Origin of the sequence: Halomonas sp. DP5Y7-2, from assembly GCF_019802025.1 — a bacterium.
GTDB classification, from domain to species: Bacteria; Pseudomonadota; Gammaproteobacteria; order Pseudomonadales; family Halomonadaceae; genus Halomonas; species Halomonas litopenaei_A.
The window spans coordinates 169,809-225,796 of the sequence record NZ_JAHVHY010000006.1; the positions used below are offsets into that span (position 1 = coordinate 169,809).

Below are 55,988 nucleotides of genomic sequence, written 5' to 3' on the forward strand. Positions count from 1 at the left end.
GCCGGCAACTCGCTACCTGGTGATCAATACCGGCAACGCCAATGCGGGCACCGGTGAGATCGGCATGCGCGATGCCAGGGCCACCTGTCAGCAAGTGGCCGACATTGCCGGGGTGAGCAGCGAGCAGGTGCTGCCGTTCTCTACCGGTGTCATTGGCGAGCCTCTGCCCATGGAGCGCCTGCTTGCAGGCCTTCCTGAAGCAGTGGATCAGCTGAGCGACAGTGCCCAAGCCTGGCGCCAGGCCGCCGAAGGCATTCTGACCACAGATACCCGCATCAAGGGCGCCGCGCGCCGCGTGATGCTCAAGGGCGGCGAGGTGGTCATCAATGGGATCGCCAAGGGCTCAGGCATGATTCGCCCGGACATGGCCACCATGCTGGGGTTTGTCGCCACGGATGCGGCCATCGAGCAGGAGGCCCTGGATGCCTGGCTGCGGGACGGGGTGAAAAGGTCGTTCAACAGTATCACCGTCGACTCGGATACCTCGACTAACGACGCGTGCATGCTGATCGCCACCGGGCAAGCCGCTGCCGTGGCTGACGCCGAGGATGAGCGACGCTTTCGCCAGGCCCTGGATGAGGTGCTGGTGAGCCTGGCACAGGCGATCATCCGTGATGGCGAGGGCGCGACCAAGTTCGTCACGCTGGCGGTGTCCGGCGCGCGCAGCGTCGATGAAGCGCGTGAGGTAGCGTTTACCGTGGCCCACTCCCCACTGGTCAAGACCGCGCTCTACGCAAGCGATGCTAACTGGGGGCGTATCCTAGCGGCGGTGGGACGCGCCCAGGTCAGTGACTTTGACGTGGACCTGGTCACCATCGACCTGGGGCCGGTGCGCCTGGTGGAGCATGGCGGCAGGGCGACAGGCTACACCGAAGAGGCCGGTAGTGCGGTGATGGCAGGAGAAGAGATCACCATCGCCATCGATCTCGGTCGCGGCGAGGCGTCGGCAACGGTGTGGACATCCGATCTGTCCCACGATTATGTCTCGATCAATGCCGACTACCGTAGCTGATTCATCCGCAAGGCATGATCTGCGGATGAATCTCGCTGCCTGAATCGGTATCCTATGCCGACTTTTATCCTGGCCCACCCGACTGAAAACTGGCGCGGGCATGGCCCGCGAATCCAAGCTGGTAACGTTGAATGAACACTATGGTGAAGAGAAGGGTGCATGTGGCGGCGGCCGCCATCATCAGCCCAGACGGTGACGAAGTGCTGCTGGCCCGGCGTCCTTCCAATGTCGACCACGGCGGCCTGTGGGAGTTTCCCGGCGGCAAGCTGGCGCCCTACGAGACCGGCCTGGAGGCGCTCAAGCGTGAGCTGCATGAAGAGCTCGGTATCGAGATACGTCGTGCCCAGCCGTTGATCCGCATCCACCACGAATATCCGGACAAGCACATCCTGCTCGATGTGTGGCAGGTAAAGGATTTCTCTGGTGAGCCGTTCGGGCGTGAAGGGCAAGCGGTGCGTTGGGTGCCCATGGGTGAGTTGATCGGCTATCCCTTCCCGGCCGCCAATCTGCCGATCCTGCGGGCAGTGATGTTGCCGTCCGAGTACCTCATCAGTGACGAAGAGGCTGATGAGGAGGTGTTTGCCGCTCGCCTGGAGCGTGCGCTGGTCGAAGATGCCGTGCGCCTGGTGCAGTTGCGTGCCAAGACGCTGGACACCGGCGCGTATGTGGCGCGTGCCGAGCGGGCTCTGGAACTGTGTCGCCGCCATGGCGCGCGGCTCATGCTCAATGGCGAACCCGAATTGCTCGACCGGGTTGATGCCGACGGCATTCACCTGACCAGCGAGCGCTTGATGGGCCTCGAGCGACGTCCGATTGCCGAGGGCAAATGGTTGTCGGCGTCTACTCATGACAAGGCACAGCTGGACCAGGCCCACGTGATTGGCTGCGATTTCGTGACGCTGTCTCCACTGCGCACCACCCCGTCGCACCCGGAAGTGGCGCCGATTGGCTGGCATGATTTCCAGCAGCTGGTCGAGCGTGCCGGCATGCCGGTCTATGCACTGGGCGGCATGACCCGCCATGATGCCAATCACGCCCGTGCCGTTGGCGCCCAGGGCATCGCCTCAATTCGCGATTTCTGGAAGTCATAGCGGGCCGTTGAGCACGCATCAGCGATAGCGACACCGTTGCTATCATCAAAGAGCCCCCGCAGGTCAATGACCTGCGGGGGCTCTTGCATCATGCGCCGGGTGGTTGGCTCAGTCCCGGAAGCGGCGGGTCAGCTCGCCATAGGCATCGATGCGGCGATCTCTCAGGTAGGGCCAGATGCGTCGCACCTGCTCGCCGTGATCCAGGTCCAGGGTGACCAGCAGGGTCTGGGGCTCCTCGCCGGCGTGCGCCAACAGCTCGCCCTGTGGGCCAGCGACGAAGCTGCCGCCCCAGAAGTCGATGCCCGGGCTGACGCCGGAGTGGTCCGGTTCGTGGCCCACCCGGTTGGCGACCAGAACCGGTACGCCATTGGCCACAGCATGGCTGCGCTGGATGATGGTCCAGGCATCCTTCTGGCGTGTCTTTTCCGCGTCATCGTCATTCGGTGCCCAGCCAATGGCAGTGGGGTACAGCAGCACCTCGGCGCCGGCAAGGGCCATCATGCGTGCCGCTTCCGGATACCATTGATCCCAGCACACCAGAACGCCGAGTCGCCCGACCGAGGTGTCGATGGGGGTGAAGCCCTGGTGATGTGCGGGGTCATGATCTCCCGGGGTGAAGTAGAACTTCTCGTAGAAGCCGGGATCATCGGGAATGTGCATCTTGCGGTAGTGACCCACAGCGCCCTTGGCGCCGTCGTAGACCACCGCCGTGTTGTGATAGATGCCGGGCGCACGACGTTCGAACAGCGAGCCCATCAGCACAATATCGAGTTCGCTGGCGAGTGCCGCCAGGCGTGTCCCGGTGGGCCCGTCCAAGGGTTCCGCGAGATCGAACAGGTCAGGATCTTCGTACTGGCAGAAGTAGTGGGTGGCATGCAGCTCCTGCAGCATCACCAGCTTGGCTCCCTGGCCGGCCAGGTCGCGGATGGCCTGTTCGCTGGCATCCAGGCTGCGTGCCTTGTCGGGCCAGGCCGGTTGTTGCACCAGGCCCACGGTCAATTGGCGCGTCATTGGTGTGCTCCTTCAAGGTTGAGAGTGCCGCGGGGCCACTGCATGGTCAGGCAGTGCAGGCTGCCATGCTGGCGGATGGCGGCGCTGGCATCGATGGGAATGATGTCACGCTCCGGGAAGGCGCCTGCCAGGGCGTTGAGCGCCGCCAGATCCTGTCGATCGCCGTACACCGGCACCAAAACGGCACCATTGATGATCAGAAAGTTGGCATAGGTAGCCGGTAGCCGATGTCCGTCGTCGCCATCCCGGCACGCGGCTGGCCAGGGCAGGGGAATCAGACGGTAGGGCGAGCCGTTGGCCTGGCGCAGCGCCGTCAATTCCTGCTCCATGGCGTGCAGGTCGGCGTAGTGGGAGTCGGCGGGATCATCGCAGCGCACGTAGGCAATGGTCTCGGCATCGCAGAAACGGGCCAGGGTGTCGACGTGACTGTCGGTATCATCCCCTTCCAGGTGTCCATGGCGAAGCCACAATACTCGCGTAAGCCCAAGCTGGCTGGCGAGCCAGTCCTCGACCTGTTGCCGGGACAGGTCAGGGTTGCGATTAGGGTTGAGCAGGCAGGCTTCGGTGGTCAGCAGGGTGCCTTGCCCGTCGGTTTCGAGAGCGCCACCCTCCATGACAACATCGCTGGTGGTGACGGGGCAGCGTATCCAGCCCGCCGTGACCAGCTGCTGCGTGAGGGTATTGTCGCGATCAGCGCGAAACTTGCCGCCCCAGCCGTTGAAGGTGAGGTCGTGGAAATGCACAGCGTCGCCATCCTGGCTGGCCAGTGGGCCATGATCACGGGCCCAGGTGTCGTCCGCCTCGACCACGACGAGGTGTACTCTGTCGGTAGCGGCACCTCGGGCCATCAGGCGCTGGTGCAGACCATCGCCGCAGGCAGGGTCGGGTACCCCGATGATGACATGCTGATAGCGGCTGATGACCAGCGCCAGCTGCTCCATCATGGCCTCGATGGCGGGCAGAGTATCGGCCCAGTCGCTGTCAGGGCGGGGCCAGGTCAGCTGGACGGCGTCCTGGGGATGCCACTCGGGAAGCAGGCGGTTCATGGCAGTGTCCTGGAGGTCGAAACGGCGAAATGTAGGCCTGCGAGCAGGAAGATGCAAGGATCTCGCAAATCCCATGCCGTGGCGATGCAGAGGCGTGCAAAAAACCGTACCATGGCGGCCTGCCGACAAGGAAAGAGTCCATGCTTGATCGATTGCCATTTCTGATCGGCTTGCGCTATGTGCGAGCCAAGCGACGCAACCACTTCATCTCCTTCATCTCGCTGACGTCCATGCTGGGGCTCACCCTGGGCGTGGCGGTACTGATTCTGGTGCTGTCAGTGATGAACGGTTTTGACCGAGAGCTACGCCAGCGGGTTCTGGGCATGGTGCCCCACACCCAAATCGAGCAGGCCGGTGGCATGACCGATTGGCAGCCTCTGGCCGAGCGTCTGACCCAGCGCGAGCACGTTATCGGTGCCGCGCCCTATATCCAGCAACAGGGCATGTTCTCCCAGGCCGGACGTAATCAGGGAGCCATGGTCAACGGCATCGATCCGCAGTGGGAAAGCCGCGTTTCCATTGTCGACGAGAACATGTCCCAGGGCTCTCTCGATGACCTGCAGCCGGGTGAGTGGCACATCGTGCTGGGGTCGATCCTTGCCAACAATCTGAGGGTCGATGTCGGTGACAGCGTCACCCTGCTGGTACCCGAAGCCTCGATCACTCCGGCTGGCGTATTCCCGCGTCTGAAGCGCTTCACCGTCAGCGGTATCTTCAGCGTAGGGGCCGACCTGGATGCCAACCTCGCCTATGCCAATATCGAGGACATGCAGACCTTGGCACGCATGGGCGATAGCGTTGGTGGCCTGCGTCTTGAGCTGGATGACCTGTTCCTGGCCGGTCAGGAAACCCAGGCCATCGTCAATGAGCTGGGCGCTGGCTATCGCGGCTACGATTGGACCTTTACCCGTGGCAACCTGTTCCAGGCCATCCAGATGGAGAAGCGCATGATCGGGCTGCTGCTGACGGTGATCATTGCCGTGGCCGCGTTCAATATCGTCTCTACCCTGGTCATGGTGGTGACCGACAAGCATGCCGACATCGCCATTTTGCGCACGATTGGCGCCACGCCTCGTTCGATCATGGGGATCTTCATGGTTCAGGGGATTGCCATCGGCGTGATCGGCATCCTGATAGGGGTTGCGCTGGGCATCTTGCTGGCGCTGACAGTGTCCGACATCATCGCTTTCGTGGAGTCCACACTGGGGATCCATTTCCTCGATGCCGGCGTCTACTTCATCAGCGACCTGCCGTCAGAGCTGATCTGGAGTGATGTGTATCAGATCGTTGCAGCCGCCTTTGTGCTGACCTTCCTGTCCACCCTCTATCCGGCGTGGCGAGCCGCCCGGGTCCAGCCTGCCGAGGTGCTGCGCTATGAGTGATGTTGTCAATCAGCCGGCAGCGACCGAGGCGCCGACTGCCCAGGCGTCCGGCAAGGTAATGCTGGAATGTCATCAGCTGTCCCGCGTCTACGACGAGGGGCCCGCCGACCTGGTCGTGCTGGATCAGCTGGAGCTCAAGGTGCACGCCGGGGAGCGCGTCGCCGTTGTCGGTAGCTCCGGGTCCGGCAAGACGACCTTGCTCAACCTCCTGGGTGGGCTGGATAGCCCCAGCGCTGGCGAGGTTCGTGTCGATGGAACGGTGCTGCATCAGTTGGGGGACGCCGAGATCGGCCGTTTTCGCAACCGCCACATCGGCTTCGTCTACCAGTTCCATCACTTGCTGGCCGAGTTCTCCGCGCTGGAGAATGTGGCGCTGCCGCTGATCATTCGCGGGAGTCGCAAGCGCGATGCCGAAGACAAGGCGCGGGCGCTGTTGCAGAAGGTGGGGCTGGGGCCGCGTGCGGATCACAAGCCCGGCGAGCTGTCCGGCGGTGAGCGCCAGCGCGCGGCCATTGCCCGCGCCCTGGTGACCGACCCCAGCTTGATGCTGATGGATGAGCCCACCGGAAACCTGGACAAGCACACCGCGGCCAGCATTCTGGCGCTGATGGATGAGCTGGCTGCCAGCGCGCGCTGCGCTTTCGTTATCGTCACCCACGACCCGGAGCTCGCCGCGCACCAAGACCGCGTGTTGCGCCTGGACAACGGCCGTCTCCAGCCCGACTGAATCGAGAGGCTGAGTCGATTGGCTGAGCCGATTGGCCGAATCGAGTGGCTGAGCCGAGTGACCTGGGTCGCATATGAATGGCCCCGCTGCATCGCAGCGGGGCCATTTTCTTTGCCAAGGTTTTCTTTGCCAAGGTTTTCTTTGCCAAGGTTTTCTTTTCCAAGGTCTGGCGCAGGCCTCGCCAAGGCTGGGAGAGCGTGCCGGCAGCTGAGCGGGCGCTGCGTCAGGAGTGAGCGCGGGCCTGACGGCGGCGGCGCCGCCGCGCCTTCCAGCTGCGCGAGACCTGCCAGCGCCATAGCAGTCGAATGACCACATTGGCGAGGGCGCCGACAATCACTGCAGCCACCAGCGAGCCAAACAGCAGTGACGGCAATATGTCCATCAGCTGTCCTTGCAGCCACTCTGTGGTCAGGCGATGTGGGGCATGCAGTGCCGGTTGCTGCAAGAGCCACGCGCCAAGGCAGTAGTTGCCATAGAAGATGATCGGCATGGTCAGCGGATTGGTGATCCATACCAGGGCGACCGACAGCGGAAGATTACAGCGACCGAGGCGCGCGCCAAGTGCCGCTACCACCATTTGGCACGGAATAGGCAGCAGGGCGCTGAACAGGCCGACGCTGAATGCGTTGGCCACGCTACGCCGTGTCAGCACCCACAGCGCGGGGTCAGCAATCAGGTGAGCCATGAAGCGCAACGAGCGCTGCCGACGCAGGGCGTCTGGCGAAGGTAGATAGCGCTTTAGTAGTCGACGCGGCATGGAGTATCAGCTCAAGGCTGCGGATGCGTGGCTATTATCCATACAAGCCGATGCCCTTGCCATGACGTCGGCCAACGCTGTGCCTGAAAGACCTGACCTGGCCGCCGGCAAGGTCTTGTCAGAGAGGAGCAAGTCGCTGTGCAGATGGGGGAGCTGAAAGGGCGCTGAACAAGGGCGGCCACCCGCGCCTCAAGCCCGGGTGACGGGGACAAGGAAGGTCCACCAGCAGGAGTGCCATGGACATGACGGGCGGTCGGTCACTGTATTGGCGTGGCGCTGCCAAGGCGGGACAGCGGTCGCGCCAGAGGCGCGGTGGTGGGCCTGCGTGGCCATCACCGGCTGTCAGTCTAGCCAGCGGCGCCACCTTGGGCGGCGCGCTGATCGGCGTGGCGGAGCCTGCCATGTACCTTCTGCTCGCGGTCGCAGTGGCCAGTCTTGCCGCGCGACGCTGGCGGCTGCTGCTGGGTGCATGGGTGGCGCTATGGGTGCTGCTGTCGCTGTTGCAGCAGCAAGGCGCGCGTCTTCCGGCGGGCCTTGCCGGAGTCACCTTGTTGGCCGATGTCCGGGTCGGCGCGGCACGTGAGCTGGCCGGGGCGCAGCGCCTGACGCTGGAGGTCGAGCGCTGTGAACCGATGCTGGCTGACAGGCTTGCCTGCGATCGCCTGGAGCGGGTTCGCGTCACCCATTACCTGGCGGCACATCAGGCAGCCGGTCTCGGCAGCCCGCAGCCGAGTGGACGCATGACGGTGGGCGAGCGCTGGCGCCTGGCGCTGCGTCTGCGGCCGCCAACTGGCTTGGCCAACCCTGGCCGCTTCGACTATGAACGCTGGCTGTGGCAGCAGGGCATTCAGGCGATCGGTGCCGTGGTATCGGAACCCCCGCCGTATCGCCGGGCGCTGGCACCAGAGGATCTGCGCGAGTCGCTGCTGGCCACGCTGGAGGGTCTGGCCTTGGCCGAGCGCACTCGTCGCTGGCTGGCGGCGCTGACGCTGGGTCGGGGCGAGCGCCTGGAGGCACAGGAGTGGCAGCTGCTTAACAGCACTGGAACCACTCATCTGGCGGTCGTGTCCGGGCTGCACGTTGGCTTGGTGGCGGTGCTCGCACTGGGCTGTGGGCGTTGGCTGTCTCGGAGGATTCAGTCTGGACGCTGGCGTCTGGTGCGCTGGCCATGGTGGTGGGCGGGAGGCTTTACCGCAGGCTTCGTCTGGCTGGTGGGTGCCGAGCCCCCGGCACTCAGGGCGCTGGTGATGATTGTCATCGCCCTGTGGGTCGCCGGCGGTCGTCATGCGCCGTCGGCGTGGCAAGGCTTGGCGGTGGCCTGGACGCTGGTGGTACTTATCGATCCGCTGTCGCTCTGGCGTCCGGGGCTATGGTTGTCCTTTGGGGCGGTAGCCGCGTTGATCATCATGTGGCAAGGGCGCGGTCTGAAGCCGCACCAGCGGTCGGGCCGGGGCGTGCAGACGGCGTTGGTCACGCTGGTACGTACCCAGCTTCTGCTGGCGCTTCCCATGGCGGGGCTGGTGCTGGCCTTTACGGGTCAAGTGTCGCTGGTGACGGTGCTGGCGAACCTGGTGGCGGTGCCGCTGGTGTCGCTGATACTGGTGCCGGCGGGCATGCTGGGTTGGGCGGTAGTGCTCGTAGCCCCGCCGCTGGCACTGTGGTGGTGGAAGGGATGGGGTTGGGTGCTGGCGGCACTGCTTGAGCTGCTTGAGGGGCTGTCCTGGCCAGCCGCAATGCTGTGGCTCGATGTCGATATCCGGCTCTCGCTGGCGTTGCTGCTGTGGGGCATTGGCGTCGTCATCTGTCTGCCCGGCATCGGGCGCGGTCTCAAGGGGGGCGCAGTGATCGCTCTGGGCGTTGCCCTGATCAGTCTGGCGCCGGCACGGCCCGACCCCCGTACCGTTCGCCTGGTGGTGTGGGATGTGGGGCAGGGCTTGATGGTCGAAGTCCATACCGCTGGCCATCGGCTGCTGTATGACAGTGGCCCACGCTATGCTTCCGGCTATGCCCCCATCGACGGTATCTGGCCGTCACCCCAGCAGTTTGACCAGGTCATTATCAGCCATGCTGACCTGGACCACTCGGGTGGCGTGGAGCGCCTGGTCGAGCAGCATGAGGTGGCGCACTGGTGGCATCCCGCTGGACGGATACCCGGTTTACCTGCTGAGCAAGCTGCCGACGGCTGCCATTGGGGGCAGCAATGGCGCTGGGAGGGCGTCGACTTTCGTTTTCTCTGGCCAGGCTCGGATGAGGCTGTCGCGACACTGGAGTCCAATGACCAGTCCTGCGTGTTGCTGGTCAGCTCCCCTGGGGGGAGTGTGCTGATTACCGGCGACGCCAGTCGCCGGGTCGAGCGCTACCTCATCGCTCAGCTGCCTTCGCCGCCGACGGTGCTGGTGGTCGGGCACCATGGCAGTGACGACAGCACCGGCGCCGCACTGATCGACGCCAGGGCGCCGCAGTTGGCGGTAGCCTCCAGCGCCGCCTTCAACCGGTTTGGCCATCCCCATGATAATGTGATTCGGCGGCTTCGGCAGGCAGGCAGCTGTATCCTCGACACAGGGCTCGATGGTCAGCTGGTGATCGATCTGGACAGGGCCGGCGTTCATCTGGTCAGCAGTGGACGCCGGCGTCATCTGCACGGCGGTGTCGAAGGTCTCTGCCATGGGGTAGAATCTCGCCACTGAATCTCGCTGCCCTGTGCAACCTGCTGGTGTGCCAGCGAGCTGGCATCGTCACCAGGCTTGGTCGCGGCTGATGCCGAAAAGGCTGAATGCTGCGCTGATCGACGTGCTGGTGGTCGACGTGCTGGTAGTCGACGTGCTGGTAGTTGACCTGTTGGCAGTCGACCTGCTGGCAGAAACGCAGCAGGTGAACCCAGCCAGGCTGGGTCATGCGACAGGGCTGATTCCCCTTGCAACTGGAGCCAACGTGAGCGAATACTCCGGCTGGGCGCTGTACAAGCGCCTCCTTGGTTACGTCAGGCCGTTCTGGAAGTCCTTTCTTGTCGCGGTGATCGGTTACGCGATCTACGCGGCCTCCAGTACGGCGCTGGCCGAGATGATGAAGCGCCTGATCGACGGCATTCAGAATCCCGACGCAGCGTTTCGACTGTTTTTGCCGCTGTTTGTGGTGGGCATGTTCGGCGCGCGCGGTCTCGGCACCTTCCTCGGCACCTATTTCATGAGCAATGTGGCGCGCAATATGGTTCATCGGCTGCGCTGCGATGTGTTCAATCACATGCTGAGACTACCGGGGCGATTCTTCGACAATCACTCCTCGGGGCATCTGATTTCCCGCGTCACCTATCACGTGGAGCAGGTCACCGGTGCGGGCACCAAGGCCATTACGGTGGTGCTGCAGGAAGGCCTGTTCGTGCTCGGCCTGCTGGGCTATCTGCTGTGGACGAACTGGATGCTGACGCTGCTGTTCATGGCAGTGACGCCATTGATTGGTGGCGTAGTCAGCTATGCCAGCAAGCGATTTCGCAAGATTTCCAAGCGCATCCAGCGCTCCATGGGGGATGTCACCCATGTCGCCTCCGAGGCGCTGACCGGCTATCGCGTAGTGCGCACCCACGGGGCAGAGCAATACGAGATGACCCGCTTCCATGACGCCAGTGAGGTCAATCGTCGACAGAGCCTCAAGGAGGCCTTGACCAAGGCCACCAGCACCCCGGTCATCCAGCTGTTGGTCGCCCTGTCGCTGGCGCTGCTGGTGTGGCTGGCGATGTCGCCTGCGCTGATGGACAACATGACCCCAGGCGAGTTCGTGGCCTTCATCACCGCAGCGTCGCTGATGGCCAAGCCCATCCGCTCACTGAGCGAGATCAATGGCACCATCCAGAAGGGGATCGCCGCCTCCAGTGAGCTGTTCGGGCTGCTGGATGAGCCGGAGGAAGTCGATAGCGGGAGCTTGGTCCCGGGTCGTCTGCGTGGTGACATTCAGCTCGAGCAGGTGCGTTTCGCCTATGGCAGTGACCAGCCGGAGGTGCTCAAGGGCATTGACCTTAGCGTTCGTCAGGGGGAAATGGTCGCCATCGTGGGACGCTCGGGCAGCGGCAAGTCCACCCTGGTGAGCCTGTTGCCGCGCTTCTATCAAGCCACCGGCGGTCGCATTCTGATTGATGACGTCGCCATTGAGGAGTACCAGCTGACGGCGCTGCGTCAGCAGATCGCCCTGGTCAGTCAGCAGGTCACGCTGTTCAACGCCACCATCGCAGAGAACATCGCCTATGGCCTCCCAGACGCGGATCCTGCCGCGATCGAGGCTGCCGCCAAGGCGGCCCATGCCCACGAGTTCATCGAGCGCATGCCCGGCGGCTACCAGGCGCTGGTCGGAGATAACGGCGTGATGCTGTCAGGCGGACAGCGTCAGCGCATGGCCATCGCCCGGGCGATATTCAAGGATGCGCCGATCCTGGTGCTCGATGAAGCGACCTCTGCGCTCGACACGGAATCCGAGCGCCATATCCAGGCGGCTCTGGAAGAGGTCTGCAAAGGCCGCACGACGCTGGTCATCGCTCACCGCCTGTCGACGATTGAACGCGCCGATCGCATTCTCGTGATGGAGCAGGGGGAAATCATCGAGCAGGGCAGTCACAGTGAGCTGCTGGAGCGTGAGGGGGCTTACGCCGCCCTGCACCAGCTGCAGTTTCAGGAGGCCTGAATGGGGCTTGGTCAACGCTGGCTCGATGCCGCCTACCGAGGCTCGCCGTGGCTGACCTTGCTGCGCCCGCTGGAGCTCCTGTATCGGCGTGAGGTCGAGCGGCGCGCCAAGGCGTACCGACAGGGTTCTCGCCAGGCCTGGCGAGCGTCCGTACCGGTCATCGTCGTGGGTAATCTGACCCTGGGCGGTACCGGCAAATCCCCGCTGGTGGCCTGGCTTGCTCGGCGCCTGAAGGAGCAGGGTTGCCGCCCTGGAGTGCTCTCGCGCGGCTATGGCGGTAAGTCGGACGCCTATCCACTGCTGCTGACGCCCACCACTGAGGTAGCAGAATGCGGCGATGAGCCCCGGATGCTGGCGGATCAGACCGGACTGCCGGTGGTGGTGGATCCGGACCGCCCGCGTGGCGCTCAGCGCCTCATCGATGAAGGCTGCGACGTGATTGTCACCGATGATGGTCTGCAGCATCACGCCCTGGCTCGCGACATCGAGCTGGTCGTGGTGGATGGCAGGCGCGGGTTCGGCAATCGACGCTGCTTGCCCGCCGGGCCCTTGCGTGAGCCCTTGACCCGACTTTCCAGTGTTGACGCCCTGTTGATCAATGGCGATGGAGCTGCCTGCTTGCCCGCAGGGTACCGCATGCGGCTCGAGCCTTCAGGCTGGCGCCGGTTGGGGGATTCACGGGTCTATCCGCCGTCACCCTTGCCGTTCGACGGCCCAGTAGTGGCCGTGGCCGGCATCGGGCATCCGCAGCGATTTTTCGCCACCCTGGATGAGCTGGGGGTCGACTACCTGGCTCGGCCTTTCAGCGATCATCATCGTTATACCCCTGCGGATGTAACGACGGACAACGGGCAGCCAATGGTCATGACCGCCAAGGATGCGGTCAAATGCAGGGACCTGGCTCCGACTGATGGCTGGGTGCTGGATGTGGAGGCGCGTCCAGACCCTGACTTTATTCGCTGGTTCGATCAGCGCACGGCTGGTTGGTCGGATGGGCGCCGAGATACGGCGGCAGGCGCCTCCGGCGCTGACGGTATCCAATGACGAGATTCTGAAGTGGGGAGACGATGATGGACAAGGAACTTCTGGCAATGCTGGTGTGCCCCCAATGTCAGGGCAAGCTGCGCTATGACCGCGAGGCCAACGAACTGTGCTGTCTGTATGACGGTCTGGCCTATCCGGTACGAGACGGGATTCCGGTGATGCTGGCAGAGGAAGCCAGGGTCATGGACGTGGACGAGACGCTGAAGAGCCATCCAGGGCGCGGCGAGCCGCAAGGATAGGGAGCAGTATCGATGCAGGATTTCATTGTCGTGATTCCAGCACGCTACGCCTCGACGCGGTTGCCGGGCAAGCCTCTGGCCGACATCGCCGGGCGTCCCATGGTGGCCAGGGTCTGGGATCTGGCCAAGCGCTCACTGGCAAGTCGAGTCGTGATCGCTACCGACGACCCGCGCATCGAGCAGACAATGTCTGACCTTGGTGCGGAAGTGGTGATGACCCGTGCGGATCACTCGACCGGCACCGATCGGCTGGCGGAAGTGGTCGACCTGCTGCAGCTGAACGATGAGGCAGTGCTGGTCAATGTTCAGGGCGATGAGCCCTTGCTGCCGCCGGAGCTTGTCAATCAGGTGGCGATTCGCCTGATGCGGGACGAGGGGGCATCGGTCGCGACCCTGGCAGAATCCATTGGCGATGTGGACACCTTGTTCAATCCCAACGTGGTCAAGGTGACCCGTGCCGTCTCGGGGCGGGCGCTGACCTTTACCCGGGCGCCGATGCCGTGGGACCGAGAGGGCTTTCGTGAGCCCCCCAGCGTATTGACCACCGATGCCTGGCTACGCCATATCGGGCTGTATGCGTATCGCGCGGGCTTTTTGCGCGCCTACAGCGAGTGGCTGCCCGCTCCTATCGAGCAGCTGGAGCAGCTGGAGCAATTGCGCGCGTTGCACTACGGACACGCTATTCAGGTGGCTCTGGCAGAGCAGACGCCAGGAGCCGGCGTGGATACAGAGGAGGATCTCGCCCGCGTGCGCGCTCACTTCGAGCAGCGGGCGAGAGGAGCCACGCCATGAGACTGGACGACTCGCCCGCGAAGATTCGTGTGCTGTTTGTCTGCCTGGGCAATATCTGCCGCTCGCCGACCGCAGAGGGAGTGTTCCGTCAGCAGGTGCGCGCGTTAGGCCTTGATGACCGCGTCGAGATTGACTCGTGTGGCACCGGCGGCTGGCACATCGGCGAGCCCCCCGATGCACGGGCGCAGCAGGCGGCGAAGCAGCGGGGCATCGATATTTCCGGGTTGCGTGGTCGGCAGCTGTGCCAAGAGGATTTTACGCGATTCGATGTTGTGCTGGCGATGGACCACGACAACCTCGCCGAGCTGGAGCGATGGATGCCGGCCGATAGCCAGGCTTCCATAGGCTTGTTGATGGAGTGGGCCGGTGAGCCTGGGGCGGCCGTGCCGGACCCTTACTATGAAGGTGGCTTAGATAGGGTCTATGCGATGATCGAGCGGGCCTCCCAGGCGCTTGTGGCAGAGCTGGAGCAGCGCCTGGAGGCGGCGAGGTGAAGCTATCCATCGAGCATGACGTGATGCTGTCGGGGGCCAACACGCTCGGCCTGCCCTGCAGAGCGGAGCGAGTAGCCGTCGCCAGGGATCGTCAGCAACTGGCAGCACTGCTGGAGAGCAGCCGCGATGAGCCGGTGACGCTGTTGGCCGGGGGCAGCAACCTGATCCTGCCCAGCGTGCTTCCAGGACTGACGCTTCGGCCCCAGCTGGACTACTGGTGGATCGAGCGTTGCGGCAGCGAGGCCCTGGTGCACGTGGGGGCGGGGGTCAGCTGGCATCGGCTGGTGATGGCCCTGGCTCGCGACGGCTGGTGGGGGCTCGAGAACCTTGCCCTGATTCCCGGTCATTGTGGAGCGGCACCCATACAGAATATCGGTGCCTACGGCGTCGAACTGGCCGACGTGCTGGCCTCGGTGAGCGTTCTTCATCGCGCCGACGGCAGGGCGGAGACGCTGGACGTAGATGCCTGTGGCTTCGGCTACCGGGAGAGCCGCTTCAAGGGGGAGTGGCAGGGGAAGGTGATCATCACCGACCTGACCCTCAAGGTGACTCGCCATGGAGCTCCCAGGCTCGGATATGGCGATCTGGCCCAGCGGGTGAGTGCCAAGGCGTCGGCCCTGGAGGTCGCCGAGGCCGTCTGTCAGGTGCGTCAGGAAAAGTTGCCGGACCCGCAGGTCCTCGGCAACGCCGGCAGTTTTTTCAAGAATCCTGTGGTGGATGCGTATCGGGCTGAGGCATTGGCCGAACAGTTTCCCGCCATGCCCCGCTACCTGCTGGAAGATGGCAGGGTCAAGCTGGCCGCTGGCTGGTTGATTGATCAGTGCGGTTTGAAAGGCTGGCGCGACGGCCACTTCGGCGTTCATGACCGCCAGGCGCTGGTGCTGGTGCATCATGGTGGTGGCGATGCACAGGAGCTGCTGACTTTCGCCGACAAGGTGGCTGGACGGGTGGCAGAGCGCTTTGGGGTTACGCTGGAGAGGGAGCCCCGCCTGGCCTAGGCGATGGTGGCCACGGGCCAAGGTCGCTGAGCACGGTGTCTATCACGTCTGCACAAAAAAACGCCCGCAGCCTTGGCTGCGGGCGTTTTTGGTTGGCCGAGACTAGAGGTTGTGACTATCGCCCGTCTTGTCCTGGCTGGCAGCCACCGAGCCTGACTCACGCTTTCGCTGTTCGCGCGGGTCGTTGTGGGCACGGCGACGGCGGCGACGAGCAGGCTTGTCCGACGCGCTGCTCTTGCTGTCGCTATCGTCTTCTGCCTTGGCTTCAGCTGTTGGGGCCTCAGCAGCCTTGCTCTCAGCTTCCGCCTTCGTCTCTGCCGGCTTAGCCTCAGCCGCCTTCGCTTCAGCCGTCTTGGGCTCGCTCGGCTTGGTTTCGCTCGGCTTGGGCTCGCTCGGCTTTGCTTCGGTCGGCTTGGGATCAGCAGGCTTTGACGCAACAGCCTTGCTGTCAGTCACCGCCTTGGCTTCCGTCGGCTTCGTTTCAGCCGCTTTGGCCTCAGCCGGCTGGGCCTCGACAGCCTTGGACTCAACAGCCTTGCTGTCAGTCACCGCCTTGGCTTCCGTCGGCTTGGCTTCAGCCGCTTTGGACTCAGCAGGCTGGGCCTCGACAGCCTTGGTCTCGGCAGGCTTGGACTCAACAGCCTTGCTGTCAGTCGCCGCCTTGGCTTCCGTCGGCTTCGCTTCAGCCGTTTTGGACTCGGCAGGCTGGGCCTCGACAGCCTTGGTCTCGGCAGGCTTGGACTCATTAGCCTTGCTGTCAGTCGCCGCCTTGGCTTCCGTCGGCTTCGCTTCAGCCGTTTTGGACTCGGCAGGCTTGGACTCGACAGCCTTGCTGTCAGTCGCCGCCTTGGCTTCCGTCGGCTTCACTTCCGCTGGCTTGGTCTCAGCCGACTTGGTCTCGGCGGGCTTGGACTCAACGGGCTTGGACTCAACGGGCTTGGACTCAGCAGCCTTGGTGTCAGCCGCCTTGCTGTCAGCTTCCGCCTTGGTGTCAGCTGGCTTGGCTTCGGTCGGCTTGGCTTCAGCGGTTTTGGTCTCAGTCGCCTTACTGTCCGCTTCCGGCTTGGCTTCAGCAGGCTTGGCTTCAGCGGTCTTGCTGTCAGCTTGCTGCTTGGGATCCGCTGCCTTGGCGTCGGTGGGCTTGGCGTCTGCCGTCTTGGCGTCAGCAGCCTTGGACTCAGTCTCCGCCGGGGCGTTGACGTTCTGGCCGGCCTTAGTGGCTGGGGCCTTGGGAGCGTCAGTGGTGCCCGCTTCGGCTGACTGACCATGGTCGTCGCTAGCGGCAGCCTCTGCCTGCAGGCGCTGTTGCTCCTTTACGGCATCGGGATTGATCGCCTGCTTGCGGCTGCGATTACGCGGATTGTTGCGGGTGCGCTTGGGCTTGGTGTCCTTGGGTGCGTCGCTGGCAGCCGGGCCGTCAGCCTGAGCGGCGCTCTGGCTGTTCTTGGCCGTGCTGGGCTTGGCACTGGATGCCTTGCTGTCGTCGCTCTTGCGAGACTCCTGCTGACGCGGCTCTTGTTGGCGTGACGCCTGCTGACGTCCGTCGTCGCGACGTGAGCGCTGACGGTTGTCGTTGCCATCGCTCTTGTCGTTACGGGTGTCGGCCTTGGGCTGACGACGATCCTGTTGGCGGCGGTCCTGACCACTGCTGTCACTGCGACGTTCCTGGCCGCTGTTGTCACTGCGACGGTCCTGGTTATCGCTGCGCCCGGCGCGTTGGCTGTTGCTCTGCTGGCGCTGGTTGGTCTGACCGTTGCTGCGACGATTGCGCTGACGTCCGCTGTCGCTACGCTGGCCGCCGTCAGAGCGCTGCTGCCGTTCGGAGGCGTTGGCGTTCGTCTTGCGCGCGTCGGCGCGAGCGCTGTCGCTGGTGTCTTCTTCGCCGCCGAGGAAGCGAGCGAAGCCTTTCACCAGGCGCCCAAACAGTCCCGCATTGTGCACGCCCGCCTGACTGGTATTGGCTGCCGGCTGGCGCTGCTGCCGCGCAGGGGCCTGGCGGCTGGCGCGCTGAGGCGCTGCCGGGCGCGCTTCCTTGGCCACTTCTTCCTCGTTGAGGGAAGCGGGGGCGGGAGCGTTATGCACGACGCTCTTCACCGCTGCCTCGGCGCGCTGCACCGGCTTGCCGAACGCAGCGTCGGGTTCCTTGCCGACCTCGGTGTCGGTGGACAGCTCGAAGCTGGAGGCGTGGGCGGTGCCTTCTTCATCGACGTGATCATCGCGCAGGCGCTGCACGTCGTAGTGCGGCGTATCCATGTCCGGGCTGGGCAGCACGACCACGCGCACGCCTTGACGACGCTCGATTTCGGCCAGCACGGCGCGCTTCTCGTTGAGCAGGTAGGTGGCTACCGGCACCGGCAGAATGGCGCGAATCTGCGCGCTGCGCTCCTTCATCGCCTCTTCTTCGATCAGGCGCATCACCGACAGCGACAGCGAGCGGACATCGCGGATAGTGCCCTGACCATCGCAGCGGGGACAGACCACGCCGCTGGTTTCGCCCAGGGAAGGGCGCAGGCGCTGGCGTGACATTTCCATCAAGCCAAAGCGTGAGATGCGTCCGATCTGGACCCGGGCGCGATCAAGCTTGAGGGCATCACGCGCGCGATTCTCGACCTCACGCTGATTGCGTGCGGGCCCCATGTCGATGAAGTCGATGACCACCAGGCCACCGATGTCCCGCAGACGCAGCTGTCGTGCGATTTCGTCGGCAGCCTCGAGGTTGGTCTGCAGTGCGGTCTCTTCAATATCGCTGCCGCGGGTGGCCCGCGCCGAGTTGATGTCGATGGACACCAGCGCCTCGGTGTGATCGATGACGATGGACCCACCGGAGGGCAACTTGACCTCCCGCTCGTAGGCCGTCTCGATCTGTGACTCGATCTGGAAGCGGGAGAACAGCGGTACCTCATCGGCGTACAGCTTGATCTTCTGCTGATAGGAGGGCATCACCTGGCGAATGAAGGAGAGCGCTTCCTGGTGAACCTCGGGGCTGTCGATCAAGACCTCGCCGATGTCCTGGCGCAGGTAGTCGCGCATGGCGCGAATAATGACGTTGGATTCGCGGTAGATCAGGAAAGGCGCAGAACGCTTGCCGGCCTCTTCGGTGATGGACTCCCACACCTGAACCAGATAGTCCAGATCCCACTGGAGTTCTTCCGGGGAGCGCCCGATACCTGCGGTACGGACGATCAGGCCCATCTTGTCAGGCACCGTCAGCTGGCCCATGGCTTCCTTGAGCTGGGCACGTTCCTCGCCTTCGATGCGACGCGAGATACCGCCAGCGCGGGCATTGTTGGGCATGAGAACCAGGAAGCGGCCAGCCAGGCTGACAAAGGTGGTCAGTGCAGCACCCTTGTTGCCACGTTCTTCCTTGTCGACCTGAACGATGACTTCCTGGCCTTCCTTGAGGACTTCCTTGATGCTGGGACGTCCTGAGGGCTCCTTGATGAAGTACTCGCGAGCGATTTCCTTGAGCGGCAGGAAACCGTGTCGCTCGGCACCAAAGTCGACGAACGCCGCTTCGAGGGAGGGTTCTACGCGGGTGATCTTGCCGCGATAGATGTTGGCTTTTTTCTGTTCCCGGGCACCGGATTCGATGTCCAGGTCGTACAGGCGTTGTCCATCCACCAGGGCGACGCGCAGCTCTTCAGGCTGGGTCGCGTTGATGAGCATCCGTTTCATGTTGTCTCGCAAAATGGGCGCGCCGGAGGGCGCCCATTGGCAACGGCAATGGTGAACCGCTGGTGCAGCGTGCTTGTGCTCAGCGCATGTCGCGGAAGCTGCGCCCGGCCACGACATCCAGCTGCGATCGCCGTGGCATGATCATGTTGAGTACGGGGCGGAGGGAGAACGTGTCTCGGTGGGGCCTTGCCCATCCGGTCCTGCCGTCACCGCCAACACCTGGCATTCAATCGATTCACCGTTGCCGGCCTCCGGCACGGTGTTGTACGTCTCCCGACGACAGTGGAGGGCGACCACTCAGGGTGGAGGCATGTCCGTTGCGTCGGGCGTGATGTTGTCACCTTTACATCGGCGGCGGGATCTCTCAGGGATCGTCGCGGCCTCTGCGGTAAACGCTGTGTCAGTCACATTTCGCTCAGGCCTGCGTGTCTGTCGTGCAGGCGCTTGCTGGGATCAATCGGACCCGGGGAGCGAGAGGGCAATATAACAGTAATGCCAAGGGTCAGCAATTGGCGACAAGCTGCGCTAGAATGGCGTTTTAATGCGGGTTTCCAGTGGAGTGACAGCGTGGCCGAAGGGCGTGACGTACAGTGGGTGGAAGTGACCGAGGGCCAGGTCGGCCAGCGCGTCGATAACTTTTTGATGAGTCGGCTCAAGGGCGCGCCGCGCTCGCTGGTGTACCGGATCGTGCGCAAGGGCGAGGTGCGGGTCAACAAGAAGCGGGTGAAGGCGGACACGCGTCTGGCGCTGGGGGATCTGGTGCGTATCCCGCCGCTCAAGCTGGCGCCACAGGAGGCCGTGCGCGAGGTCAGTGACAACCTGCGCAACCTGCTGGCCGGCAGTGTGCTGTTGGAAGGGCCGGACTGGATGGTGCTGAACAAGCCCTCAGGGCTTGCCGTGCATGGAGGCAGTGGCGTCAAGATCGGCTTGATCGAGGCGCTCCGCCAGGTGCGGGAAGATCTGGATTTTCTTGAGCTGGTGCACCGACTGGACCGTGACACCTCCGGCTGCCTGCTGTTGGCCAAGTCGCGTCCTGCGCTGCTGTCACTCAACCAGTCCTTGAAGCAACACAAGATGAACAAGCAGTACCTGGCGCTGGTGGCCGGGCGCTGGCCCGCCCGACGTGACTTCGTGAGTGCACGCCTGGATCGCTACGACGCCGGCAATGGCGAGCGACGGGTGAGGGTCGATGCGGCGGGCAAGGTGGCGCGTACCCGTTTCGCCGTGCGCGAAACCTTTGCCGGTGCCACCCTGGTCGAGGCGGAGCCGATTACCGGTCGTACCCATCAGATTCGCGTGCATGCGACCCATGGCGGCCATCCATTGCTTGGTGATGACAAGTACGGCAGTCGTGAGGGCGCTCGCCTGAGTCGCGAACTGGGTCTTGAACGGCTGTTCTTGCACGCGGCGTCACTGACGTTCCCCGAGCCGACCAGTCAGCGGCCGGTGCAGATTCGGGCGCCGCTGGATGACGGTCTCGAGGCGGTGCTCGAGCGCGCGAGAAAGCGTCAATAAGCCAGCTGGGGGAGGTCTCAGGCGGTCAGCTGGCATGTCCTTCAGGGGTATCTCGCCTGCACACCTTTTTGTGGCGGTGGCTGCTGCCATGACCAACTCTTCGGGTAAGGAGTCGGCGCCTTGCGGCGACGACTCAGGACAGCCCCAGAGGAGAGATGGCGATGCGTGTGTTGAGCGAGAAGGTGACCTTTGCCGGTCAGGATGGACAGCAGCTGGCGGCGCGCCTGGATCGCCCCGAGGGCAGCGAGCCCCAAGCCGTGGCGATCTTTGCGCACTGTTTCACCTGCACCAAGGATATTCTTGCCGCCAAGCGTATCGCCGCCGGACTGGTGTTGCGCGGCGTAGCGGTGCTGCGCTTTGACTTTACCGGGCTGGGACACTCCGAGGGTGAATTCGCCAACACCCACTTTTCATCGAATGTCGACGACCTGTTGGCGGCCGCTGCTTATCTGGAGGGAATGGGCTTGGCGCCAGGACTGCTGGTCGGGCACTCCCTGGGCGGAGCCGCGGTGCTGGCGGCGGCGGGTCAGCTGCCGGCGGTGAAGGCGGTGGCGACCATCGGTGCTCCGTTCGATCCGGCCCATGTGCTGCATAACTTTGGCGCAAGTCTGGAGCTCATTGAGCGAGAAGGCGAAGTCAAGCTGGAGTTGGCAGGCCGCCCCTTCACCATCCGCAAGACCTTTGTCGACGACCTGCGTGAGCAGCGCCAGCGTCAGCGTATCGAGGCGCTAGGGCGCCCCTTGCTGGTGTTGCATGCGCCGGGGGATGAGACCGTCGAGATCGAGAATGCCGCTGCGATATTCGGCGCCGCTCGCCATCCCCGCAGCTTTATCTCCCTGGATGATGCCGACCACCTGCTGACCCGGGCCGCCGACGCCGAGTACGCCGCCGAAGTGGTGGCCAGTTGGGCGTCCCGCTATCTGGGGCTGGTGGCGCCCAAGCCACTGCCGGGGGTGCCCGAAGGGGTGACCCGGGTGTCCGAGGCGGACCCCGGCGGGTTTCGCCAGGATGTGCTGGCGGGGGCGCATCATCTGCTGGCGGACGAGCCGCTATCCTATAGCGGAACCAATCTGGGATTTACGCCGTATCAGCTGCTCGCGGCCGCCCTGGGCGCCTGCACGTCGATGACGGTGCGTAGCTATGCCAGGCGCAAGAAGCTGGCCCTCGATGATGTGACGGTGGATGTCAGTCACGACAAGATTCATGCCGTGGACTGTAGCGAATGCGAGGCGAGGGGTGGCAAAATCGACCGCTTCGAACGTGTTCTCCACCTTGCCGGTGCCTTGACCCAGGATGAGCGTGATGCGCTGCTGGCCATCGCCGACCGTTGTCCTGTACATCTCACCCTGGAAGGTCAGGCCCTGGTGGTCACTCGACTGGCGGGCGAACCCCGCTGAGCGGTGGCAGGACACGACCCATGCAGTGAGGGCTCCCCTGCGGTGCCCGCCGAGGAGCCATGTCTTGCGCTACGATCTGACCATATTTGATTGGGATGGCACCCTGATGGACTCCATCGCCCGCATCGTTTCCTGTATGCAGGCGGCGGCCCGAGAGGTCGAGTGGGGCGAGTTGGGTGCTGCCGAGGTGCGCAACATTATCGGTCTGGGGCTGCCTGAGGCGATCGCGACGCTATGCCCCGGCATCTCTCCCGACCACGCAGAAAGGCTGAAAGCGCGATACTCCTGGCACTTCGTCGAGGGAGATTCGACGCCGGTCACCTTCTATCCGGGGGTCGAGGCAGGGCTTGCTGAGCTCTCTCGGCAAGGCGCCTTGGCCGTGGCCACCGGCAAGAGCCGCAAGGGCTTGGATCGCATCTTTCGGCAAAGCGACACCGGGCGTTTCTTTGTGGGAAGTCGGACCGCCGATGAAACTCGCTCGAAGCCGCATCCGCAGATGCTGGAGGAGTTGCTCGCCGAGTGCGGCGTGCCGCCCGAGCGAGCGATCATGATCGGCGACACCGAATATGACATGGAAATGGCGCGGGCCATCGGCATGCCGCGTATGGCGGTCAGCTACGGTGTGCATGACGTGGCAAGGCTTGAGCGCACGCAGCCGGTGCTGATCGCTGATGACTTTGCTCAGGTGCTTGAGCACTTGCGCGGATAGTGGGATGGATCATCGGACGGCTAGCTGACGTCGTGGGTGCAATAGAGCGCCAGGTGGCGGTGATGACGAGTGGACAGCTTGTGCCGCTGTCTGGCTATCCAGAGTGTCGAGGAGTGAGATATGGCAAACACGCCCAAGGATGATCCCTGGACCGAGGGGGAAGCGTCAGTGCAGCCTGCTGCGCCAGAGCGCGGGGGGGATGACAATGCTGAGGTCCTGCGAGAGCGTCAGAGGCTCGCGCAGATCGAGAGCATGGATCGCTGGATACAGGGCGTGCTGGTCGAGCAGCGGCGTGGGCGGCGGTGGAAGCTGTTCTTTCGCTTTGCCTGGCTGCTGCTGGTGGCGGGCGTCATTGCATCGGTGTGGTATGCGTTGACGATGACACCCGACGAGGATGCCGTGCAGGGGGAGCACCTGGCGCTGGTCAGTGTCGAGGGCGTCATCGACAGCGAGTCACCGGCGAACGCCGAACGCCTGATTGAGGGTCTCGAGGCCGCGTGGGAGGCGCCGGATGCTCGCGCCATCGTGCTTCACATCAATAGTCCGGGCGGCAGTCCTGTACAGTCACAGCGGGTGTATCGGGCGATTACGGCGCTGCGCGAACAGGGGGACAAGCCGATCATTGCCGTGATCGAGGATCTCGGCGCAAGCGGTGCCTATTATATGGCGGCGGCTGCGGATGAAATCGTGGCGGCCCCGTCCAGCCTGGTGGGATCCATCGGTGTGATCTATGCCGGTTTCGGGCTTGATCAAGTGATCGACGACCTCGGTGTCGAGCGTAGAGTGTTTACCGCGGGTGACAACAAGGCATTTCTCGACCCCTTCTCTGAAATGCGCCCTGATCAGCAGGTGTTCTGGCAGAACGTGCTTGATACGACCCATCAGCAGTTTATTGACGCGGTCAAGGCCGGTCGTGGCGAACGCCTTGCCGAAGACCCGAAGGTCTTCAGCGGGTTGATCTGGACCGGGGAACAGGCCCTGGAGCTGGGCTTGGTGGACCGCCTCGGTACTCTCGATGATGAGGCCCGTCACTGGCTGGATGAGCCGGTCATCGAGGACTATACCCCCTCCCAGGACCCGCTGGACCGTCTGGCTCGCCGCTTTGGCGTGTCGCTGGCGCATTGGATGGGGTTGCCCCAGGCAGCGTCGCCGCTGCGCTATCAATTACCTTGAGCCACTGTGCTGTCAGCTGCCTTGAACCGCGAGCGCTATGAGTTGCCGTGAGCCGTTGCCTGGCGTGTAACGCCGACCGCAGAGCACGATCCGTTGCCTTTGCCTCAAGGGGGCGGGTCAGGGCGTCGCCAGCAACGGATCCGCGCCTGCCTCTCGCAGCCATCGGCAGAGCAGGATCAGAGGTAGCCCAATCAGGCTATTGGGGTCGTCTCCCTCGAGTCGTTCGAACAGGGTGATGCCGAGGCCCTCCATGCGGAAACTGCCGGCGCATTGCAGGGGTTGCTCGCGCTCGACGTAGGCGTCAATCTCGGCGGCGCTGAGCTGCCTGAAGACAACGTCGAAGTGCTGGTGTCCTACCCAGTGTCGTTGGCGGGCGGTGTCGAGCAGGGCGAGGCCGGTGACGAAGCGCACGCGCTCGCCGGAGAACTGAGCCAGCTGAGCGCGCGCACGCTCTGCCGTATGGGGTTTGCCCAGGATCTTGTCGCCAAACACGGCGACCTGGTCGGAACCGATGATCAGGTGCGACGAGTAGATGTCCGCCAGGGCCATGGCCTTGGCGGAGGATAGTCGCTGGACCAGGGTCGTGGGAGCTTCCTGTGGGCGCGGGCTCTCGTCAATATCGGGGCTGGCCCAGGAGAAGGGCAAGCCCAGGCGCTCGAGCAGTTCGCGGCGCCAGGGTGAGCTGGAAGCCAGGACCAGAGGTGTCATGCCGTTTTCCTTGTCGACAGTGTGGGGTAAGGCCGAGGCGCGGCGGCGTTAACGCCGGGCGTGCCGCGGATGAAAGATGAAACATGGTAACCTATTGAGTACTGGGCTTTGACAGGGGGCAGACGAGTGCCTATCATTGCGCGCCTATGTTGACCTCACGATTGCCCGGCCGGGTCGAGCCCTATAAGCTCGCAGCCCAAGCCGAACACCTTGAAGGCCTGGTGGCACTGGCCGAAATGAGTCGCTTGACCGACGAAGTCGGCGCTCAGCAGGGCGATGCCAGCGCGTGGCTGGAATTCGCCATCGACGCCCAAGGGCGTCGGGTGATCCGGGGGCGCCTGGAGGCCGAATTGCAGCTGCCCTGTCGCCGCTGCCTCGAGCCCATGGCTCAACATGTCGCAAGCGACTTCCTGCTCGGGCTCGTCAGCAGTGACGACCTGGCCGCGGACCTGCCTAGCACCCATGAGCCGGTGCTGGTGGAAAATGAACAGCTGGATCTCCTGGGTGTGATCGAGGATGAACTGATCCTCAGTCTGCCCCAGGTGGTCTACCACGACGAGTCAGAGTGTCCTGTCTCGCGCGACCAGCTGAGCAGCGGGGCAGAGGCCGAAGTTTCGGAAGCGCCCTCTGGCAGCCCCTTTGACGTGCTCAAGCGCCTCAAGGGCAACACCGATACCTGATCGATATTTTGTGGAGTGATTTCCCATGGCAGTTCAACAGAACCGTAAGACTCGTTCCAAGCGCGGCATGCGTCGTAGCCACGACGCCCTGAGCGCGCCGACCCTGTCCCAGGACAAGGAAACTGGTACTACTCACCTGCGTCACCACGTGTCTCCGGACGGCTTCTACCGTGGTCGCAAGGTTGTCGACGTATAAGTCGACAACGGCTGATACTCGCTGGCCGCCGTAATGCGGATCGCCGTTGATGCCATGGGTGGGGACAAAGGTCCTCGCGCCACCGTGGCAGGCGCGGCCAGCGCTGTCATCGAAGACCCCCAGATCGATATCCAGCTGTTTGGCCCCAAGGCCCTGTTGGAAGATGAGATCTCACGCCTGCCGCGGCCTCTGGTCGCGGCGGCGTCGCATTTGCACCTCTGTGATGCCCCAGACGTCATCGCCGCCGACATGCGCGCCTCCCAGGCGCTGCGAAGCGGTGGCCGTTCGAGCATGGCGCGTATGCTGGAGAGTGTCGCAGCAGGTGATGCAGCGGTTGGGGTGAGTCCGGGCAACACCGGCGCTCTGATGGCGCTGTCGCGCCGAGCGCTGGGAATGGTGCCCGGCGTCCCGAGGCCTGCCATCAGCACCGCCATTCCGACGCGGGATGACGGTCGCTGTTATTTGCTTGACCTGGGTGCCAATGTCGATGTTTCGGCAGAGCGATTGGTGGACTTTGCCCTAATGGGCGATATTATGGCCCGCCACGTCGATGGCCTGGTCGCCCCGAGGATCGCGCTGTTGAATGTCGGCGTTGAATCCACGAAGGGTTCTGCCGTGGTCCAGGACGCTGATGCCATGCTGCGACAGCAGCCTGGGCTCAACTATCTGGGGTTTATCGAGGGCGATGGCGTGTTTGCCGGCGAGGCAGACGTCGTGGTCTGCGATGGCTTTGTCGGCAATGTGCTGCTCAAGGCCAGCGAAGGGCTGGCCAAGATGCTGGTAAGGCGCGTTCAAGCCACCTTCGAGGCGCACTGGGGTAGTCGCCTGGTGGGACTGCTGGCGCGCCCAGCCCTTAAACGATTGAAGAGCGAACTGGATCCCGTTCGCTACAATGGCGCCAGTCTGCTTGGGCTGGCCGGGATCGTGATCAAGAGTCATGGCAGCTGTGACGCCCAGGGCTTTCACTACGCCCTGAGACGCGCGTCTCAGGAGGTGCGCCGTGACTTGCCGAGCCGGCTGCACGCCGAGCTCGACCATCGTCGTTTGGCACGGACGCGCACCCGCTGAGGGTGGGCGTGGTGCCGGGCGGCAGCCAACAAGAGCATAGGTGATCAAGATGACACAACCGCTTGCCCTCATCTTCCCTGGGCAGGGGTCGCAACAGATCGGCATGCTGCGCGATCTCGCCGAACGCTACAGCGTGGTGAGAACCACCTTCGAGGAAGCCTCCGAGGCACTGGGCTATGACCTTTGGCAGGTGGTCCAGGAGGGGCCGGAAGAGTCGCTGAATGCAACGGCATGCACGCAGCCAGCGCTGCTGGCATCCAGCGTGGCCATCTGGCGTGTCTGGCAGGAGCTTGAAGGGCCTCGCCCCGGTGCCATGGCTGGCCACAGTCTCGGCGAGTACAGCGCCATGGTGTGCGCTGGAGCGCTGCCGTTTGCAGAAGGTATTCGTCTCGTGCGTCTGCGCGGCGAGGCCATGCAGCAGGCGGTGCCTGCGGGGCAGGGCGCCATGGCGGCCATACTTGGGCTGGACGACGCTGCGGTAGAGCAGGCCTGTGCGTCCGCCGCTGAAGGCGACGTGGTCTCGGCGGTCAACTACAATGCACCCGGTCAGGTGGTGATTGCGGGCAGCAAGGCGGCCGTAGAGCGTGCCATTGCGGCGTGTCAGGAGGCTGGGGCAAAGCGCGCTATGCCGCTGCCGGTATCCGTGCCGTCTCACTGTGCCTTGATGCGCCCTGCGGCCGAGAAGCTCGAGCAGGCCTTGGCCGAGGTCGAGTTGAAGGCGCCCCGCTATACCGTGATCCAGAACGTGGACGCGCAGGCTCACGCGGACGTGGCGACGCTGCGCACACGGCTGGTCGAGCAGCTGTATCAGCCGGTGCGCTGGGTCTCCTGTGTCGAGAAGATGGTGGCGGATGGCGCTGACGTCTTTATCGAGTGCGGGCCTGGCAAGGTGCTGACAGGGCTGAACAAGCGCATTTCTCGCGGTACGCGTGGGCTGGCGGTGAATGACCCCGATAGCCTTGCTGCGGCGCTTGAGCTGGCGCGTGAGGTGCCCGCGGTTTGACGGTGGCTGACGCCCTGACGCGTCGCCTTTTGGCCCGGCAAGAAGCCGGGCAGCAATGACCAAGCAATGGAAGTGACCATGACAACCGAGCCTAGAGTCGCCCTGATCACCGGAGCCAGTCGCGGGATTGGCCGAGCCATTGCCCACGAGCTGGGTCGGCAGGGTCGCATTGTGATTGGCACCGCCACGTCTGATGCTGGTGCAGACCGCATCGACGCGGACCTCAAGGAGCAGGGCATTCAGGGGGCGGGCCGCCGCCTGGACGTGACCGACATGGCCAGCATCGAAGCACTGATGAAGTCCATCAATGACGAATTCGGTGCGCCGACGATTCTGATCAATAATGCTGGCATCACCCGTGACAACCTGCTGATGCGCATGAAAGAGGATGAGTGGGACGGCGTGCTGGATGCCAACCTGAAGTCCGTCTATCGTCTCAGCAAGGCCTGCCTGCGCGGCATGAGCAAGGCTCGCTGGGGGCGTATCGTGTCGATCAGCTCCGTGGTGGCCACCATGGGCAACGCCGGTCAAAGCAACTATGCTGCCGCGAAGGCTGGCATGGAAGGGTTTACTCGCGCCCTGGCGCGCGAAGTGGCATCTCGGGATATCACGGTCAACGCCGTGGCGCCGGGCTTCATTGCCACTGACATGACCGATGCACTGTCTGACGAGCAGCAGGACAAGCTCAAGGGGCAGGTGCCATTGGCTCGTCTGGGCAAACCCGAAGAGATCGCTGCTGCGGTAGGCTTCTTGACCAGTGAGGGCGCAGGCTATATCACTGGTGAAACCCTGCACGTCAATGGCGGCATGAACATGCGTTAAATGCACGCTCTGCGTGTGTTGCGTCGACCCCAAGGGGTCTATAAACTACCCCGCAGTTTAGTTGCGGAATTAACCAGCTGGTCATCAGAACGGCTAACGTGAACGACTGGAGTATGTCTAAATGAGCACCATCGAAGAGCGCGTGAAGAAAGTTGTAGCAGAGCGCCTGAACGTCAAGGAAGAAGATATTCAGAACTCATCTTCCTTCACCGAGGACCTGGGCGCTGATTCCCTGGACACCGTTGAGCTGGTGATGGCGCTGGAAGAGGAATTCGACACCGAAATTCCTGACGAAGAAGCCGAGAAAATTACCACCGTTCAGGAAGCGATCGACTACGTCAACGCCAACCAGTAAGCCCGTCTCGATACGTCGAGTCGGTCTTGCGGTGGCGGACATGTCCGCTTGCTGAAAGGCCGGGGAGTCGACTCCCCCATGAGCCGCTCTGGTTATTCCAGGGCGGCTTTTGCGTGGTCGGCCAGGTAGCCCCGAACCAGGTTGCCGGGGGGAGCACAGTGGCATCTGTCTCGGGTATAATGCGCGCAACCGACGGTCCCCTGAGGGCAGGGCCGCAATTTCAAGGAAGTCTGGAGGAAAGCTGATGGCTCGCAGAAGGGTAGTGGTGACCGGCCTTGGTCTGGTCACGCCGGTGGGCAACACCGTCAAGGAAAGCTGGGACAGCATTCTGTCCGGCAAGAGCGGTATCGCGCCCATCGAGCACTTCGATGTCAGCGGCTTCAATACCCGCTTTGGCGGCTCGGTGAAGAACTTCGACATCAGCCCCTATCTCAATCCCAAGGATGCCAGGAAGATGGACCTGTTCATCCAGTACGGGATTGCGGCAGGCGCTCAGGCGATTGAGGATGCGGGCATCGAGTGCACCGACGAAAATGCCGACCGCATCGGTGTAGCCATCGGCTCGGGCATTGGCGGCTTGCCAATGATCGAGCACAATCACAACGCGCTGAACAAGAGTGGCGCCCGGCGTATCTCGCCGTTCTTCGTGCCGGGGTCCATCATCAACATGATCTCCGGCAACCTGGCGATTCAGCACGGCTTCCGCGGTCCCAATATTGCCATCACCACGGCCTGCACCACCGGCACTCACAACATCGGCTACAGTGCCCGCACGATTGCCTACGGCGATGCCGATGTGATGGTCTGTGGTGGCGCCGAGATGGCGACCACGCCGCTGGGTCTTGGTGGTTTCTCGGCCGCTCGTGCGCTGTCGACGCGCAACGACGATCCCCAGTCGGCAAGCCGCCCCTGGGACAAGGATCGCGATGGCTTTGTGCTCTCCGACGGCGCTGGCGTGGTGGTTCTGGAAGAGTACGAGCATGCCAAGGCCCGTGGCGCCACCATCTACGCGGAGCTGATCGGTTTCGGCATGAGTGATGACGCCTACCATATGACGTTGCCACCGGAAGATGGTCGTGGTGCGGCGGCCTCCATGGCCAACGCCATCAAGGATGCCGGTATCGATGCCTCCGAGATCAACTACGTGAACGCTCACGGTACCTCGACGCCTGCCGGTGACCTTGCCGAGAGTCGCGCGGTCGAGAAGGTCATGGGTGCGGCGGCCAATCAGGTGGCCGTCAGTTCCACCAAGTCGATGATCGGTCATCTGCTGGGGGCCGCCGGTGCCGTAGAGGCCGTCTTCAGCATCCTGGCGATCCGTGATCAGGCGCTGCCGCCGACCATCAACCTGGACAACCCCCAGGAAGGCTGCGTGCTGGATTACGTTCCGCACACCGCTCGCGATGCCAAGGTGGATGTCACGCTGTCCAACTCCTTTGGGTTCGGCGGCACCAACGGCACCCTGGTGTTCAAGAAGGTGTAATGGAAGAGCCCGTGCTGCCCCTGAGCGATCGGGGGCTTGCTTATGGTGACGGCCTGTTCGAGACGATTCTGGTGCGTGATGGCCGGCCGCTTCTGTGGGCCGAGCACGTGGATCGGTTGCTGCGAGGGTGTCGAGCGCTGAGTCTGCCGCCTCCGGGGTCGGTCGAGCTGATCGACAGCCTGGCATGTTGCGGTCCGGGCTTGGGGGTGCTCAAGCTGGTGTATACCCGCGGTAGCGGTGGCCGAGGCTATGCGCCTCCCCCGTCGGTGAGTCCGCGCCTGGTGTCGACCTGGTCTTCATTCACGCCGGACGCCCGGCGTTGGCACGAGGGCGTGCAGGTGCGCCTCTGCCGGCTGCGGCTGGCCGCACAGCCGGCGCTGGCGGGCATCAAGCACTTGGCGCGTCTGGAGAATGTCCTGGCACGCAATGAATGGCACGACACCGAGATCGCTGAGGGTCTGATGCTGGATGAGCATGGCGCGGTAGTGGAAGCGACCGCCATGAATGTGTTCTTGCGAGCGTCTGAAGAGGCTCCTGTGGTGACGCCGCCACTCGATCGTTGCGGCGTGGCGGGCACGCTGCGCCAGGCCTTGATCACGGCCGGAGCGGTCAGCGAGGCGCCGCTGGACGTCGATCAACTACAGGCGGGAGCGTCGCTGTGGGTGGGCAACAGCGTCCAGGGTGTCTGGCCGGTCAAGCAGCTGTGTGACAGCCAAGGGCGGCAACTATCGCGGTGGACGGTCACGCCGTCCGGTAGCTGCCAGTTTCAGCAGCAGGCGCACGCCCTGTTGGGTTACTGAGATGCCGCTGGCTGTCCCTCCGCTTCCCCCTCATGCGGTGCCAACGGATGTTGACCTGCGTCGAATCGGCGCAACCTGATAAGGAATGATCATGCGCACAGCGCTGAAAGCTCTGTTGATTCTTGTGGTGCTGGGTGCCGCCGCGATGTTTGGTGGTTATCAGTACTGGCAGCAGCGCCTTGGGGCCGAGATTACGCTGGACCAGCCCATGCTGTACGAGGTCTCTCCCGGCGACGGATTCAACCGCGTGGTGAGTGAGCTTGAACAGCAGGGCGTGCTGGCCGATGCCTGGGCCTTCAAGTTGCTGACTCGGATCGAGCCCGATCGCGTGCCGTCGCTCAAGGTCGGCGAATATCTGCTGGAGCCGGGCATGAGCGGCATGCAGGTGCTGGATAAACTGGCCAGCGCCGACGTCGTGACCTATAGCGTGACGATTCCGGAAGGCTGGACCTTTCAGCAGATGCGCGACGCTCTCGACGGTGCCGAAAAGCTGGCCCACCTGACGACCGACATGTCCAGCGATGACCTCATGGCAGAGCTTGGGCGAGAGGGTGATCACCCTGAAGGGCGCTTCTTTCCAGACACCTACACCTATCACAAGGGAGTGTCTGACCTGGAAATCCTGCGTCAGGCCATGAAACAGATGGATGACCTGCTAGCCGGCGCCTGGGCCGAGCGCGACGACGACCTGCCGCTGGCGACGCCGTATGAGGCGTTGATCATGGCATCGTTGATCGAGCGCGAGACCGGTGCTCCCGAGGAACGTCGCGAGATCGCTGGCGTGTTCAAGCGACGGATGGAGCGCGGTATGCGGCTGCAGACGGACCCCACGGTCATCTACGGCATGGGAGAGCGCTATGAGGGCAACATCACCCGTGCCGATCTGCGTGAAGCCACCCCTTACAACACCTATGTCATCGATGGCCTGCCGCCGACGCCCATTGCGCTTCCAGGGCGTGCCGCCATTGAGGCAGCGGTGCATCCGGCCGAGGGCGAGACCCTGTATTTCGTGGCGAAAGGGGATGGCACGCATCATTTCTCGCGGACCCTTCGCGAACACAACAACGCCGTCAACCGTTACATTCGTGGCCGCTGACGATAGCGCCATGGGTTGATCCCCTGTTTCCACTACGGTGCTTCATGACTCACGACAAGCAAGAAAAGGCCGGGTTGCCGCGCGGTCGTTTCATCACCCTGGAAGGAGGAGAGGGGGTCGGCAAGTCCACCAACGTCTCCTTCGTGGTTGCCGAGCTCGAGGCGCGCGGTATCGAGGTGGTGCAGACCCGAGAGCCCGGCGGCACGCCGCGGGCCGAAGCCATACGTGAGCTGCTGCTGGCGGCCGCCGAGGAACCCCTGGACAGCGATGCCGAGCTGCTGCTGGTATTCGCCGCCAGGGCGCAGCACCTCGCTCAGCGGATACGTCCGGCGCTGGCGCGGGGTGCCTGGGTGGTCTGCGATCGCTTTACCGATGCCACCTTTGCCTATCAAGGTGGAGGTCGAGGGCTGTCCTTTGAACGTATTGCGCTGCTTGAGCGGCTGGTGCAGGCGGAGCTGACTCCCGACCTGACGCTGCTGCTCGATATGCCGTTAGAGGTCGCCGAGCAGCGCCTTGCGGCGCGGCTGGATCGCACCAAGACCTCGCGCGATCGCTTTGAACAGGAGCAGCGCGACTTTTTTGAGCGGGTGCGCCTGGCCTATCTCGCGCGGGCTGAGCAGGATTCACGGCGGGTGGCGACCATTGACGCCGACGGCAGTCTGGACACGGTCCAGCAGCGTATCCGCCTGGTGCTGGACGAGCGAGTGCAGCAATGGACGTAAGGCATGCCATGGCCGAGCCAATGCCGTGGCTGATGCCCCGCTGGCAGGAGTTGGTGAGGCTGATGGACAGCGCAAGGCTGCCCCACGCCGTGCTGCTGTCGGGACCTCGTGGGCTTGGCAAGCAGACCCTGGCAGAAGCGCTTATCGCCCGTGCTCTTTGTGCTGCACCTGGCGAGACGGCCTGCGGCCATTGTCACGGCTGTCATATGCTGGCGGCAGGCTACCATCCTGACCTGCTGCGCGTGACGCCTGACGAGGGCAAGCGAATGATCCGCATCGACCCGATTCGTCAGGTCAATGCCTTCGTCTCGCAGACGGCCCAGCAAGGCGGGCGTCGGGTGATCGAGATTCGTCCTGCAGAGGCGATGAACGTGGCCGCCTCAAACGCATTGCTGAAAAGCCTCGAGGAGCCGGGTGAGGACACCCTGTTCGTGCTGGTGTCCGATATGCCGTCCCATTTGTTGCCGACCATTCGTTCTCGCTGCCAGCAGTGGAGCTTGAAGCCCCCCGCGTTGGACGAATGCCTGCCATGGTTGTCCCGTGAGCTTGGCTCCGACGAGGAAGCGCGTTTCTGGTTTCGCGCGGCCGGAGGCTTGCCGCTGGCCGCCCGTGAGCTGGCCGAGCCAGGGTCACGTAGCCTGCGCCAGCAGCTGCATGAAACCTTTGATGCCCTGGTGCGAGGCGCCGAGCCGGTGGCCGAGGCGGCACGCCTGGACCGCCAGGCCATCGATGCCATCCTGTGGTACGGTATCGCCTGGCTCGAGGACTTGATTCGTCTCGGCCTTTCCGGTGAAGCCGCGGAGCTGCGCAACCCGGATCTGGCGCCGCTGTATCGGCAGGCCGTCAAGAATGCCCGGGTCCGGGACTGGTTTCGCCTGCTAGATTACGCCCGTGAGCAGCGTCGGCTGCTGGCCGAGGGGGGCAACCCCAATCCCCAACTGGTGCTCGAAGCCTGGCTGGTGCGCTGGGCTGCCCTGTTGCGCTCCTGAACGGCGTTAACGTGCGTTGATATCACTTTGCCGAGCAGGCGGCGCTCACCTGGTCGGGTGATCCCCGCCTGCTGTCAGTGTCCGACAAGAGATTCCGATGTTCATAGATTCCCATTGCCATCTCGATCGCCTTTCCGAGGATACCCACGGAGGAGATCTCGACGCCGCCCTGGAGGCGGCGCGTCAGCGTGGTGTGCAGCAGTTCCTGGCGATCAGTGTGACCCTTGAGGGAGCGCAGAATCTTGCCGCCATTCGGGCCCGGCATGCTGACGTCGTCATGTCGGTAGGCGTGCATCCGCTGCATTCGGTCGAGCACGAGCCCACGGTTGCCGATATCGTTGCCTGCGCCAAGGCGCATCAAGCGGTCGCGATCGGCGAGTCCGGCCTCGACTATCATTACGACAGCGTACCGGTCGATGTGCAGCGAGAGCGTTTTATTCGTCATCTCAAGGCGGCGACCGAGCTATCTCTGCCGATCGTGATTCATACGCGTGAGGCGCGGGAGGAAACGCTGGCCCTGATGCGCGAGCATAGCGACCCCTCGGTAGGTGGGGTGCTCCACTGCTTCACTGAAGACCTGGATATGGCCAGGGAAGCCGTGCGGCTGGGGTTCTACATCTCGCTGTCAGGGATCGTCACCTTCCGCAACGCCAAGCAGGTGAAAGAGGTGGCCCGCCGGGTTCCTCTCGATCGTCTTTTGATCGAGACCGACAGTCCTTATCTGGCTCCGGTGCCACACCGCGGCAAGCCTAATGAACCGGCCTGGGTGGTCGAAGTGGCCCAGTGTATCGCCGACGAGCGGGGGATCAGTGTCGAGGAGGTGGCCATGCAGACCACCGCCAACTTCTATCGTCTGTTTCCTGCGGCAGCCCCCGAGGCGCCGGAGGAAATCAAGCAGGCCTTACGTGATGCTGGCTTCGTCGAATAGCTGGCCGTCTTCAATGAGTAGCCGCCTGTGTTTATCGAGTAGGCGACTGTCTTCATTGAGTAGCCGCCTGTTTTTATCGAGTAGGCGTTAGGGAGAACACGTTCATGCGACTGGATCACATCCTCCAAGGCATTGCCGAATTTGGCGAGCGTCCGCCGCTGGACGAGTGGGCTCCCGCGCTCAGCGGCGAGATGGATCTGGTCATCGCCCGTGATGGTCGTTGGGTGCACGAAGGCCGTGATATCGAGCGTCCTGAGCTGGTCAGGCTCTTTGCACGCATCCTACGGCGTGAGTCAGACGGTCAGTACTATCTGGTCACTCCGGTCGAGAAGTGGCGAATACGGGTGGAGGACACGGCGTTCGTCGTGGTGGATGCCGACTATGTCGACCCATGCTGGTGGCTGACGACCAATGTGGGCGAGCGTGTGAGTCTGGGGAAAGCGGCGCGGCTGACCCTGACCACCACGCCCATGGGGGAGTGGGTGCCAGAGGTGGGACTGCCGTTCGGACTGAGTGCCCGTCTCGGACGCAACGTGTTCTATCGGCTGGTGGAGCTTGCTGAGGTGAAGGAGGCGGATCTGGGCATCCATAGTGAGGGTGTCTGGCAGCCGTTGGGGCGGCTGGAGGGCGAGTCGCGCTGATGTCTGCTGTTGGTGATAGGTTTCCCTCTTCTTCCGCGGACGCTCAAGCGGGCACGCTGTGGTCGACGCTAACCCCGGAGCAGCAGGCCGTGGTGTCACATCAGCGCGGTCATGCCAGGGTGGCGGCGGTCGCCGGTGCCGGCAAGACCACCACGCTGGTCGCCAGGGTGTTGCACCTGCTGGCCGGTGGCGCCCAGGCTCGGCGCATGATGGTGCTGATGTTCAACCGAGCCGCGCGGGAAGACTTCCAGCAGCGCTTGGCCGCGATGGCGCCGGCGGGTATCGAGTTGCCCGAGGTGCGTACCTTCCATTCCCTCGGCCATCGACTGACGTCCAGTCTGGTGCGCTGGGGCGCCTTGCCTCGACGGGAACTGCTGACCGCCGACTGGCAGCAGGAGCGGCTGTTACGTCAAGCGACCCTTCAGGCCCTGGAAGACGTCGACGAAGACCGCGACGCGGCGCTGGAGCCAGATCGCATCGAGGAGCTGGCGCATTTCTGCGCGCTGGCCAAGGCCGAGGTCATCGAGCCCCAGTTACTGTATGAGCGACTCGAGCTTGGCGATGGAACCCGCCATTTTGTCAGTGCCTTTCACTGTCTCGAAACCCTGATGGCCGACAATGGCGTCATGACCTACTCGGATCTGCTGTTCCGTCCCTTGCTGGCACTGGAAGGAGACGAGGGGCTGCGTCGCCGCGTGCAGGGGTTTCTCGACCACGTCATCATTGATGAATACCAGGACATCAATGCCGCCCAGCAGCGGTTGCTGGCAGTGCTCGCCGGTGCCCGGGCAGATGTCATGGCCGTGGGGGATGCCAACCAGTGCATCTATGAGTGGCGAGGGGCGCATCCCGACGCCATGCTCGATAACTTTACCCAGGTATTTGGCGCGGCGACCGACTACCCGCTGTCCACCACCTTTCGTCATGGTCATGCCCTGGCCCTGGCCGCCAATCATGCCATTGCCGGCAATGGCCGGGGGGCGGATCAGCTGTGTATTGCCGGGCCCAGCACGCCGCAGACTAGCCTGTCGGTGGCCCGAGGCGCGAGTGCCTTTCTGGAGACACTGGCGGCGTGGCAGCAGCAGGGCCGCTGTCTCAGCGATGCCTGCCTGCTGGTGCGCAGCTGGACCCTGTCGGTGCCTTTGCAGCTGGCGCTGTTGCGAGAAGGCATTCCCTTTCGCCTGGCCCGTGAAGACCGGTTCGTCTTTCGGCTTCCGTTGGTCGAGGCCCTGGCCGGTTATCTATCCCTTGCCCTGTGGCCGGAGCAGCTGCGCGATCCTGCCGCGTTGATGCCGATGTTCGCCCAGCCGACCTGCTTTGTGCCCCGGGAGGTGCTGTCCTCGCTGGTACATCGCCTGGCCGAGACTCAGGCTTGGCCGGGGCCGGGCGATGCTTTGCTTGAGCGGCTCAAACCTCATCAGAAGCGCACGCTGAAGCGTCGCTGGGCGCTGCTGTGCGAGCTGCCTCGACTGTCGCGCCTGAGTGCGGATGCGCTGCTGGAGCACGTTGTCGCCGAAGTCGAGGCCGAAAAGGTGCTCAAGCGAGCCGCATCGCGACGTGACAAGGGCGAGGAGGACGTGCGCCTGCTCGACGTGCTGATCGAGCAAGCGCGCGAGGTCAAGGACGTCGCCACCTTCATCGAGCTGTTGCGACGACCGGTGGAAAACCAGGAACAGGGCGTGCTGATCAATACCGTGCATGGCGCCAAAGGACTGGAATGGCCGTTGGTGATCGTCGGCTCCGTCAATGAAGAAGACTTCCCGCACTACAGTCGCGACAACCCGCTATCGCCTCAACGACTCGAGGAAGAGCGTCGCCTGTACTACGTCGCCATTACCCGCGCCATCGAGCGGCTGGTCGTGTTGCATGATGGTGGCGACCACCGGCCGAGTCGTTTCATTCAGGAAAGCGCCTGCCAGGACGCCAGCGCGGTGGCCGAGGCTCTGTATGCTGGCACCAGTGAAGCGCCGCCGGCACCGTCGGAGCCTCTCAAGGTGGCGGCGCCGGCTCTGATCCAGCGCTACCTGGCGGCAATCGGTCAGAGCCTGACGCTCTCCGCGGCGGAGCGGGCCCGCGCTGACGGCGAGTATCGTGTCGGTGAGCGTGTTCGCCATGGGGTCTTTGGTGACGGCGAGGTCGCCGTCGTCGAGGGAGATCCTGCCAATCCGGTCATCGAAGTGCGTTTTGACCACGCCGGCAAGCGCCGACTGATCGCTCGCCGTGCCCCCATCGAGCGGCTGGGCCATCCCGCCTGAGCGCCGTCTTCCAAGGGTGACGCTAGCCTGTGACGTTGGCGTTATGGACGGCAACGCCTATGCTGTCGGTTCCTTTGTCGAAACGGAGTTCGCCATGGTGCATCCATTGATCGATGCGGAGACCCTGCGCCAGGCGCTGGAAAGCGAGACACCGCCGCTCGTGCTGGACTGTCGGGTTCGGCTTGGAGATCCCCTGGCTGGCGCGGCGTTGTGGCGACAGGCCCACGTGCCGGGTAGCCTGCATCTCGACCTGGACCGTGATCTATCCGGTCCGGCCGACGGTCCTGGCGGGCGGCACCCGCTGCCCACCCAAAGCGATTTTGCCGCCTCCCTGCAGCGGCTCGGGGTATCGCCACAGCAGCCGCTGGTAGTGGTGGATGACACCTCCGGTCAGCTGGCCGCTGCACGGGCCTGGTGGATGCTGTCGATATGGGCGGGTCACCCCCATGTCAGGCTGCTGGATGGCGGCCTGGGCGCCTGGGAAGAGATTGCCGGGGACTGGGAGGTTGGCGAGGCTGCTCCGCGGGAGCCGTCGAGCTGGCAGCCTGAGTTCGACACCAGCGGCATCGTCTCCCTGAATGAGCTGGTGGCAAGCGAGGTGCTGAAGGTGGATGCCAGGGCAGGAGAGCGGTTTCGCGGTGAAGTGGAGCCGCTGGATCCCCGCGCGGGCCACATACCCGGCGCCGTCAGCCGGCCCTGCAGCCTGAATCTGGACGAACATGGACGCTTCAAGCCGGCCGAGGCGCTCGACCGCGAATTGCCCCAGGCCGATAGCATCGTCGCCTATTGCGGTTCTGGGGTGACCGCCTGTCATAACCTGCTGGCCTATCGGCTTGCCGGACGTCCGCTGCCCCGGCTCTATGTCGGTTCCTGGAGCGAGTGGAGCAGCGATCCGGCGCTGCCCGCCGAGGTAGGCCCGTCAGCATCACCATCGCCGGACTGACGTGGGATGGTGAGCGCTGACGGGGCAGGCGAGGGCGTCAGTAGGAGGGTGTCAGGAGGAGGGCGACCGGGGGGCTGAACTGGCCGGTACCTCGTCGCCAGGGCGCCGTTCTAGTCGCGCCAGCAGCATGGCGTTGGCGGTGTTCCCCATCACGTTCAAGGCGGTGCGGAAGCCATCGGTAAAGCGGTCCACGCCGGCCACGACCGCAACGCCCTCCAGCGGCAAGCCTGCGGCAGACAGCACCGTGCTCATGGCGACCAGGCCAGCACCGGGCACTCCGGCGGTGGAGAATGACACCAGCAGGCCGGTCGCAAAGATTGTGGCCGCCAGCGTAAGCGTGATGTCGACTCCGAACAGCTGGGCAACGAACAGCGCGTTGAAGCCTTGCAGCACCGCAGCACCATCACGCTTGAGCGCCGTGCCGAAGGGTAGGGCAAAGGCGCTCAGCTGACTGGGTGCGCCGTAATCTCTGGCGTTGTTGAGGGCGATGGGTAGGGTGGCATTGGAACTTGCCGTACCCAGGGCGAAGCTCAGCGCCTCGCCGAAGTGGCGCAGGTAGGCCAAGGGGCGCGCTCCGGCAACGGCCAGCAGCGCCAGATAGAAGACCGCCATGGCCGCAATGGCCGCAAGCAGACCGATGACGTAAAGCCCCAGTTTCAATAGCAGGTCGAAGCCTTGGGTCGCCACCACCGAGGCGATCAAGGCAAACACCCCGATCGGGGCCAGGCGCAGCACCATCGACAGGATCTTCAGGGTGATGTCGTAGCCGCTCTGCAGCACGTCGATCAAGGGCCGGCTCTGCTCCGGTAGCTGGCGTGCAGCAATGCCAACCATGGCCGCTGCTAGGATGATCTGCAGCAGGTTGGCCTGGGCCAGAGCTTCGAAGGGATTTTTCGGTACCAGGCCCACAAGCCATTGGGCGAGGGGCGTTGGGTCCCTTGCCTCGATGCTGGCAGAGCCGGCGCCGTCGACGCCGAGGCCAGGTGTCAGCCAGGCGGCGACCCCCATGCCGATGGCCAGAGCGACGGCGCTGGTGACAACGTAAAGCAGCAGCAGTTTGCCGGCGTAGCGGCCAACGTTCTCGCTGCGATCCACCTGGGTGAAGCTCAGTACCAGAGCGCAGAAGACCAGAGGTACCACGATGAACTGCAGCAGGCGCAGGAAGATCTGGCCCAAGGGGGTCAGCAGCTGGGTATCCAGCGCCGCCGCGAGCTCAGGAATGAACAGATTGATACCACCGCCGGCCACGATCCCGAGGATCAGGGCCAGCAGTATTTGACGGGTATGGGCCATGCTATCTCCCGGTGAAGAGGTTCGAGTTGGGGCTCAGCCCCCGAGTGGCGAGCAAGCCAGTCGTCTACAGAGGTGGCTCTGGCTCAGCGTTGAGGGCGTCTGGCCCAGATGAGCGGGGGCACACTATTGAGTGCCGCCAAGCGCTTGGCAAGCGTTCCAATAGACCGATTTGTTATGACGTTAATGTCTTGTCACGAAACAAAAAAGCGGACGGGGTTTGCCCGTCCGCTGATGTCTTGCAGTGCCGCCTAAGCCGAGCGTCACATATTCGGGTAGTTGGGCCCACCGCCGCCCTCTGGGGCGACCCAGGTAATGTTCTGGGCAGGATCCTTGATGTCACAGGTCTTGCAGTGCACGCAGTTCTGGAAGTTGATCTGGAAGCGTGGGCTGCCGTCTTCACCTTCGACCACTTCGTAGACACCGGCCGGGCAGTAGCGCTGTGCGGGCTCGGCGTACTCGGGGAGATTCTTGTGAATCGGAATGGCCGGGTCGGTCAGGCGCAGGTGGCAGGGCTGGTCTTCCTCGTGATTGGTGTTGGAGAGGAACACCGAGGACGATTTGTCGAAGGACAGCTTGCCATCCGGCTTGGGGTAGTCGATCTTCTCGAACTGACTCGCCGGCTTGAGTGCAGCGTGATCCGGCGTGGTGTCATGCACGCGTGGAAGCTTGCCGCCAAGAAGCTGATCAACGAAGTTGTAGGCGCCGCCGCCGACGGTGCCATACTTGTGAATGGCGGGGCCAAAGCTGGCGCTTTGCTCGAGCTCCTTGTAGGCCCAGCTGTCCTGCCAGCGGTGCTCGAAAGTGCTCAGCTCGTCGCCACCTTCAGAGGCCTGTGCCAGGGCGTCAAAGACGCTTTCGGCCGCCACCAGGCCGGACTTCATGGCGGTATGGATGCCCTTGATCTTGGCGAAGTTCAGGGTGCCGGCGTCGCAACCGATCAATAGACCACCCGGGAAGGTCATCTTGGGCAGGCAGTTGAGCCCGCCCTTGGCAATCGCGCGGGCGCCGTAGGCCACTCGCTTGCCTCCCTGCAGATGTTGGCTCAGCACGGGATGGTGCTTCATGCGCTGGAATTCATCGAAGGGCGAGAGGTAAGGGTTCTGGTATCCCAGGTCCATGATCAGGCCGACGACGACCTGCTGATTCTCGGCGTGGTAGAGGAACCAGCCGCCATGACTGTCCTTGTCGAGAGGCCAGCCAGAGCCATGCAGGACGAGGCCGGGTTGGTGCTGCTCGGCGGGCACATCCCACAGCTCCTTCAGGCCAATGCCGTAGTGCTGGGGGTCCTTGCCGGCATCAAGCTGGAACTCGCGAATCAGGCGTTTACCAATGTGGCCCCGTGCGCCCTCTGCAAACAGCGTGTACTTGGCCCGCAGTTCCATGCCGGGCATGTAGCCGCCTTTTTCGCTGCCGTCTGCGGCGACCCCCATATCGCCAATAAGAATGCCGCGGACCACACCATCCTCGACGATGGCGTCCTGTGCGGCGAAGCCGGGGAAGATTTCCACGCCCAGTGATTCGGCTTGCTCCGCCAGCCAGCGGCAAAGATTGCCGGCGCTGATGACATAGCGGGTCAGGTCGCCACCGGTGTTGTGCATGGACTTAGGCACCAGCGCGTTGGGCAGTTTCTGGGCCTTCTCGGCGTCCTTGAGCAAGTAGACTTCATCGCGGGTGGCTGGAGTGGACAGCGGAGCGCCGCGCTCCTCCCAGTCGGGGAACAGTTCAAACAGGGCGCGGGGCTCGAGCACTGCACCGGAAAGAATATGAGCGCCGACCTCTGAGCCTTTCTCGACAACGCACACCGTAAGTTCCTGCTCTGCCTCATTGGCTTGCTGCATCAAGCGGCATGCGGCGGCGAGGCCAGAGGGGCCGGCGCCAACGATGACCACATCAAACTCCATGGTGTCGCGTTCTACTTGTTCTGACATCTGGTGCTTTCCTCCTCAGGAAGACGCCGGCTGCCACCAACGTCTTACAGATTTTAAACGGTCGTTTGCTTCACGGTATAACTCATGATAGGCATAATAGCGTCGTCAGGTCATCCTTACGATGGTCGACTGTTGGCACAGCGCAGGGTGCCTTGCTGGGGATTGTTGCGCACGGCCGGGCTGTGGCACATTGAAGGAGCCGCTGCAGGCCCTATCAAACGCTTGCGTGAAGCGCCGCGACCTCGGGGCCGAGTCCACGCAGACGCCGGAATGAAAGGCGTTGGCGCGCTGGAGCGAGGTTGTTGGTGGGCCACGACGACGGTGGGAGAGGACCCGGCAGCGCTGTGTCAGGCAGGTAGCGGATGCTGCCCAGGGTGTTGCGTTATGCGCTAACTCCATGAGTGCATAGCGAAATGTTCTTGAATCGGCGGCTTGATGCAAGACGTCGAAGGGTGAGTCGATAGATAGTCGGCTCGCCGGTGTAGCGCTCAAGTGTGCAGAGGAAGCGTCGGTAGCGGGGAGTGCCCCAACGGCGTCGGGGTCAGGGCAGCGCCTGGTGCTCGGCCGTGCTGTATGTCGGCGAGCGTGGCGGCTCCGTCGGGGGCGACACACCGTGCCAGCGTTTTCTTGAGGATTCCTTCCTTTTATTCAGGGTTCCCCAGTGAACCAAGTGAGGACGACATGAAAGTACTCGTCGCGGTCAAACGCGTCATTGATTACAACGTCAAGATTCGCGTCAAGCCGGACGGCAGTGATGTGGACCTGACCAACGTCAAGATGGCCATGAATCCTTTCTGCGAAATCGCCGTGGAAGAGGCCGTCCGACTCAAGGAGCAGGGCGTAGCGACCGAAGTCGTGGCGGTGACCGTTGGTCCCAAGGCGGCCCAGGAGCAGCTTCGCACCGCCTTGGCGTTGGGAGCTGACCGTGCCATTCACGTCGAGAGCGACGAGCGAGTGGAATCCCTGGGCGCCGCCAAGGCGCTGGCCAAGGTGGTCGAGAAGGAGGCGCCGCAGCTGGTGATTCTTGGCAAGCAGGCCATCGATTCCGACAACAACCAGACCGGCCAGATGCTGGCGGCCCTGACGGGCATGCCTCAGGGTACCTTCGCGTCCGCGGTGGAAGTGGACGGTGAGACACTGAAGGTGGTGCGCGAGATTGACGGCGGACTGCAGACCGTTGCGCTCAAGCTGCCGGCCGTCATGACGACCGACCTGCGCCTGAACGAGCCGCGCTACGCCAAGTTGCCTGACATCATGAAGGCGAAGAAGAAGCCCCTGGACGTGCTGACCCCGGCAGAGCTCGGAGTCGAGGTGGCCAGCGGGCTTACCCTGCTCAAGGTCGAGCCGCCGGCCGAGCGCCAGGGCGGTGTCAAGGTAGGCTCCGTGGATGAGCTGGTCGACAAACTGAAGAACGAAGCGAAGGTGATTGCATGAGCATCCTGGTTCTCGCAGAACATCATGACGGTCAGCTGGCTGACGCCACCGCCCACGTGGTTGCTGCTGCTCAGGCCATCGGTGGCGACATCGATGTGCTGGTGGCGGGTCGGGATCTGGGCAGTATTGCCGAGGCAGCGGCCAAGCTGGACGGCGTGGCGCGGGTGCGGGTCGCCGACAGCGAGGTCTTTGCCCATCAGCTGGCCGAGCCTCTGGCGGACCTGTTGGTCTCCCTGGCGGATGATTACAGTCACGTTCTGGCGGCGGCCTCCACCACCGGCAAGAACGTGCTGCCACGCTTGGCGGCATTGAAGGACGTTGCGCAGATCTCCGAGATCATCGCGGTGGAAAGCGCCGATACCTTCAAGCGCCCGATCTACGCAGGCAACGCGATCGCGACCGTCCAGAGCGGCGACGCGCTGAAGGTGATTACCGTTCGTTCCACCGCCTTCGACGCTGTGGCGCAGGAAGGCAGTGCCAGCGTGGAAGCAGTCGACGCCGCTGTCGATAACGCACTGTCGAGCTTTGTCGGCGAGGAGCTGGCCAAGAGCGACCGTCCCGAGCTGGGTGCCGCACGAGTGGTCGTCTCCGGCGGCCGCGGTATGGGAAGCGGCGAGAACTTCAAGATTCTCGATAGCGTTGCCGACAAGCTGGGTGCTGCCATCGGTGCCTCGCGTGCGGCCGTGGATGCGGGCTTTGTCCCCAATGACATGCAGGTCGGCCAGACCGGCAAGATTGTCGCGCCGGATCTGTACATTGCCGTAGGCATCAGTGGCGCCATTCAGCACCTGGCGGGGATGAAAGATTCCAAGGTCATTGTGGCGATCAACAAGGATGAGGAAGCCCCCATCTTCCAGGTCGCCGACTACGGCTTGGTGGCGGATCTGTTCGAAGCGATTCCGGAGCTCGACAGCAAGCTGTAAGCGCACTTTCTGTGCGCCTGGTACGACGCCGCGGCCATTGGGCCGCGGCGTTTTTTTTGGCGCTGGCGCCGCAGCAGGGGACGGGCTCAGCAGCGGGGGCAGATCGCGTGGCCTGCTGTACCCGAGGCTCCTGCGGGGACGACAGGACAGCCGGCAGCGCTCCTGGAGGCTTGCCGGATGTCTGCAGGCTCGGCCTAGGCTGTGCAGCACCGCAACTCCAGGGGATGGAGTTTGGCGATTGATGCGCCGACGGTACTGGGCTGGAGGGGCATCTGGTCAGGGGGAAGCGGGGTATGTCCTTGTCTCGCATTGATAACTATTCGTGTTTCGGGTACTGTCTCTGCATTTGACGCGGCACGTCGATCCGACCGGGATGCGGCGAGCGAGACGGTATGGCGGAGGCCGAGGAATGGCGAAGACAGATCTGCGGGCATGGCTCAATGTCGGCACGGCAAGCTCAGGGCGAGCGGCGGTCAGCGCAGTGGCGTTGATGGTGGGGCTCGGCGTGAGTGGGGCAGCATGGGCGCAGTCAGAGCAGGCCAGTGGCGATGGTGAGGCCTTGGAGGCGCAGCGCACTCAGGCCGAACTGCAGCAGCGTATCGACGCTGCCGACGAAACGGTTCGCGAACGCATCGCCGAGCTGCGTCAGGCCGAACAGGAAGCGGAGCGTCTGGCGGCTTACAACGATTCGCTGGCGCCCCAGCTCGAGCGGTTGGCCACTACCCTGGACGAGCGCCGGGCGGGCATGGCCACCATGTCGGCGACCAGAGAAGCCTTGCCGGGTGTGCTCAGCGAGATGACCGAGCGTCTGGACCGATGGGTAGAGCAAGACATTCCCTTTCTGCACAGCGAGCGTAGCGCCCGGGTGACATCACTCGAGAACAGTCTGTCGAGTCCACAGCTGTCTAGCGCTGAAAAGCTGGAGCGGGTGGTCGCGGCCTGGCAGGCCGAATTGGCCTATGGGCGCGAGCTGGATGCATGGCGCGGCACCCTTGAGCAGGCAGATAGTCGTCGCGAGGTGGACTATCTGCGTCTGGGGCGGGTCGGCTGGTACTACCTGACGCCTGACGGCCATGAGGGCGGCGTGTGGCAGCAGGGCGAGTGGCAGCCTTTGAGCGCCGCGCAGCGCGATCAGGTCGAGAAGGGAATGCAGATTGTTCGTGATCAGCGTGCCCCGGACTTGCTCGAACTTCCCCTGTCACAATTAGGCGAGGAGGCCAACTGATGTTCTCTCCGATGAATGGCTCTCGTCATGGCGACGCCCACACCCGCAATGCGGGGGGAGTCGTGTCCCGCCCGTCCATGGCATGGTGCCGCACAGCGTTGGTGGCGACGCTGTTGTCGACCGTCTCGCTGGCGGCGACTGCGCAGCAGAATAATGAGCAAGCACAGCAGGATAATGGCCAGGCGCAGCAGAATAGTGAACAGACGCAAGTCGGCGAGCTGCCGCTCGCCACGTTCAAGCTAGAGCGTGAGGCCGCAGAGGCACGTGATCGAGAGCGCCTGGCTGGGCTCGTAGATGACAGCGAGGCGCTTGCCGCCGCTCTTGCGGACGCGCAGCAGCGCCGCGACGCCGCCCGCGCCGAACGCGAGAGGCTGGAGTCCGACATGGCCGAGACTCGCGCTGCGTTGGACGAGATCTCCGCCGCGCGAGACGCCGAGGGAGGAGACTTGACCGCGGTATTTTCCGCGGTGGCAGGTGCCACTGGCGAGCTACGAGATGAGCTGGGCCAGAGCTGGCTGACGTTAGGTGCCGAGACAGCGTTGCCGCCGCGTCTCGACGATGAGGCGATTCTCACCGTCCAGCATATCGAGGCGCTTGCCGATAGCCTGATGGGCATGACCGCAGAGACTGCCAAGGTGCGTCAGATAGAAGCGCCGGTGGCGGCATCCAATGGCGAGGTCGCCAGTCGTCCGGTGACCCGGGTGGGTGATCTGATGGCATTTTCTCAGGGCGAGCTGCTGGAACGGGTTGGCGAAGAGGGTCGCCTGGCGGCGGTGGAGCACACGCCGACGGCGGTGCGTAAAGCACTGACCGCCTACCAGGCCGGGGAGTCCGCCAACCTGCCCGTCGACCCTGCTGACGGTCGCGTTGTCGAGGCACTGTCGCGACAGCCCAGCCTGGTTGAGCGCTTCCACCAGGGCGGAGCGGTCGGCTATGTGGTCGTGGCGCTTGGCGTGCTGGGGCTGCTGGTAGCGGTTGGCCAGTACCTCTATCTGCTGAGGGTCAGCGTGACGACTCGACGTCAGCTCTCCAGCATGGAAAGCCTGCGCTCCGACAACCCGCTCGGGCGCGTGCTGTCCCGTTTCCACGCCTTTGGTGCAGATCATGCGCCCGAGGCGCTGGAGGCGCGCCTGGACGAGTGTCTGCTGGCGGAACAACCTCGCCTGGAGCGCGGCCAAGCGCTGGTCAAGATGCTGGCGGCGGTGGCCCCGTTGCTCGGCCTGCTGGGTACGGTGACGGGGATGATCGTGACGTTCCAGTCAATCACGGTGTTTGGTACTGGAGATCCCCAGCTGATGGCGGGGGGTATCAGCCAGGCGCTGGTGACCACCGTGCTGGGCTTGATCACTGCGGTGCCTCTGCTGTTTGCCCACACTGCGCTGTCGTCACGTTCACGCTCGCTGATCGGCACGATGGAAGGAAAGGCCAGTGCCGTGTTGGCTGACCGTCTGGAAACTCGCGCGGCGCCGGTGAGTGGGACCTCCACACAGCAGCAAGGAAGCAGGCAGCATGCCGACTCACCCCTGGCTTGAGCCCCTTTATTGGCTAGTCGACGCCGGTGGGCCAGTGCTGGTGGGTATCGCCGTGGTCGCCATGCTGCTGTTTTCGGTCGGGCTCGAGCGCTGGTGGTTTTTCCGCTTTCACTATCGCCCCGCGCGGGCCGCGCTGATGCGGCGCTGGGTAGAACGTCATGATCATGTCAGCTGGAGCGCTCGCACCCTGCGTGAGACCTGGGTGACGGAGTTGATTCGGCGTCTGCGTGGACCGCTGCCCTGGCTCAAGCTGCTGGTGGTGATCTGCCCGCTGCTGGGCCTTCTTGGCACGGTGACCGGCATGATCACGGTGTTCGACAGCCTGTCCCTGGCGGACAGCAATCAGGCCCGAGCCATGGCGGATGGGGTGGCGAGAGCGACGCTCCCGACGTTGACCGGCATGGCGGTGTCCGTGGTCGGCCTGCTGTTTATCACACGACTCGAACATATTATCCGGCGCGAGGATCAGCGGTTGCATGATCGCCTGGCCCGTGCCGCGGAGGACGCACATGCGTAGACGTCGACTGTCCGCCGGCGCCGAAGAATCCAGCGAGGTCAATCTGACCCCCATGCTGGATGTGGTCTTCATCATGCTGATCTTCTTCATCGTCACCACCAGCTTCATCAAGGAGAGTGGTGTCGAGATCGAAAGGCCAGAGTCATCGGCCGCGTCGGCAAGGCCTGACGTGCAGGTGCTGGTGGCCATTACTCCGGAGGGAGCCCTCTGGGTCGATGGGCAGCCCGTGGATATTCACCGTGTAGGCACGACAGTGGCCGGCATGCTGTCTGATGACGGTTCCGTGGTGATACAGGCGGATCGTAACGCGGCGACCGGTGTGCTGATCGAGACCATGGACCGTTTGCGTGATGCTGGCGTGGACAAGGTCGCGGTAGCGGCGGAGAGGAGCTCCGACGCATGAGGCGAGTGGGAGCCCTGATCGCGGGAGGCCTGTTGACGCTGGCACTGTTTGCGCTGCTGGCACTCCTGGTGTTGCCGCCGGAGTCGGAGCCTGAGCTGAGAGAAGAGATCACGCTGTCGCTGGCCGAGCCGGTGGCACCCCAGGCAGAGGCGCCGGCGGAGTCATCAGCGGCATCGTCGGCAGCGCCACCGCCGCCGCCCCCGGTGCAGGCCGCACCAGCGCCCCCTGCGCCGGCGCAATCGGCAGTCAGCGAAATACGCTTGCCGGACCCGGAAGTGGTGCCGCCCAAGCGGGAGGTCCAGACCCTGGACAGTCGCTTGCCGGAGCTGACAGAAACGCCGCCGGAGCCCAAGCCGCAGCCGCGACCAGAGCCTCAGCCTGAGCCCCAACCTCGCCCCGAGCCAACACCGCAGCCGGTGGCGACCCCGGCACCTTCGCCTTCGCCCACCCAGGCGTCCAGCGGCAGCGGCAGTGCCGCCAGCGCGGGGGCCGGGGCAGCAGCGCCCGCGTCCAATGAGCCGGTCGATGTGGGGACGTCAGCCCGTGCCACGCGCAAGGTGCCGCCGGAGTATCCGCGTCGGGCGCAGCGTCGGGGACTCGAAGGTTACGTGGTCATGCAGTTCATTATTCGTTCCGACGGCAGCGTCGATCGCGGCAGCATTCAGGTGGTCGATGCCAGTCCGCGAAGAGTGTTTGAGGACGCCGCACGGCAAGCCATTGCAGGCTGGCAGTTCGAGACCGCCTCCGGCCTGCGCCGGGCGCGCCAGCGTCTCGAGTTCCAGTTGAGGTAACGCCGGTGATGAAACCAGCAAGCGAGGTAGCCATGTCGACAACACCGCTGGCGGGACGAGCCCTGCGCAGTTTGCTGTCCATTGCAGTGGGGGCAGCGCTGCCTGTAGCAGCGTCGACCGCGCTAGCCGCACCGACCCTGTCAGGGGGCATCATTGCCGATCTCAAGGGGCTCGAGCAGCAACTTGCAGATGATCCATCTGCGGTTGAGGACAAGGCCGAAAGCCAGGCTCAGCGGCTCAGTGCCGGCAATGCGGCGGATCGCTGGGCGGCTGCCTTGTACCTGCAGCTCGCGGCAGGGGCCGAGTCCGCCCAGGGGCGGCATCAGCAGGCCGCAGAACATCTTGCCGCAGCACGGGAACTCGACGGAATAGAGGCGCAGCAGCGTGACCGCTGGCAGCGCCAGGAAGCCGAACTGCGCATCCAGGCAGGCCAGTCGTCTCGCGCGGCGGTGCTGCTCGAGGACTGGCTCCAACGCCATCAGGACAGCGATGCACTATGGCTGATGGCCGAACTGGCCGCCGAGCAGGAAGCGTGGGACGAGGCCGCAGACTGGGTCGAGCGGGCCAGGCAGCAGGATGCCGACCCGACGGCTGAACGCCGGCAGTTCGCCGGCGCCGTCATGCAGCGCAGCGGCCGGCTGGATCAGGCATTGGCGGACCTGGAGGCTGCCTTGGCTGATCACCCCGCCAATAGCGAGGGCTGGCGGCGCGCGGCGGCCATGGCTCAGCGTCTGGGACAGCCGCAGCGGGCTGCTGCATTGTGGGAGTCTGGCTGGCGCCATGGTGCGCTATCCGGGAGTGATGACCTGGAGCAGCGCATCCAATTGCACTTGGCGGCAGGTACGCCCGCCCGCGCGGCTGAGCTGCTGGCCATGGCCATTGAGCAGGGTGTCCTTGAGGCCACCGAGAGCCGTCAGCGCCAACTGGCCGAAGCCTGGTTTCGTGCCCGCGATCGCCAGCGTGCCCTGGCCGCCTGGCAGGCATTGGCCAGCGACCATGACCGGGGTAGCGACTGGCTGCGCTTGGGACAGATTGCCGCAGCCTGGGGGCAGGAGTCCGTCGCGGTAGGGGCGCTGAAGCGAGCGCTCGAAAAGGGAGAAACCGACGCAACGTCTTGGTTGGCGGCACTTTCCGAGGAGACTCCACCAGCGGACGAAGGCTCTGACATGGGCGGCACAGACAGCTGAGCGATCGCCGCCCGCAGCGCGATTGGGTTGTCGACGATCAGCGTTCAACCGTAGACTTTGCGCATGAAAACACTTCGAAGCCCTTTATTACTGGTCGTTGTTCCAACGGCTGCGATTATCGTGCTGGCGGCGGCGATCTTTGGCTCCCAGGCGCTGTCGGACAGTCGCCTCGATGACGACGCTCGGCGTGCCTTGGCCTCGGCGCTGGGCACTTCCTCTTTCATCGAGCTGGCTCAGTTGCAGGAAGTACGCTATGGCTACGGTCTATGCGGCTCCTATCGCCTGTCACCCGAGCAAGGGTTTGCGTCCTTCTACATGGACACCACGACGGGGGACGTTGAGCTAGACGTCAATTCTCGTCGTTTCAACACGCATTGTGGTCTGTCAGCGCTCTGCTGACAGGCGATGCAGTGCTTCCCAGGTGTCAGCCCTGATGCCGTCTTTGCCCATCGTCTGGAGTTCTCCCATGCGTTTCATGTCTGCTGCTGTGTCTCTTGGTCTTGCTGGCCTGTTGCTGGCTACTCCTGTCGTTGCCGCTGAGCTGGAGATCAGTGACGCGCGTCTTCGCGCGCTGCCTGGAGACAGGCCTGGCGCCGGCTACTTCCAGCTGCATAATCCGGGCGAAGCGGCTGTCGCCGTGGTAGGCGCCGAGACCGATGCCTACAAATCGGTGGAACTGCACATGAGCATGGAACAGGACGGCATGGCCATGATGCACGGTGTCGAGCGCTTCGAGGTGGGGCCGGGCGAGACGCGAGAGTTTGCGCCGCAAGGCTACCATCTGATGTTTATGCAGCCCCAGGCGACCCTCAACGTCGGAGACAATGTCGACGTGACGCTGTTGCTGGAAGGTGGGGGAGACGTCGCGGCCACCTTTGAAGTGGTGTCTCCGGCAGCGCTCTGACATCTCGGGTCATTGCACGGGCTCTGGGTTGCCACGCAAGCAATTTCCAGCGGTGGTGGCCCGCCGTCGCCTGGGTTATGACGTAGTTATGATGTAGTTATGACGTGGTGATGACGTAATGATGCTAGGCATGGGGGTAGGATGACGTCGTTTGGGAAGCGCGCCTTGGGGGTGTGTCTTGGGCTAGGGTGGCTTGCGCTCGCGGGCTGCGAGGATGCCAATTGGCGTGGCACGGACATTTCGGAGACCATGCCGCCGTTGGACTTCGAGCTGGTCAGCGAAAGTGGCACTCGGATCAATGAAGGGGATGTCGCCGGCGACACGGTGCTCGTCTATTTCGGCTTCACCCATTGTCCCGATGTCTGCCCGACCGCCTTGGCGCGCCTGTCCGCCGCACTGCGGGAACTGGACGAAACGGTTCGCGAGGATGTCACGGTGCTGTTCGTCTCGGTGGATCCCGAGCGCGATACTCCTGAGGTGCTAAAGGCCTACACCGAGGCCTTTGGCCCCCGCTTTGTCGGCGTCACCGGGGACAAGGCCGCCTTGGACGAGGTCACCAATCGTTATCGTGTCAGCTATCGACTGGGGGAGCCAGAGGCGGATGGTAGCTACGACGTTGATCATTCCAGCGCCATCTTTGCCTTCGATGCCGGTGGTGATGCTCGGCTGTTGATGCGCGACAGCGACTCGGTAGAGGCCATCGCGGCGGATATTCGTCGCCTGGCGCAGCAGGGCTAGCCCGCGCTAGCAAGCCGCTACACGCCGCTACATGAAAAGGGCCGCCCGGTGGGCGGCCCTTTTCTGCCATGCAACAGATATCGCCAGCGGCGCCAGGTACTGCCTACAGGTCAAACTCGGTCCACACTGGCGCATGATCGGACGGCTTTTCCATGCCGCGCAGGTCATAGTCGATGCCGGCCTGGGTGGCGCGTTCGGTGAGGCTTGAGGTGGTCAGGATATAGTCGATTCGCAGGCCGCGCTTGGGCTCACGATCAAAGCCCTTGGAGCGATAATCGAACCAGCTGAAGCGATCGTCCACGGTGGGGTACAGGTGACGATAGCTGTCGACGAGTCCCCATCCCTTGATACCGCTCAGCCACTCGCGCTCCACCGGCTGGAAGCTGGTCTTGCCCTCGCGCAGCCAGCGCTTGCGGTTGGATTCGCCGATGCCGATATCGATGTCTTCGGGCGAGATATTGAAATCTCCCATCACCGCGAGGCGCTGCTCGGGCGAATGCTGCTGGTCGAGCAGCTGTTGCAGCTGAGCGTAGAACGCGCGCTTGTGGGGAAACTTGGTCGGATGGTCGACGCTCTCGCCCTGGGGAAAGTAGCCGTTGTAGACCCAGACGGACTCGCCGTCGGCGCATGGCAGGCGTGCGCCAATCATGCGCCGCTGAGCGTCCTCATTGTCATTGGGAAAGCCGTAGCGGATTTCCTCTGGCGTCTGACGCGTCAGCAGAGCGACACCGTAGTGGCCTTTCTGACCGAAGAAATAGACCTGGTAGCCCATGGCCTCCACCGCCTCGCGGGGAAACTCGCTGTCCTGAACCTTGGTCTCCTGCAGCCCAATCACGTCGGGCTGGTGGGCTGCAATCAGGGCTTCCAATTGATGCAGGCGGGCGCGAATACCGTTGATGTTGAAGGACACCAGCCGCATCAGGAATCTCCCTTGCCAGCATCGTTGTCAGGAGTGTCCGGACGAGAGGGGTGGATCTCGATGTTGGGGGCAGCGCGCATACGTTCCAGGCGCTTGGCCGCCTGGTTCTTGCGCTGCTGCTTTTTCTTGGCTGAAAAGCGCCGGGACGAGGTCACTTCGTCGGGGTTTTCGTGGCGCCATTGCTTGTAGTCCTTGCGCCGACCGGTGCGAATGGTCACCTTGTCGGCCAGCGAGCGGGTCTTCTTGCGGCGTGTCATGACGCGGGGCTCCTCTCTATAATGTGCGCATTCTAACAGGGCGAGGGCTGACGGGGCAGCCGTCGTCGTGCAACGAATACGCATCAGGCAAGCCCAAACCGCCAGAGGCTGTTACAATGGCCGGCTTGAGTCAGGACATGAGAGCAGCCGCTCTGCGTGTCCCGTTTGCATTCACCTCCCGAGACGGACACACAGCACAGCCTATGAGCGAGTCGGAACAGACCACCGCACCGGCCGAGAGCCGCAAGCCCAAGCGTCGTCGTCGCAAGCCGCGGCGCCGTCAGTCCAACTGGGACCTGCGCCAGTTCCAGGTGCCCGCCGTGGCGGGCAAGTGGCGGTTCCATGACTTCGATCTGCCGCTGCCGCTGATGCGTGCCATTCATGCCCTGGGCTTTGAATATTGCACGCCGATTCAGGCCGAGGCGCTGACCCACACGCTGCTGGGTGGGGATGTGGTCGGCAAGGCGCAGACCGGGACCGGCAAGACGGCCGCCTTCCTGATTTCCATGCTGGCCTACTTTCTGGAAGAAGAGGCGCCGGACGGTCAGAAGGCTGGCGCCCCGCGCGCGCTGATTGTGGCGCCAACCCGTGAGCTGGCGCTGCAGATCGAGAAGGATGCCAAGGCCCTGGCACGGTTCACCTCACTCAAGGTGACCAGCGTTGTTGGTGGCATGGATTATCAAAAGCAGCGCGATGGTCTGGCAGGCAACGTGGACATCCTGGTCGCGACGCCTGGTCGCCTCCTGGACTTCCAGCAAAAGCGGGACATCGATCTGAGTCAGGTCGAGGTGCTGGTGCTGGACGAGGCCGACCGCATGCTGTCGATGGGCTTCATCCCGGACGTGAAGCGTATCATTCGCTACACCCCCAAGCCCGAAGAGCGCCAGACGTTCCTGTTCTCGGCGACCTTCACCGAGGACATCCTCAATCTGGCAAGCCAGTGGACGCATCAGCCTTCCCACGTGGAAATCGCGGTGACCGTGGACAACGCCGCGAACATTGATCAACGCGTCTACATGGTCAGCGATGACGACAAGCAGCGGCTGCTGGTGCAGTTGTTGCAGCAGGAGTCGTTTGATCGCGTCATGGTGTTCGGCAATCGTCGCGACCTGGTGCGCAAGCTTCAGGACCTGCTCAAGAAGGCCGATATCAACGTGGCGATGCTCTCTGGTGATGTGCCCCAGAACCAGCGCATCCGCACCCTGGAGCAGTTCCGCGAGGGCGAAATCCAGGTGCTGGTAGCAACGGACGTCGCCGGGCGAGGGATACACATCGAAGACGTCAGCCACGTCATCAACTACACCCTGCCGGAAGATCCCGAGGACTACGTGCACCGGATCGGTCGGACCGGTCGTGCGGGAGCCAAGGGCGTCTCGATCAGTTTTGTTGGTGAGGAAGATGCCTTCTCGCTGCCCGAGATCGAGCGCTTCATCGGTGACAAGTTGCCTTGTGAACACCCACCGGAAGGGCTGCTTTAAGCTCACCTGGGTGAACGGGTTGCCTGTGTGACAGGGCCGGCTCAGTGCCGGCCCTGCTTGTCTGTGGGCAATGCCTGCCCAACGTCCGTGATCGCCGAACATAGCGGGACCCGCCATGCTGGATGATGCCCTAAAACGCGAGATTCAGACCGCTTATCGCCGTGTGCTGGAGGCGTTGGAGCTAACGCCTCGCTACGGTCAGCGCCTGATGATCGCTGAAATTTCGCGCACCCTGGCCTCCATCGAAACGGATGAGGACGGCAAGCGCACGAGCGACGAGCATGTCTGCGTGCTGGAGGCGGGCACCGGTACCGGCAAGACCCTGGCCTACCTGCTGGCGGCATTGCCGGTGGCCAAGGCGCGGGGCAAGCGGTTGGTGCTGGCGACCGCGACGGTGGCGCTTCAGGAGCAAGTGCTGCATCAGGATCTTCCTTCGCTGAAGGCCCATAGCGGACTGTCCTTTGACTTTGCCCTGGCCAAGGGGCGGGGGCGCTATGTCTGTGTGGCCAAGCTTGATGCCGCCATGGACGGGGTAGAGGACAACCCCACGCTGTCGCTGTTCGAGCAGAGCCTGGACAGCGCCAGTGGCGATGACTTCAAGGATCTGGTCGCCGCCATGGGCGACGCCTACGGCAACGGTCGCTGGGAAGGGGATCGCGACAGCTGGGGTGAAGCCATCGACGATGCGCACTGGCGGCGCCTGACGGTGGATCATCGCCAGTGCACCAATCGTCGCTGTGGCCACTTTGGCGCCTGTGCGTTCTTTCGCGCTAGGCGCGATCTTGATCAGGCCGATGTCATCGTCGCCAATCACGATCTGGTGCTGGCGGACCTGGCGCTCGGGGGCGGCATGGTGCTGCCTGATCCAGCGGACTGCATCTACGTCTTTGACGAAGGACACCACCTGCCGGACAAGGCCATCTCGCACTTTACCCACCGCTTCAGCGTGGGTGGGGGCTTGCGCTGGCTGCGCAATCTCAAGGGTTCGCTGACAGAGCTCAATACAGCGTTGGGCGTGCAGCCCACCTTGGCACGGCTGCTGGGGGCGCTGCCGGTGGCCATGGATGCCCTTGAGCCAAGACTGGGTGAGATTTTTGCGCTGGGGCACCAGCTCGCCGAGCGTCCCCACGGCCTGGCCGACGAAGAGGATGGTGCCCAGCACCGCTTCGAGATGGGGCGCGTGCCAGAGGCCTTGCGCACCCAGGCGGAGGGGCTGGTCGTGCCCTTCGCCGAGCTCTGCCGTCACCTGGAGTCGATGACCGATATCCTGCGTGAAAGCCTGGATCCCGAGAAGTCCACGGGGCTGGCACGTGAGCAGGCAGAGGCCTGGCTGCCCTTGCTGGCACTGTTGCACGGCAGGGCGCTGGAAGCCCATGCGCTGTGGCAGGCCTTTGCCGAGATGGATCCCGCGGACGCGCCGCCCAGGGCCCGCTGGCTGACGCTCGAGCGCTTCCAGGGGGAGCCCGAGCTGATCTTTTCGGCTAGCCCGGTGTCGGCGGCGCATACCCTGGCGCGCTCGCTGTGGGGGCGCTGCCACGGTGCCGTGGTGACCTCGGCGACATTGACGGCGCTGGGTCGCTTCGAGCGCCTGCAAGAGCGTGCCGGTCTGGCCAATCGTTATCGTTACCAGCGACTGCCGAGCCCGTTCGACTATTCGCGGGCCGTGTTGAGTGTGCCTAAGGAAGCGGTGGATCCCTCTGACCGTGAAGGGCATGAGCGGGCCATCGTTGACTTCGTCGAGGCTCTCGATGCCAGCGAGGCGGTGCTGGTGCTGTTTTCTTCTCGTGCACAGCTGCGCGGGGTAGAGAAGGCGTTGTCACGGGAGCGTCGCGAGCGGGTGCTGGCGCAGGACCGGTTGCCCAAGCGCGAGCTGGTCACCCGTCATCGACAGCGGGTCGACGACGGCGAAGGCAGCATCCTGTTTGGTCTGGCAAGTTTTGCCGAAGGCATCGATCTGCCCGGGGATTACCTGACGCATGTGGTTATTACCCGCTTGCCCTTCGCGGTGCCTGATGATCCGGTAGGCGCGACCCTGGCCGA

The 55,988-nt window shown here is 63.8% G+C and carries 53 protein-coding genes (2 of these 53 cut by a window edge); 44 read left to right on the forward strand and 9 right to left on the reverse strand.

Features of this window, described 5'->3' with window-relative positions; all coding sequences use genetic code 11:
• On the forward strand, window positions 1-1,012 hold the 3' portion of the coding sequence (gene argJ, locus KUW18_RS12960) for a bifunctional glutamate N-acetyltransferase/amino-acid acetyltransferase ArgJ (RefSeq protein WP_222561586.1). The gene continues 206 nt to the left of window position 1, outside the view; only the last 1,012 of its 1,218 coding nucleotides appear in the window; its start codon lies beyond the left edge, outside the window; its stop codon occupies window positions 1,010-1,012.
• Between the two features lie 140 nt (window positions 1,013-1,152).
• Window positions 1,153-2,103, forward strand: coding sequence for a Nudix family hydrolase (locus tag KUW18_RS12965; protein ID WP_222561691.1), 951 nt, complete (start codon window positions 1,153-1,155; stop codon window positions 2,101-2,103).
• 108 nt (window positions 2,104-2,211) lie between these two features.
• On the opposite strand, the gene KUW18_RS12970 is transcribed toward KUW18_RS12965, so the two are convergent.
• Window positions 2,212-3,114, reverse strand: coding sequence for a carbon-nitrogen hydrolase (locus KUW18_RS12970; RefSeq protein ID WP_222561587.1), 903 nt, complete (start codon window positions 3,112-3,114; stop codon window positions 2,212-2,214).
• Entirely contained in the window at window positions 3,111-4,160 is a 1,050-nt protein-coding gene (locus tag KUW18_RS12975; RefSeq protein WP_222163021.1) for an agmatine deiminase family protein, read from the reverse strand. Before KUW18_RS12975 ends, KUW18_RS12970 begins: the two co-directional genes overlap by 4 nt.
• A gap of 140 nt (window positions 4,161-4,300) precedes the next feature.
• Between KUW18_RS12975 and KUW18_RS12980 the strand changes: the two genes are divergently transcribed.
• From KUW18_RS12980 to KUW18_RS12990, 3 genes are all read left to right on the forward strand, one after another.
• Entirely contained in the window at window positions 4,301-5,542 is a 1,242-nt protein-coding gene (locus tag KUW18_RS12980; RefSeq protein ID WP_206937348.1) for a lipoprotein-releasing ABC transporter permease subunit, read from the forward strand.
• Entirely contained in the window at window positions 5,535-6,269 is a 735-nt protein-coding gene (locus KUW18_RS12985; RefSeq protein ID WP_222561588.1) for an ABC transporter ATP-binding protein, read from the forward strand. The genes KUW18_RS12980 and KUW18_RS12985 overlap by 8 nt, the downstream gene beginning before the upstream one ends.
• A 77-nt stretch (window positions 6,270-6,346) precedes the next feature.
• Window positions 6,347-6,502 carry a hypothetical protein gene (locus tag KUW18_RS12990; protein ID WP_222561589.1) on the forward strand — a complete coding sequence of 52 codons (156 nt, stop codon included), beginning with the start codon at window positions 6,347-6,349 and terminating at the stop codon, window positions 6,500-6,502.
• Here KUW18_RS12990 and KUW18_RS12995 read toward each other — a convergent pair.
• Complete coding sequence (locus tag KUW18_RS12995; RefSeq protein ID WP_206937354.1) at window positions 6,493-7,026, reverse strand: DUF2062 domain-containing protein; 534 nt, start codon at window positions 7,024-7,026, stop codon at window positions 6,493-6,495. The genes KUW18_RS12990 and KUW18_RS12995 overlap by 10 nt on opposite strands.
• A gap of 242 nt (window positions 7,027-7,268) precedes the next feature.
• Here KUW18_RS12995 and KUW18_RS13000 point away from each other — a divergent pair, with 242 nt between their 5' ends.
• The 7 genes from KUW18_RS13000 (at window position 7,269) to murB (ending at window position 15,261) form a co-directional block, all read left to right on the forward strand.
• Window positions 7,269-9,713 carry a ComEC/Rec2 family competence protein gene (locus KUW18_RS13000; protein ID WP_222561590.1) on the forward strand — a complete coding sequence of 815 codons (2,445 nt, stop codon included), beginning with the start codon at window positions 7,269-7,271 and terminating at the stop codon, window positions 9,711-9,713.
• 70 nt (window positions 9,714-9,783) lie between these two features.
• Entirely contained in the window at window positions 9,784-11,694 is a 1,911-nt protein-coding gene (msbA, locus tag KUW18_RS13005; RefSeq protein WP_261396670.1) for a lipid A export permease/ATP-binding protein MsbA, read from the forward strand.
• Entirely contained in the window at window positions 11,695-12,738 is a 1,044-nt protein-coding gene (gene lpxK, locus KUW18_RS13010) for a tetraacyldisaccharide 4'-kinase (RefSeq protein WP_222561591.1), read from the forward strand.
• Between the two features lie 26 nt (window positions 12,739-12,764).
• Window positions 12,765-12,977, forward strand: coding sequence for a Trm112 family protein (locus KUW18_RS13015; RefSeq protein WP_206937364.1), 213 nt, complete (start codon window positions 12,765-12,767; stop codon window positions 12,975-12,977).
• 12 nt (window positions 12,978-12,989) lie between these two features.
• Entirely contained in the window at window positions 12,990-13,769 is a 780-nt protein-coding gene (gene kdsB / locus KUW18_RS13020; RefSeq protein ID WP_222238155.1) for a 3-deoxy-manno-octulosonate cytidylyltransferase, read from the forward strand.
• On the forward strand, window positions 13,766-14,263 hold the full coding sequence (locus KUW18_RS13025) for a low molecular weight protein-tyrosine-phosphatase (protein WP_261396671.1): 498 nt from the start codon (window positions 13,766-13,768) through the stop codon (window positions 14,261-14,263). Before kdsB ends, KUW18_RS13025 begins: the two co-directional genes overlap by 4 nt.
• Window positions 14,260-15,261 (forward strand): UDP-N-acetylmuramate dehydrogenase, encoded by a 1,002-nt coding sequence (gene murB / locus KUW18_RS13030; protein ID WP_222561592.1) that lies wholly within the window; start codon window positions 14,260-14,262, stop codon window positions 15,259-15,261. The genes KUW18_RS13025 and murB overlap by 4 nt, the downstream gene beginning before the upstream one ends.
• 102 nt (window positions 15,262-15,363) lie before the next feature.
• Here murB and rne read toward each other — a convergent pair whose 3' ends face one another.
• Window positions 15,364-18,936: a ribonuclease E gene (gene rne / locus KUW18_RS13035; protein WP_222561593.1), complete on the reverse strand. Its 3,573-nt coding sequence runs from the start codon at window positions 18,934-18,936 to the stop codon at window positions 15,364-15,366.
• Window positions 18,937-19,503: 567 nt separating this feature from the next.
• Here rne and KUW18_RS13040 point away from each other — a divergent pair.
• From KUW18_RS13040 to sppA, 4 genes are all read left to right on the forward strand, one after another.
• Window positions 19,504-20,451 (forward strand): RluA family pseudouridine synthase, encoded by a 948-nt coding sequence (locus tag KUW18_RS13040; protein WP_222561594.1) that lies wholly within the window; start codon window positions 19,504-19,506, stop codon window positions 20,449-20,451.
• 161 nt (window positions 20,452-20,612) lie between these two features.
• Window positions 20,613-21,848 (forward strand): bifunctional alpha/beta hydrolase/OsmC family protein, encoded by a 1,236-nt coding sequence (locus KUW18_RS13045; RefSeq protein WP_222561595.1) that lies wholly within the window; start codon window positions 20,613-20,615, stop codon window positions 21,846-21,848.
• Window positions 21,849-21,912: 64 nt separating this feature from the next.
• Complete coding sequence (locus KUW18_RS13050) at window positions 21,913-22,557, forward strand: HAD family hydrolase (protein WP_222561596.1); 645 nt, start codon at window positions 21,913-21,915, stop codon at window positions 22,555-22,557.
• Between the two features lie 120 nt (window positions 22,558-22,677).
• Entirely contained in the window at window positions 22,678-23,730 is a 1,053-nt protein-coding gene (gene sppA, locus KUW18_RS13055) for a signal peptide peptidase SppA (RefSeq protein WP_206937382.1), read from the forward strand.
• A 117-nt stretch (window positions 23,731-23,847) separates the two neighbouring features.
• On the opposite strand, the gene KUW18_RS13060 is transcribed toward sppA, so the two are convergent.
• On the reverse strand, window positions 23,848-24,438 hold the full coding sequence (locus tag KUW18_RS13060) for a Maf family protein (RefSeq protein ID WP_222561597.1): 591 nt from the start codon (window positions 24,436-24,438) through the stop codon (window positions 23,848-23,850).
• A 146-nt stretch (window positions 24,439-24,584) separates the two neighbouring features.
• Between KUW18_RS13060 and KUW18_RS13065 the strand changes: the two genes are divergently transcribed.
• The 15 genes from KUW18_RS13065 (at window position 24,585) to KUW18_RS13135 (ending at window position 38,419) form a co-directional block, all read left to right on the forward strand.
• Window positions 24,585-25,118: a YceD family protein gene (locus KUW18_RS13065; protein WP_206937387.1), complete on the forward strand. Its 534-nt coding sequence runs from the start codon at window positions 24,585-24,587 to the stop codon at window positions 25,116-25,118.
• A gap of 25 nt (window positions 25,119-25,143) precedes the next feature.
• Window positions 25,144-25,314, forward strand: a complete 171-nt coding sequence (rpmF, locus tag KUW18_RS13070; RefSeq protein WP_010627954.1) for a 50S ribosomal protein L32 — start codon at window positions 25,144-25,146, stop codon at window positions 25,312-25,314.
• A 33-nt stretch (window positions 25,315-25,347) separates the two neighbouring features.
• Complete coding sequence (plsX, locus tag KUW18_RS13075; protein WP_222561598.1) at window positions 25,348-26,382, forward strand: phosphate acyltransferase PlsX; 1,035 nt, start codon at window positions 25,348-25,350, stop codon at window positions 26,380-26,382.
• A gap of 49 nt (window positions 26,383-26,431) precedes the next feature.
• On the forward strand, window positions 26,432-27,385 hold the full coding sequence (gene fabD, locus KUW18_RS13080; protein WP_222238166.1) for an ACP S-malonyltransferase: 954 nt from the start codon (window positions 26,432-26,434) through the stop codon (window positions 27,383-27,385).
• 78 nt (window positions 27,386-27,463) lie between these two features.
• Entirely contained in the window at window positions 27,464-28,207 is a 744-nt protein-coding gene (fabG, locus tag KUW18_RS13085) for a 3-oxoacyl-ACP reductase FabG (RefSeq protein ID WP_206937425.1), read from the forward strand.
• 121 nt (window positions 28,208-28,328) lie between these two features.
• Window positions 28,329-28,562, forward strand: a complete 234-nt coding sequence (acpP, locus tag KUW18_RS13090) for an acyl carrier protein (RefSeq protein ID WP_021820799.1) — start codon at window positions 28,329-28,331, stop codon at window positions 28,560-28,562.
• A 244-nt stretch (window positions 28,563-28,806) separates the two neighbouring features.
• On the forward strand, window positions 28,807-30,045 hold the full coding sequence (gene fabF / locus KUW18_RS13095) for a beta-ketoacyl-ACP synthase II (RefSeq protein WP_222238167.1): 1,239 nt from the start codon (window positions 28,807-28,809) through the stop codon (window positions 30,043-30,045).
• On the forward strand, window positions 30,045-30,845 hold the full coding sequence (gene pabC, locus KUW18_RS13100; RefSeq protein ID WP_222561599.1) for an aminodeoxychorismate lyase: 801 nt from the start codon (window positions 30,045-30,047) through the stop codon (window positions 30,843-30,845). The genes fabF and pabC overlap by 1 nt, the downstream gene beginning before the upstream one ends.
• Before the next feature lie 91 nt (window positions 30,846-30,936).
• A complete protein-coding gene (mltG, locus tag KUW18_RS13105) occupies window positions 30,937-31,941 on the forward strand; it encodes an endolytic transglycosylase MltG (RefSeq protein WP_222163036.1) in 1,005 nt (334 codons plus the stop codon).
• Window positions 31,942-31,985: 44 nt separating this feature from the next.
• The gene (gene tmk / locus KUW18_RS13110) at window positions 31,986-32,663 is read left to right on the forward strand and encodes a dTMP kinase (RefSeq protein ID WP_222238169.1); all 678 of its coding nucleotides are present in this window, start codon (window positions 31,986-31,988) and stop codon (window positions 32,661-32,663) included.
• Window positions 32,654-33,652: a DNA polymerase III subunit delta' gene (locus KUW18_RS13115; protein ID WP_261317433.1), complete on the forward strand. Its 999-nt coding sequence runs from the start codon at window positions 32,654-32,656 to the stop codon at window positions 33,650-33,652. The genes tmk and KUW18_RS13115 overlap by 10 nt, the downstream gene beginning before the upstream one ends.
• 97 nt (window positions 33,653-33,749) lie before the next feature.
• Window positions 33,750-34,580 carry a TatD family hydrolase gene (locus KUW18_RS13120; RefSeq protein WP_206937443.1) on the forward strand — a complete coding sequence of 277 codons (831 nt, stop codon included), beginning with the start codon at window positions 33,750-33,752 and terminating at the stop codon, window positions 34,578-34,580.
• 104 nt (window positions 34,581-34,684) lie between these two features.
• Window positions 34,685-35,221: a DUF1285 domain-containing protein gene (locus KUW18_RS13125; protein ID WP_222561600.1), complete on the forward strand. Its 537-nt coding sequence runs from the start codon at window positions 34,685-34,687 to the stop codon at window positions 35,219-35,221.
• Complete coding sequence (locus KUW18_RS13130; RefSeq protein ID WP_222561601.1) at window positions 35,221-37,476, forward strand: ATP-dependent helicase; 2,256 nt, start codon at window positions 35,221-35,223, stop codon at window positions 37,474-37,476. Before KUW18_RS13125 ends, KUW18_RS13130 begins: the two co-directional genes overlap by 1 nt.
• Window positions 37,477-37,570: 94 nt before the next feature.
• On the forward strand, window positions 37,571-38,419 hold the full coding sequence (locus tag KUW18_RS13135; protein ID WP_222561602.1) for a sulfurtransferase: 849 nt from the start codon (window positions 37,571-37,573) through the stop codon (window positions 38,417-38,419).
• Between the two features lie 51 nt (window positions 38,420-38,470).
• On the opposite strand, the gene KUW18_RS13140 is transcribed toward KUW18_RS13135, so the two are convergent.
• Both KUW18_RS13140 and KUW18_RS13145 read right to left on the reverse strand, forming a co-directional pair.
• Entirely contained in the window at window positions 38,471-39,712 is a 1,242-nt protein-coding gene (locus tag KUW18_RS13140; protein ID WP_222485495.1) for a dicarboxylate/amino acid:cation symporter, read from the reverse strand.
• Between the two features lie 260 nt (window positions 39,713-39,972).
• A complete protein-coding gene (locus tag KUW18_RS13145; RefSeq protein WP_222485493.1) occupies window positions 39,973-41,640 on the reverse strand; it encodes an electron transfer flavoprotein-ubiquinone oxidoreductase in 1,668 nt (555 codons plus the stop codon).
• 681 nt (window positions 41,641-42,321) lie between these two features.
• On the opposite strand from KUW18_RS13145, the gene KUW18_RS13150 reads away from it, so the two are divergent.
• The 11 genes from KUW18_RS13150 to KUW18_RS13200 all read left to right on the forward strand — a co-directional run bounded on the left by KUW18_RS13150 (window position 42,322) and on the right by KUW18_RS13200 (window position 51,294).
• The gene (locus KUW18_RS13150) at window positions 42,322-43,074 is read left to right on the forward strand and encodes an electron transfer flavoprotein subunit beta/FixA family protein (protein WP_222561603.1); all 753 of its coding nucleotides are present in this window, start codon (window positions 42,322-42,324) and stop codon (window positions 43,072-43,074) included.
• Window positions 43,071-43,997, forward strand: coding sequence for an electron transfer flavoprotein subunit alpha/FixB family protein (locus KUW18_RS13155; RefSeq protein WP_222561604.1), 927 nt, complete (start codon window positions 43,071-43,073; stop codon window positions 43,995-43,997). The genes KUW18_RS13150 and KUW18_RS13155 overlap by 4 nt, the downstream gene beginning before the upstream one ends.
• A 409-nt stretch (window positions 43,998-44,406) precedes the next feature.
• Window positions 44,407-45,222, forward strand: coding sequence for a DUF3450 domain-containing protein (locus KUW18_RS13160; RefSeq protein WP_242520552.1), 816 nt, complete (start codon window positions 44,407-44,409; stop codon window positions 45,220-45,222).
• Window positions 45,222-46,754 carry a MotA/TolQ/ExbB proton channel family protein gene (locus KUW18_RS13165; protein ID WP_261396672.1) on the forward strand — a complete coding sequence of 511 codons (1,533 nt, stop codon included), beginning with the start codon at window positions 45,222-45,224 and terminating at the stop codon, window positions 46,752-46,754. Before KUW18_RS13160 ends, KUW18_RS13165 begins: the two co-directional genes overlap by 1 nt.
• Window positions 46,732-47,271: a MotA/TolQ/ExbB proton channel family protein gene (locus KUW18_RS13170; RefSeq protein WP_206937464.1), complete on the forward strand. Its 540-nt coding sequence runs from the start codon at window positions 46,732-46,734 to the stop codon at window positions 47,269-47,271. Before KUW18_RS13165 ends, KUW18_RS13170 begins: the two co-directional genes overlap by 23 nt.
• Window positions 47,264-47,674: an ExbD/TolR family protein gene (locus KUW18_RS13175; RefSeq protein WP_206937467.1), complete on the forward strand. Its 411-nt coding sequence runs from the start codon at window positions 47,264-47,266 to the stop codon at window positions 47,672-47,674. Before KUW18_RS13170 ends, KUW18_RS13175 begins: the two co-directional genes overlap by 8 nt.
• Window positions 47,671-48,465: an energy transducer TonB gene (locus KUW18_RS13180; RefSeq protein WP_222561605.1), complete on the forward strand. Its 795-nt coding sequence runs from the start codon at window positions 47,671-47,673 to the stop codon at window positions 48,463-48,465. Before KUW18_RS13175 ends, KUW18_RS13180 begins: the two co-directional genes overlap by 4 nt.
• A gap of 32 nt (window positions 48,466-48,497) precedes the next feature.
• On the forward strand, window positions 48,498-49,652 hold the full coding sequence (locus KUW18_RS13185) for a hypothetical protein (protein WP_224852034.1): 1,155 nt from the start codon (window positions 48,498-48,500) through the stop codon (window positions 49,650-49,652).
• A 63-nt stretch (window positions 49,653-49,715) separates the two neighbouring features.
• Entirely contained in the window at window positions 49,716-50,051 is a 336-nt protein-coding gene (locus KUW18_RS13190) for a hypothetical protein (RefSeq protein ID WP_222561606.1), read from the forward strand.
• 67 nt (window positions 50,052-50,118) lie between these two features.
• Entirely contained in the window at window positions 50,119-50,556 is a 438-nt protein-coding gene (locus KUW18_RS13195; protein ID WP_222561607.1) for a copper chaperone PCu(A)C, read from the forward strand.
• A gap of 249 nt (window positions 50,557-50,805) precedes the next feature.
• Complete coding sequence (locus KUW18_RS13200; protein ID WP_222561608.1) at window positions 50,806-51,294, forward strand: SCO family protein; 489 nt, start codon at window positions 50,806-50,808, stop codon at window positions 51,292-51,294.
• A gap of 103 nt (window positions 51,295-51,397) precedes the next feature.
• Here the strand turns inward: KUW18_RS13200 and xthA are convergent, their stop codons facing one another.
• Together xthA and KUW18_RS13210 are read right to left on the reverse strand one after the other, a co-directional pair.
• Entirely contained in the window at window positions 51,398-52,213 is an 816-nt protein-coding gene (xthA, locus tag KUW18_RS13205) for an exodeoxyribonuclease III (protein ID WP_222561609.1), read from the reverse strand.
• A complete protein-coding gene (locus KUW18_RS13210; RefSeq protein WP_222485487.1) occupies window positions 52,213-52,470 on the reverse strand; it encodes a hypothetical protein in 258 nt (85 codons plus the stop codon). The genes xthA and KUW18_RS13210 overlap by 1 nt, the downstream gene beginning before the upstream one ends.
• Before the next feature lie 203 nt (window positions 52,471-52,673).
• Between KUW18_RS13210 and rhlB the strand changes: the two genes are divergently transcribed.
• Window positions 52,674-53,948 (forward strand): ATP-dependent RNA helicase RhlB, encoded by a 1,275-nt coding sequence (gene rhlB / locus KUW18_RS13215; protein WP_206937487.1) that lies wholly within the window; start codon window positions 52,674-52,676, stop codon window positions 53,946-53,948.
• A 115-nt stretch (window positions 53,949-54,063) separates the two neighbouring features.
• Window positions 54,064-55,988, forward strand: the 5' portion of a protein-coding gene (gene dinG, locus KUW18_RS13220) for an ATP-dependent DNA helicase DinG (protein ID WP_222561610.1). It continues 223 nt past the right edge of the window; 1,925 of the gene's 2,148 nt are visible here — the first part of the coding sequence; its start codon is at window positions 54,064-54,066; the stop codon falls past the right edge of the window.

Bases quoted from the DNA above. Each gene is read 5' to 3' on its own strand.
- KUW18_RS13015 (WP_206937364.1), top strand. From the start codon at position 12,765: ATGGACAAGGAACTTCTGGCAATGCTGGTGTGCCCCCAATGTCAGGGC.
- KUW18_RS13120 (WP_206937443.1), top strand. From the start codon at position 33,750: ATGTTCATAGATTCCCATTGCCATCTCGATCGCCTTTCCGAGGATACC.
- rpmF (WP_010627954.1), top strand. From the start codon at position 25,144: ATGGCAGTTCAACAGAACCGTAAGACTCGTTCCAAGCGCGGCATGCGT.
- KUW18_RS12975 (WP_222163021.1), bottom strand. From the start codon at position 4,160: ATGAACCGCCTGCTTCCCGAGTGGCATCCCCAGGACGCCGTCCAGCTG.
- lpxK (WP_222561591.1), top strand. From the start codon at position 11,695: ATGGGGCTTGGTCAACGCTGGCTCGATGCCGCCTACCGAGGCTCGCCG.
- msbA (WP_261396670.1), top strand. From the start codon at position 9,784: ATGCCGAAAAGGCTGAATGCTGCGCTGATCGACGTGCTGGTGGTCGAC.
- KUW18_RS13190 (WP_222561606.1), top strand. From the start codon at position 49,716: ATGAAAACACTTCGAAGCCCTTTATTACTGGTCGTTGTTCCAACGGCT.
- KUW18_RS13140 (WP_222485495.1), bottom strand. From the start codon at position 39,712: ATGGCCCATACCCGTCAAATACTGCTGGCCCTGATCCTCGGGATCGTG.
- fabF (WP_222238167.1), top strand. From the start codon at position 28,807: ATGGCTCGCAGAAGGGTAGTGGTGACCGGCCTTGGTCTGGTCACGCCG.
- KUW18_RS13200 (WP_222561608.1), top strand. From the start codon at position 50,806: ATGCCGCCGTTGGACTTCGAGCTGGTCAGCGAAAGTGGCACTCGGATC.
- KUW18_RS13125 (WP_222561600.1), top strand. From the start codon at position 34,685: ATGCGACTGGATCACATCCTCCAAGGCATTGCCGAATTTGGCGAGCGT.
- KUW18_RS13210 (WP_222485487.1), bottom strand. From the start codon at position 52,470: ATGACACGCCGCAAGAAGACCCGCTCGCTGGCCGACAAGGTGACCATT.
- KUW18_RS12970 (WP_222561587.1), bottom strand. From the start codon at position 3,114: ATGACGCGCCAATTGACCGTGGGCCTGGTGCAACAACCGGCCTGGCCC.
- acpP (WP_021820799.1), top strand. From the start codon at position 28,329: ATGAGCACCATCGAAGAGCGCGTGAAGAAAGTTGTAGCAGAGCGCCTG.
- KUW18_RS13115 (WP_261317433.1), top strand. From the start codon at position 32,654: ATGGACGTAAGGCATGCCATGGCCGAGCCAATGCCGTGGCTGATGCCC.
- fabG (WP_206937425.1), top strand. From the start codon at position 27,464: ATGACAACCGAGCCTAGAGTCGCCCTGATCACCGGAGCCAGTCGCGGG.
- pabC (WP_222561599.1), top strand. From the start codon at position 30,045: ATGGAAGAGCCCGTGCTGCCCCTGAGCGATCGGGGGCTTGCTTATGGT.
- KUW18_RS13165 (WP_261396672.1), top strand. From the start codon at position 45,222: ATGTTCTCTCCGATGAATGGCTCTCGTCATGGCGACGCCCACACCCGC.
- KUW18_RS13195 (WP_222561607.1), top strand. From the start codon at position 50,119: ATGCGTTTCATGTCTGCTGCTGTGTCTCTTGGTCTTGCTGGCCTGTTG.
- KUW18_RS13060 (WP_222561597.1), bottom strand. From the start codon at position 24,438: ATGACACCTCTGGTCCTGGCTTCCAGCTCACCCTGGCGCCGCGAACTG.
- rne (WP_222561593.1), bottom strand. From the start codon at position 18,936: ATGAAACGGATGCTCATCAACGCGACCCAGCCTGAAGAGCTGCGCGTC.
- KUW18_RS13185 (WP_224852034.1), top strand. From the start codon at position 48,498: ATGTCGACAACACCGCTGGCGGGACGAGCCCTGCGCAGTTTGCTGTCC.
- KUW18_RS13175 (WP_206937467.1), top strand. From the start codon at position 47,264: ATGCGTAGACGTCGACTGTCCGCCGGCGCCGAAGAATCCAGCGAGGTC.
- KUW18_RS12995 (WP_206937354.1), bottom strand. From the start codon at position 7,026: ATGCCGCGTCGACTACTAAAGCGCTATCTACCTTCGCCAGACGCCCTG.
- KUW18_RS12965 (WP_222561691.1), top strand. From the start codon at position 1,153: ATGGTGAAGAGAAGGGTGCATGTGGCGGCGGCCGCCATCATCAGCCCA.
- KUW18_RS13065 (WP_206937387.1), top strand. From the start codon at position 24,585: ATGTTGACCTCACGATTGCCCGGCCGGGTCGAGCCCTATAAGCTCGCA.
- KUW18_RS13045 (WP_222561595.1), top strand. From the start codon at position 20,613: ATGCGTGTGTTGAGCGAGAAGGTGACCTTTGCCGGTCAGGATGGACAG.
- KUW18_RS13025 (WP_261396671.1), top strand. From the start codon at position 13,766: ATGAGACTGGACGACTCGCCCGCGAAGATTCGTGTGCTGTTTGTCTGC.
- mltG (WP_222163036.1), top strand. From the start codon at position 30,937: ATGCGCACAGCGCTGAAAGCTCTGTTGATTCTTGTGGTGCTGGGTGCC.
- plsX (WP_222561598.1), top strand. From the start codon at position 25,348: ATGCGGATCGCCGTTGATGCCATGGGTGGGGACAAAGGTCCTCGCGCC.
- rhlB (WP_206937487.1), top strand. From the start codon at position 52,674: ATGAGCGAGTCGGAACAGACCACCGCACCGGCCGAGAGCCGCAAGCCC.
- kdsB (WP_222238155.1), top strand. From the start codon at position 12,990: ATGCAGGATTTCATTGTCGTGATTCCAGCACGCTACGCCTCGACGCGG.
- KUW18_RS13000 (WP_222561590.1), top strand. From the start codon at position 7,269: ATGACGGGCGGTCGGTCACTGTATTGGCGTGGCGCTGCCAAGGCGGGA.
- KUW18_RS13180 (WP_222561605.1), top strand. From the start codon at position 47,671: ATGAGGCGAGTGGGAGCCCTGATCGCGGGAGGCCTGTTGACGCTGGCA.
- KUW18_RS13150 (WP_222561603.1), top strand. From the start codon at position 42,322: ATGAAAGTACTCGTCGCGGTCAAACGCGTCATTGATTACAACGTCAAG.
- KUW18_RS12980 (WP_206937348.1), top strand. From the start codon at position 4,301: ATGCTTGATCGATTGCCATTTCTGATCGGCTTGCGCTATGTGCGAGCC.
- KUW18_RS13135 (WP_222561602.1), top strand. From the start codon at position 37,571: ATGGTGCATCCATTGATCGATGCGGAGACCCTGCGCCAGGCGCTGGAA.
- KUW18_RS13160 (WP_242520552.1), top strand. From the start codon at position 44,407: ATGGCGAAGACAGATCTGCGGGCATGGCTCAATGTCGGCACGGCAAGC.
- xthA (WP_222561609.1), bottom strand. From the start codon at position 52,213: ATGCGGCTGGTGTCCTTCAACATCAACGGTATTCGCGCCCGCCTGCAT.
- fabD (WP_222238166.1), top strand. From the start codon at position 26,432: ATGACACAACCGCTTGCCCTCATCTTCCCTGGGCAGGGGTCGCAACAG.
- KUW18_RS12990 (WP_222561589.1), top strand. From the start codon at position 6,347: ATGGCCCCGCTGCATCGCAGCGGGGCCATTTTCTTTGCCAAGGTTTTC.
- sppA (WP_206937382.1), top strand. From the start codon at position 22,678: ATGGCAAACACGCCCAAGGATGATCCCTGGACCGAGGGGGAAGCGTCA.
- KUW18_RS13130 (WP_222561601.1), top strand. From the start codon at position 35,221: ATGTCTGCTGTTGGTGATAGGTTTCCCTCTTCTTCCGCGGACGCTCAA.
- KUW18_RS13145 (WP_222485493.1), bottom strand. From the start codon at position 41,640: ATGTCAGAACAAGTAGAACGCGACACCATGGAGTTTGATGTGGTCATC.
- tmk (WP_222238169.1), top strand. From the start codon at position 31,986: ATGACTCACGACAAGCAAGAAAAGGCCGGGTTGCCGCGCGGTCGTTTC.
- KUW18_RS13155 (WP_222561604.1), top strand. From the start codon at position 43,071: ATGAGCATCCTGGTTCTCGCAGAACATCATGACGGTCAGCTGGCTGAC.
- KUW18_RS13170 (WP_206937464.1), top strand. From the start codon at position 46,732: ATGCCGACTCACCCCTGGCTTGAGCCCCTTTATTGGCTAGTCGACGCC.
- KUW18_RS12985 (WP_222561588.1), top strand. From the start codon at position 5,535: ATGAGTGATGTTGTCAATCAGCCGGCAGCGACCGAGGCGCCGACTGCC.